At 72.9% G+C, this 57,132-nt stretch carries 47 protein-coding genes (2 of these 47 running past the window's edge); 23 read left to right on the plus strand and 24 right to left on the minus strand.

The genetic code is table 11. From position 1 onward, the window contains the following. The 3 genes from paaE to ABD976_RS15985 form a co-directional block, all read left to right on the plus strand. Positions 1-349, plus strand: the 3' portion of a protein-coding gene (paaE, locus tag ABD976_RS15975) for a 1,2-phenylacetyl-CoA epoxidase subunit PaaE (RefSeq protein WP_345363805.1). It extends 734 nt beyond the left edge of the window; 349 of the gene's 1,083 nt are visible here — the last part of the coding sequence; its start codon lies off the left edge, out of view; it ends in the stop codon at positions 347-349. Positions 350-584: 235 nt separating this feature from the next. Further along, a complete protein-coding gene (locus ABD976_RS15980; protein ID WP_345363807.1) occupies positions 585-4,256 on the plus strand; it encodes a PQQ-dependent sugar dehydrogenase in 3,672 nt (1,223 codons plus the stop codon). 85 nt (positions 4,257-4,341) lie between these two features. Beyond that, entirely contained in the window at positions 4,342-5,004 is a 663-nt protein-coding gene (locus ABD976_RS15985) for a 3-keto-disaccharide hydrolase (RefSeq protein ID WP_345363809.1), read from the plus strand. Between the two features lie 66 nt (positions 5,005-5,070). On the opposite strand, the gene ABD976_RS15990 is transcribed toward ABD976_RS15985, so the two are convergent. Further along, positions 5,071-6,120, minus strand: a complete 1,050-nt coding sequence (locus ABD976_RS15990) for an NAD(P)-dependent alcohol dehydrogenase (protein ID WP_345363811.1) — start codon at positions 6,118-6,120, stop codon at positions 5,071-5,073. A gap of 98 nt (positions 6,121-6,218) precedes the next feature. On the opposite strand from ABD976_RS15990, the gene ABD976_RS15995 reads away from it, so the two are divergent. From ABD976_RS15995 to ABD976_RS16015, 5 genes are all read left to right on the plus strand, one after another. Then, the gene (locus ABD976_RS15995) at positions 6,219-6,827 is read left to right on the plus strand and encodes a TetR/AcrR family transcriptional regulator (RefSeq protein WP_425570096.1); all 609 of its coding nucleotides are present in this window, start codon (positions 6,219-6,221) and stop codon (positions 6,825-6,827) included. Between the two features lie 126 nt (positions 6,828-6,953). Then, on the plus strand, positions 6,954-7,988 hold the full coding sequence (locus tag ABD976_RS16000) for a LacI family DNA-binding transcriptional regulator (RefSeq protein WP_345363813.1): 1,035 nt from the start codon (positions 6,954-6,956) through the stop codon (positions 7,986-7,988). Between the two features lie 221 nt (positions 7,989-8,209). After that, positions 8,210-9,877, plus strand: a complete 1,668-nt coding sequence (locus ABD976_RS16005; RefSeq protein WP_345363815.1) for a sodium:solute symporter family protein — start codon at positions 8,210-8,212, stop codon at positions 9,875-9,877. A gap of 21 nt (positions 9,878-9,898) precedes the next feature. Continuing rightward, positions 9,899-10,177 carry a hypothetical protein gene (locus ABD976_RS16010; protein ID WP_345363817.1) on the plus strand — a complete coding sequence of 93 codons (279 nt, stop codon included), beginning with the start codon at positions 9,899-9,901 and terminating at the stop codon, positions 10,175-10,177. 34 nt (positions 10,178-10,211) lie between these two features. Then, positions 10,212-11,225 (plus strand): zinc-dependent alcohol dehydrogenase, encoded by a 1,014-nt coding sequence (locus ABD976_RS16015; RefSeq protein WP_345363819.1) that lies wholly within the window; start codon positions 10,212-10,214, stop codon positions 11,223-11,225. A gap of 87 nt (positions 11,226-11,312) precedes the next feature. On the opposite strand, the gene ABD976_RS16020 is transcribed toward ABD976_RS16015, so the two are convergent. The 6 genes from ABD976_RS16020 to ABD976_RS16045 form a co-directional block, all read right to left on the minus strand. Then, positions 11,313-12,146, minus strand: coding sequence for a helix-turn-helix domain-containing GNAT family N-acetyltransferase (locus ABD976_RS16020; protein WP_345363821.1), 834 nt, complete (start codon positions 12,144-12,146; stop codon positions 11,313-11,315). A gap of 124 nt (positions 12,147-12,270) precedes the next feature. Continuing rightward, a complete protein-coding gene (locus ABD976_RS16025; RefSeq protein WP_345363824.1) occupies positions 12,271-13,197 on the minus strand; it encodes a sugar kinase in 927 nt (308 codons plus the stop codon). A 2-nt stretch (positions 13,198-13,199) separates the two neighbouring features. Next, entirely contained in the window at positions 13,200-13,850 is a 651-nt protein-coding gene (locus ABD976_RS16030) for an RraA family protein (RefSeq protein ID WP_345363826.1), read from the minus strand. 85 nt (positions 13,851-13,935) lie between these two features. Further along, positions 13,936-15,249: an MFS transporter gene (locus ABD976_RS16035; RefSeq protein ID WP_345363828.1), complete on the minus strand. Its 1,314-nt coding sequence runs from the start codon at positions 15,247-15,249 to the stop codon at positions 13,936-13,938. A 52-nt stretch (positions 15,250-15,301) separates the two neighbouring features. After that, entirely contained in the window at positions 15,302-15,805 is a 504-nt protein-coding gene (locus tag ABD976_RS16040; RefSeq protein WP_345363830.1) for a 2,4'-dihydroxyacetophenone dioxygenase family protein, read from the minus strand. A gap of 50 nt (positions 15,806-15,855) precedes the next feature. Continuing rightward, positions 15,856-17,277 (minus strand): mandelate racemase/muconate lactonizing enzyme family protein, encoded by a 1,422-nt coding sequence (locus ABD976_RS16045; RefSeq protein ID WP_345363832.1) that lies wholly within the window; start codon positions 17,275-17,277, stop codon positions 15,856-15,858. 339 nt (positions 17,278-17,616) lie between these two features. On the opposite strand from ABD976_RS16045, the gene ABD976_RS16050 reads away from it, so the two are divergent. After that, on the plus strand, positions 17,617-18,582 hold the full coding sequence (locus ABD976_RS16050) for a LysR substrate-binding domain-containing protein (protein ID WP_345363835.1): 966 nt from the start codon (positions 17,617-17,619) through the stop codon (positions 18,580-18,582). Positions 18,583-18,732: 150 nt separating this feature from the next. Then, positions 18,733-19,503: an SDR family oxidoreductase gene (locus ABD976_RS16055; RefSeq protein WP_345363837.1), complete on the plus strand. Its 771-nt coding sequence runs from the start codon at positions 18,733-18,735 to the stop codon at positions 19,501-19,503. Positions 19,504-19,610: 107 nt separating this feature from the next. Here ABD976_RS16055 and ABD976_RS16060 read toward each other — a convergent pair whose 3' ends face one another. After that, positions 19,611-20,702: an ArsO family NAD(P)H-dependent flavin-containing monooxygenase gene (locus ABD976_RS16060; protein WP_345363840.1), complete on the minus strand. Its 1,092-nt coding sequence runs from the start codon at positions 20,700-20,702 to the stop codon at positions 19,611-19,613. Positions 20,703-20,767: 65 nt separating this feature from the next. Here ABD976_RS16060 and ABD976_RS16065 point away from each other — a divergent pair, with 65 nt between their 5' ends. The 4 genes from ABD976_RS16065 (at position 20,768) to ABD976_RS16080 (ending at position 23,748) form a co-directional block, all read left to right on the plus strand. After that, positions 20,768-21,100, plus strand: coding sequence for an ArsR/SmtB family transcription factor (locus ABD976_RS16065; protein WP_345363842.1), 333 nt, complete (start codon positions 20,768-20,770; stop codon positions 21,098-21,100). Beyond that, positions 21,097-22,194 carry an ACR3 family arsenite efflux transporter gene (arsB, locus tag ABD976_RS16070; protein WP_345363844.1) on the plus strand — a complete coding sequence of 366 codons (1,098 nt, stop codon included), beginning with the start codon at positions 21,097-21,099 and terminating at the stop codon, positions 22,192-22,194. Before ABD976_RS16065 ends, arsB begins: the two co-directional genes overlap by 4 nt. Continuing rightward, positions 22,191-22,589: an arsenate reductase ArsC gene (locus ABD976_RS16075; RefSeq protein ID WP_345363846.1), complete on the plus strand. Its 399-nt coding sequence runs from the start codon at positions 22,191-22,193 to the stop codon at positions 22,587-22,589. The genes arsB and ABD976_RS16075 overlap by 4 nt, the downstream gene beginning before the upstream one ends. Before the next feature lie 151 nt (positions 22,590-22,740). After that, entirely contained in the window at positions 22,741-23,748 is a 1,008-nt protein-coding gene (locus ABD976_RS16080) for a LacI family DNA-binding transcriptional regulator (protein ID WP_345363848.1), read from the plus strand. Positions 23,749-23,796: 48 nt separating this feature from the next. Here the strand turns inward: ABD976_RS16080 and ABD976_RS16085 are convergent, their stop codons facing one another. Genes ABD976_RS16085 through rhaI form a run of 3 tightly spaced genes read right to left on the minus strand, consistent with a single transcriptional unit; the run spans position 23,797 to position 28,507 of the window. After that, on the minus strand, positions 23,797-25,251 hold the full coding sequence (locus ABD976_RS16085) for a rhamnulokinase (RefSeq protein WP_345363850.1): 1,455 nt from the start codon (positions 25,249-25,251) through the stop codon (positions 23,797-23,799). Continuing rightward, on the minus strand, positions 25,248-27,281 hold the full coding sequence (locus ABD976_RS16090) for a bifunctional aldolase/short-chain dehydrogenase (RefSeq protein ID WP_345363852.1): 2,034 nt from the start codon (positions 27,279-27,281) through the stop codon (positions 25,248-25,250). The genes ABD976_RS16085 and ABD976_RS16090 overlap by 4 nt, the downstream gene beginning before the upstream one ends. 44 nt (positions 27,282-27,325) lie before the next feature. Beyond that, positions 27,326-28,507, minus strand: a complete 1,182-nt coding sequence (gene rhaI, locus ABD976_RS16095) for an L-rhamnose isomerase (protein WP_345363855.1) — start codon at positions 28,505-28,507, stop codon at positions 27,326-27,328. 331 nt (positions 28,508-28,838) lie between these two features. On the opposite strand from rhaI, the gene ABD976_RS16100 reads away from it, so the two are divergent. Genes ABD976_RS16100 through ABD976_RS16110 form a run of 3 tightly spaced genes read left to right on the plus strand, consistent with a single transcriptional unit; the run spans position 28,839 to position 33,649 of the window. Continuing rightward, complete coding sequence (locus ABD976_RS16100; protein ID WP_345363857.1) at positions 28,839-30,116, plus strand: MFS transporter; 1,278 nt, start codon at positions 28,839-28,841, stop codon at positions 30,114-30,116. Between the two features lie 60 nt (positions 30,117-30,176). Further along, on the plus strand, positions 30,177-32,753 hold the full coding sequence (locus ABD976_RS16105) for a family 78 glycoside hydrolase catalytic domain (RefSeq protein WP_345363859.1): 2,577 nt from the start codon (positions 30,177-30,179) through the stop codon (positions 32,751-32,753). Between the two features lie 56 nt (positions 32,754-32,809). Next, complete coding sequence (locus ABD976_RS16110) at positions 32,810-33,649, plus strand: MBL fold metallo-hydrolase (protein WP_345363861.1); 840 nt, start codon at positions 32,810-32,812, stop codon at positions 33,647-33,649. A 10-nt stretch (positions 33,650-33,659) separates the two neighbouring features. On the opposite strand, the gene ABD976_RS16115 is transcribed toward ABD976_RS16110, so the two are convergent. The 3 genes from ABD976_RS16115 to ABD976_RS16125 all read right to left on the minus strand — a co-directional run bounded on the left by ABD976_RS16115 (position 33,660) and on the right by ABD976_RS16125 (position 36,704). Beyond that, a complete protein-coding gene (locus ABD976_RS16115) occupies positions 33,660-34,298 on the minus strand; it encodes a potassium channel family protein (RefSeq protein ID WP_345363863.1) in 639 nt (212 codons plus the stop codon). A gap of 37 nt (positions 34,299-34,335) precedes the next feature. Further along, positions 34,336-35,661 (minus strand): TrkH family potassium uptake protein, encoded by a 1,326-nt coding sequence (locus tag ABD976_RS16120; RefSeq protein ID WP_345363865.1) that lies wholly within the window; start codon positions 35,659-35,661, stop codon positions 34,336-34,338. Between the two features lie 278 nt (positions 35,662-35,939). Beyond that, positions 35,940-36,704 (minus strand): SDR family NAD(P)-dependent oxidoreductase, encoded by a 765-nt coding sequence (locus ABD976_RS16125; RefSeq protein WP_345363867.1) that lies wholly within the window; start codon positions 36,702-36,704, stop codon positions 35,940-35,942. A 139-nt stretch (positions 36,705-36,843) separates the two neighbouring features. Between ABD976_RS16125 and ABD976_RS16130 the strand changes: the two genes are divergently transcribed. Continuing rightward, on the plus strand, positions 36,844-37,431 hold the full coding sequence (locus ABD976_RS16130; RefSeq protein ID WP_345363869.1) for a TetR/AcrR family transcriptional regulator: 588 nt from the start codon (positions 36,844-36,846) through the stop codon (positions 37,429-37,431). Between the two features lie 37 nt (positions 37,432-37,468). Here ABD976_RS16130 and ABD976_RS16135 read toward each other — a convergent pair whose 3' ends face one another. Continuing rightward, positions 37,469-38,092 carry a LysE family translocator gene (locus tag ABD976_RS16135; protein ID WP_345363871.1) on the minus strand — a complete coding sequence of 208 codons (624 nt, stop codon included), beginning with the start codon at positions 38,090-38,092 and terminating at the stop codon, positions 37,469-37,471. 99 nt (positions 38,093-38,191) lie between these two features. On the opposite strand from ABD976_RS16135, the gene ABD976_RS16140 reads away from it, so the two are divergent. After that, positions 38,192-38,677, plus strand: coding sequence for an Lrp/AsnC family transcriptional regulator (locus ABD976_RS16140; RefSeq protein WP_345363873.1), 486 nt, complete (start codon positions 38,192-38,194; stop codon positions 38,675-38,677). A gap of 76 nt (positions 38,678-38,753) precedes the next feature. Here ABD976_RS16140 and ABD976_RS16145 read toward each other — a convergent pair whose 3' ends face one another. Together ABD976_RS16145 and ABD976_RS16150 are read right to left on the minus strand one after the other, a co-directional pair. Continuing rightward, complete coding sequence (locus ABD976_RS16145) at positions 38,754-40,307, minus strand: alpha/beta fold hydrolase (RefSeq protein WP_345363875.1); 1,554 nt, start codon at positions 40,305-40,307, stop codon at positions 38,754-38,756. 81 nt (positions 40,308-40,388) lie between these two features. Then, on the minus strand, positions 40,389-42,305 hold the full coding sequence (locus ABD976_RS16150; RefSeq protein WP_345363877.1) for a primary-amine oxidase: 1,917 nt from the start codon (positions 42,303-42,305) through the stop codon (positions 40,389-40,391). A 153-nt stretch (positions 42,306-42,458) separates the two neighbouring features. Here ABD976_RS16150 and ABD976_RS16155 point away from each other — a divergent pair, with 153 nt between their 5' ends. Then, the gene (locus tag ABD976_RS16155) at positions 42,459-43,052 is read left to right on the plus strand and encodes a TetR/AcrR family transcriptional regulator (protein ID WP_345363879.1); all 594 of its coding nucleotides are present in this window, start codon (positions 42,459-42,461) and stop codon (positions 43,050-43,052) included. A gap of 71 nt (positions 43,053-43,123) precedes the next feature. Beyond that, positions 43,124-43,396 carry an FAD-dependent oxidoreductase gene (locus tag ABD976_RS16160; RefSeq protein ID WP_345363881.1) on the plus strand — a complete coding sequence of 91 codons (273 nt, stop codon included), beginning with the start codon at positions 43,124-43,126 and terminating at the stop codon, positions 43,394-43,396. Between the two features lie 192 nt (positions 43,397-43,588). Here ABD976_RS16160 and ABD976_RS16165 read toward each other — a convergent pair whose 3' ends face one another. Continuing rightward, positions 43,589-44,911, minus strand: a complete 1,323-nt coding sequence (locus ABD976_RS16165; protein ID WP_345363883.1) for an alkyl sulfatase dimerization domain-containing protein — start codon at positions 44,909-44,911, stop codon at positions 43,589-43,591. Positions 44,912-45,008: 97 nt separating this feature from the next. Here ABD976_RS16165 and ABD976_RS16170 point away from each other — a divergent pair, with 97 nt between their 5' ends. Then, positions 45,009-46,199: a PucR family transcriptional regulator gene (locus ABD976_RS16170; RefSeq protein WP_345363885.1), complete on the plus strand. Its 1,191-nt coding sequence runs from the start codon at positions 45,009-45,011 to the stop codon at positions 46,197-46,199. Between the two features lie 96 nt (positions 46,200-46,295). On the opposite strand, the gene ABD976_RS16175 is transcribed toward ABD976_RS16170, so the two are convergent. Next, positions 46,296-46,958 (minus strand): class I SAM-dependent methyltransferase, encoded by a 663-nt coding sequence (locus ABD976_RS16175; RefSeq protein ID WP_345363887.1) that lies wholly within the window; start codon positions 46,956-46,958, stop codon positions 46,296-46,298. A gap of 248 nt (positions 46,959-47,206) precedes the next feature. On the opposite strand from ABD976_RS16175, the gene ABD976_RS16180 reads away from it, so the two are divergent. Then, complete coding sequence (locus ABD976_RS16180; RefSeq protein WP_345363889.1) at positions 47,207-48,448, plus strand: FAD-dependent oxidoreductase; 1,242 nt, start codon at positions 47,207-47,209, stop codon at positions 48,446-48,448. Positions 48,449-48,495: 47 nt separating this feature from the next. Here the strand turns inward: ABD976_RS16180 and ABD976_RS16185 are convergent, their stop codons facing one another. The 5 genes in view from ABD976_RS16185 to ABD976_RS16205 are tightly spaced (at most 19 nt apart) and all read right to left on the minus strand, a layout consistent with a single transcriptional unit that may run on beyond the window. Then, a complete protein-coding gene (locus ABD976_RS16185; RefSeq protein ID WP_345363891.1) occupies positions 48,496-50,049 on the minus strand; it encodes a SagB family peptide dehydrogenase in 1,554 nt (517 codons plus the stop codon). After that, the gene (locus tag ABD976_RS16190) at positions 50,046-51,035 is read right to left on the minus strand and encodes a thiopeptide-type bacteriocin biosynthesis protein (RefSeq protein ID WP_345363893.1); all 990 of its coding nucleotides are present in this window, start codon (positions 51,033-51,035) and stop codon (positions 50,046-50,048) included. The genes ABD976_RS16185 and ABD976_RS16190 overlap by 4 nt, the downstream gene beginning before the upstream one ends. Beyond that, a complete protein-coding gene (locus ABD976_RS16195; RefSeq protein ID WP_345363895.1) occupies positions 51,028-53,661 on the minus strand; it encodes a lantibiotic dehydratase in 2,634 nt (877 codons plus the stop codon). The genes ABD976_RS16190 and ABD976_RS16195 overlap by 8 nt, the downstream gene beginning before the upstream one ends. Positions 53,662-53,676: 15 nt before the next feature. Beyond that, on the minus strand, positions 53,677-55,260 hold the full coding sequence (locus tag ABD976_RS16200) for a SagB family peptide dehydrogenase (protein ID WP_345363897.1): 1,584 nt from the start codon (positions 55,258-55,260) through the stop codon (positions 53,677-53,679). A gap of 19 nt (positions 55,261-55,279) precedes the next feature. Further along, positions 55,280-57,132, minus strand: the 3' portion of a protein-coding gene (locus ABD976_RS16205; protein ID WP_345363899.1) for a TOMM precursor leader peptide-binding protein. The gene runs 145 nt beyond the window's last position; the window shows 1,853 of its 1,998 coding nt (coding positions 146-1,998); its start codon lies off the right edge, out of view — the gene reads right to left on this strand; the stop codon is at positions 55,280-55,282.

Here is a 57,132-nt window from a genome sequence, read left to right on the forward strand (position 1 = left end):
CCAGGAGCTGTTCTTCGTCGAGGCCGCCCCGCCCGAGCCGGTCCGGCACGAGGAGGCCCCGGTCGACGCCTCGGCCAGCCAGGTGACGATCGTGCTGGACGGGCGTTCCACCACCGTGCCGGTGCCGCGGGACGTCGCGGTGCTCGACGGCGCCCAGCGCGCCCGGCCCGACCTCCCGTTCGCCTGCAAGGGCGGGGTGTGCGGCACCTGCCGCGCCAAGATCACCGGGGGCGAGGTGGACATGCGCCGCAACTTCGCCCTGGAGAAGTCCGAAGTGGACGACGGTTTCGTGCTCACCTGCCAGTCGTTGCCGTCCTCGGACGCCGTCGTCGTCGACTACGACGCCTGACCGCCGTAGCCGGGCGCGTCCGCCCGGCGCGGCCGCGGTACTTGATCGATCATCCTGGCGCACCGGGGCGACCGAAAGGGGGCCGGAACCGTCCGTCGGGTGCCGTAAAAATCAATTCGACGCAGATTGTCCGGACCATTCGAATCGTTTTCATCGTACGCTTCCGCCGATCGCCGCCGGTCCACGCGTTCCCGGGCCGTTGTTACTTCTGACGACGCAGCGGAAGGACGTAGCGATGACATCGTTGACGCACCTCGTGCGGCGGCCCCTGGTCGTCCTCGGCCTGGTGGTGGCCGTGGCGGGGGCCTCGGTGGGGGTCGGGACGGCCCGCGAGCCCGATCCGCCGCCACCACCGCCGGCTTCGGCCGAACGGGTGGTGGCCGGCAACGTGACCAACGCCGCGGAGTCCGACTTCGAGAAGAAGAAGCTGACCGACGACGTCGGGGAACCGATGGCGCTGGCGGTGGCCCCGGACGGCCGGGTGCTCATGACCGACCGGCGCGGGATCGTCCGGCTGTTCGACCCGGCCACGCACAACGTCACCGAGGCCGCGCGCATCCCCGTCTACACCGGTGAGGAGGACGGCCTCCAGGGCATCGCGCTTGACCCGGACTTCGCCACCAACCACTGGGTGTACGTGTACTACTCCCCGGCGGGACCGGATCCGCTCAACCGCCTGTCCCGGATGAAGCTCGACGGCGCGGTGCTCGACCTCGCCACCGAGCAGGTGATCCTGGAGGTGCCGACCCAGCGCGACCTGTGCTGCCACGTGGGCGGGGACATCGACTTCGACTCGAAGGGCAACCTGTACCTGTCCACCGGGGACAACACGAACTCCTGGGCCTCCGACGGCTATACGCCGATCGACGAGCGGCCGGGCCGCGAGCCGTTCGACGCGCAGCGGACCTCGGGCAACACCAACGACCTGCGCGGCAAGCTGCTGCGCATCACGGTGCAGCCGGACGGTTCCTACACGATCCCGGAGGGCAACCTGTTCCCGCCCGGGACCGAGGGGACCCGCCCGGAGATCTACTACATGGGGCTGCGCAACCCGTTCCGCTTCAGCGTGGACCCCGCGACCGACTGGGTGTACCTGGGCGTGGTCGGTCCGGACGCCGCCGAGGACGACCCGCAGCGCGGACCGCGCCAGTACGACGAGCTGGAGCTGATCAAGGGTCCGGGCAACGCGGGCTGGCCGTACTGCATCGCCGACAACATCCCGTACCGGGACTACGACTTCGCGACCCAGCAGCCCGGCGAGCTGTTCGACTGCGCCAACCCGGTGAACGACTCGCCGAACAACACCGGGCTGCGCGAACTGCCGCCCGCCCAGCCGCCGCTGGTGTGGTACCCCTACGACTGCTCCGAGGAGTTCCCGCAGATCGACTGCCCGGGCGGCGGCACGGCCATGGGCGGCCCGGTGTACCGCTACGACGAGAACCTCGACTCGCCGACGAAGTTCCCGCCGGAGTACGACGGGGTGGAGTTCTTCTACGAGTACTCGCGCGGCTTCGTCAAGTCCGTCCGGGTCGACGAGCAGGGCGCGTTGCAGTCGATCGACCCGTTCCTGCCCGGCACGGACTTCGACCAGCCGATGGACCTGGAGTTCGGCCCGGAGGGCTCGCTCTACGTCCTGGAGTACGGCGGCGGCTTCTTCACCCCCGGGCCCAACGCGGGCCTCTACCGCATCGACCACACCGGCGGGCAGCGTTCCCCGACCGCCGTCGTCGACGCCACCCCGACGTCCGGGGACGCGCCGCTGGCGGTGTCGTTCGACGCGACGGGCTCCTCGGACGCCGACGGCGACGCGCTCACCTTCGCCTGGGACTTCGACGGTGACGGCACCGACGACGCCGCGGGCCCGACCGCCGAGCACACCTACACCGAGAACGGCGCCTACGACGCCAAGCTGACGATCACCGACGCCACCGGCAAGGTCACGGTGGCGCGGGTGCCGGTGTCGGTGGGCAACCAGGCGCCGGAGGTGACGCTGGAGCTGCCACCGGACGGCTCGACGTTCGAGTTCGGGGACGAGGTCTCCTACCGGGTGCGCGTCAACGACGCCGAGGACGGTTCCATCGGCTCCGGGGTCAACTGCCACGACGTGACCGTGCAGGTGGCGCTGGGCCACGACGAGCACGCGCACCCGCAGACCGAGACCAAGGGGTGCGAGGGCCGCATCCAGATCCAGGAGGAGGCCGGGCACGGGGCGGACGCGAACCTGTTCACCGTGCTGCGCGCGTCCTACACCGACGCCGGCGGGCCGGGCGTCCCGCCCGCCGAGGGCAACCACGAGATCCGGTTGCAGCCCAAGCACAAGCAGGCCGAGCACTTCAGCGGCAACCAGGGCGCGGCGGTCGTCGAGGACGAGGCGGCCGAAGGCGGCACCGCCGTCGGCGAGCTCGCCCCCGGGGACGCGGTCTCGTTCGACCCGCTGAGCCTGCGGTCGGTGGAAACGGTGGGCTTCCGGGTCAGCGCACCCGGCCGCGGCGGGACGATCGAGCTGCGCGCGGGCGCCCCGGACGGCCCGGTGGCGGCCACCGCGGAGGTGCCCGGCGGCACCACCGGCTACGTCGACCTCCCACCGGTGCCGGTCACCGATCCCGGCGGCAGCCACGAGTACTTCGCGGTCGCCCGCGGGGCGGCGGGGGAGCAGGACCTGTTCCGCTTGGACGCGATGCAGTTCAACGGGCTCGGTGCGGCCGGGCCGCTGAACGTCTCGGCGAGCAGCGACCTCACCCGCGGCCCGGCGCCCATGGAGGTCGGTTTCACCGCGCAGGCGCCGCACGCCCCGGCCGGGTCGACCTACCGGTGGGACTTCGGCGACGGCGCCACCGGCGAGGGCGCGCAGGCGTCGCACACCTACACCGAACCCGGCGAGCACACCGCTCGGGTCACCGTCACCGACCCCGACGGGGTGGTGCGCGGCTCGGCCACGACGGCCGTCGAGGTGGTGGACGAGGTCGAGGGCACGATGCGGCTCGTCCCGCCCACCGCCAACCTCGACGCCGGGCAGCAGCACCGGGTGACCGCGACCTTCCGGCCCGAAGACGGTGCGGCGGCGCAGCCGGTGACCTTCGAGGTGTACCGGCGGGCTCCGGCGGCCGGTCTGCCCCCGGGCCACACCGAGGGCGTGCCGCACATGCGGGCCGAACGGCAGGTGGTCCAGGCCGACGAGAAGGGCCGGGCGGTGTTCGAGTACAGCTCCGCGGTGGCCGGCTCGGAAGTCGTGCTGGCCTGCGTGGCCGCCGGGGACTCCTGCAGCCGGGGTGACGGCCGGTTGGCGGTCGTCGACGACGAGCCGGTGAACGCGCGCACCGACGTCCCGGTCGCGGTGGCGGACGCCACGTGGCGCCCCGCTCCGGACGAGCAAGGCTTCCACACCCTGTTCGACGGCCGCAGCCTGGCCGGGTGGAGCCACGTCGGGGAGGGCGGGTTCACCGTCGTCGACGGCGTGCTGCGCCCGTCCGCCGAGGGCCGGGGCGTGCTCTGGTACTCCGGGCAGGAGTTCGGCGACTTCGTCCTGGAAGCCGAGTACGAGACCGACGACGTCAGCGCCGACTCGGGGCTGATGCTGCGGTTCCCGGACCCGCAGGGCGATCCGGAGGTGCCGGGGACGCAGGGCTACGAGGTGGCGATCCTGGACCGGGTGGAGGCCGTCGACCAGCGCACCGGATCGCTGCGCGGGGTCAAGGCCGCCGAGTTCCTGGCCGCCAAGCCGCCGCAGGGCGGGTGGAACAAGTTCTCCATCGAGGTCCGCGGCGACAGCTACGTCGTCCGGCTCAACGACCAGGTCGTCACCGAGTACACCGGCGGGGCCGACCGGGGCCAGGGGCCGTTCATCGGTCTGGAGAACGCCGGCGACCAGCTCCGGTTCCGCAACGTCCGGGTCCGGCCGCTGGACTGAGCACGGGGGTGCGGCAGGCCGCGGTTCGGCCTGCCGCACCCCCGCGATCGAGCAGCACCGTTCGTCCGAGGAGGAGGCAGGAGCTATGCGTGCGAAGTCGACGGTGACCGCCCTGGTGGCGCTGGTGATGGCGCTGTCGGGCGGGGCCGCCGCCGCGGCGCCGGTGGACGGCGCGACGGCGGTGACGACGCGGGACCGGGACTGCGCCAAGCCGATCCGGCTGTTCGACGGCCACTCGCTGCGCGGGTGGTCGCAGGCGGGTCCCGGCGGGTTCGACGTCGAGGGCGGCAAGCTCGTCAGCCGCGGCGGCATGGGGCTGCTGTGGTACTCCGAGCGCACCTTCGCCGACTACGAGCTGCGGTTGAAGTGGCGGGTCACGGCCGAGACCGACAACTCGGGGGTGTTCCTGCGGTTCCCCGACCCCGGCCAGGACCCGTGGGTCGCGGTGGACCGCGGCTACGAGATCCAGATCAACGACAACCCGGGGGGTGACCCGCAGAAGACCGGCACCGTCTACAACTTCCAGGACCCGTTCCGGACCGCGTCCAAGCCGGTCGGGAAGTGGAACGAGTACCGGCTGGTCGTCGTCGGCCAGCGCTACCGGATCTACCTCAACGACGTGCTGGTCAACGACTTCACCAGCACCGACCCGGCGCGCGGCACCGAGGGCCACGTCGGGTTGCAGAACCACGACCCGGACAGCCGCACCGAGTTCCGCGACATCTGGATCAGGCCGCTGCACCGGTAGCGGCCTCGACGGCCCCGCCCCCTCGGAACGGAGGCGGGGCCGTCGGCCCGGTGGGCGCCACCGCCCTCAGCGCGTGCCGAGGGTGGCGGTGTCGATGACGAACCGGTAGCGGACGTCGCTGTTCTGCACGCGCTCGTAGGCGGTGTCGACCTGGTCGGCCGGGATCGTCTCGATCTCGGCGCCGATGCCGTGCTCGGCGCAGAAGTCCAGCATCTCCTGCGTCTCCGGGAGACCGCCGATCATCGACCCGGTCAGCACCTTGTTGCCCGCGATCAGGGAGAACGCGTTGTAGGACAGCGGGGTGCTCGGGGCGCCCACGTTGACCATCGCACCGCCCGTGCGCAGCAGACCCAGGTAGGCGTCGACCGGGATCTCCGAGGACACGGTGTTGAGGATCAGGTCGAAGTTCGACCGCAGCGCCTCGAAGGTGGACTCGTCGCTGGTGGCGTAGTAGTGCTCCGCCCCCAGGCGCAGCCCGTCCTCCTGCTTCTTCAGGCTCTGGCTGAGCACGGTGACCTCGGCGCCCATCGCCACCGCGATCTTGACGGCCAGGTGGCCGAGACCGCCGAGCCCGACCACGGCGACCTTCTTGCCCGGCCCCGCGTTCCAGCGGTTCAGCGGCGAGTAGGTGGTGATCCCGGCGCACAGCAGCGGGGCCGCGACGTCGAGCCCGATGCCGTCCGGGATGGAGCAGACGAAGTGGTCCTTGACCACGACCTGCTGGCTGTAGCCGCCGTAGGTGGGCTCGCCGTCGAAGCCGACGCCGTTGTAGGTCTGGACGTTGCCGCGCACGCAGAACTGCTCGGTGCCCGCCCGGCAGTGCTCGCACTCACCGCAGGAGTCGACCATGCAACCCACGCCGACCCGGTCGCCGACCCGGTGGGCGGTCACCTCGGAACCGACCGCCGAGACGACGCCGGCGATCTCGTGGCCGGGCACCATCGGGAAGATCGCGCTGCCCCACTCCTCCTTGGCCTGGTGGATGTCGCTGTGGCAGATCCCGGCGTAGGCGATGTCGATCTGCACGTCGTCCGGGCGCAGCTCCCGCCGGTCGATCGTGGTCGGCTCGAAGGGCGCCCCCGGGGCGGGAACGCTGATCGCGCGCGTCTGTGCCATGAGATCCTCCAGAGAAGGCCCGCACCGCGGACCGCAACATTGCTATCTGTGAATGCACCACCAATGTAAGACCCTACTTACATCGGTGTGAAGCGGAGGTGATCCTCGACATGGTGCGCCGGTACCACCACGGCGAGCTGCGTGCCGCGATGATCCGGGGGTCGCTGGAGCTCATCGCCGAGCAGGGGATGCAGCGGTTCTCGGTCGCCGAGGTGGCCCGCCGGGTCGGGGTCAGCACGGCCGCGCCGTACCGGCACTTCGCCGACCGGGAAGGCCTGCTCGCGGCGGTCGCGCGCACGGTCGCCGAGGAGCTGGCGGACCAGGTCCGCGCCGCCGCCGAGGGGCACGCCGACCCGGCGGACCGCCTCGCGGCGGCGGCCGGCGGTTACACGCGTCACACCATCGAGAGCCGGGCCGGGCTGCCGGTGGTGTTCGCCGCCGAGCTGCACCACTCCCAGCGCGAGGACCTGCACGAGAGCAAGCGCACCCTGATGGACGGCTTCCTCGAACTGGCGCTGGCCGCCGCCCCCGACCCGCCCACGGCCCTGGAGCTCATGGAGCAGTTGCTCGCCCAGGCGCACGGCTACGCCACGCTGCACCTGGACGGCGTTTTCGGCCAGCACGGGTACGACGTCGACCTCGTGGTGCGCAAATCCGTCGACGCCGCGCGGATCGTGATCGCCGGGCGCTGCGGCGCCGCCGCGTAGGGGCCGCGCCGCCCGGACTCCGGTTGGCGTCCTGGGCCCATGGGTGCGCCCATCGGAGTATTGACCGCGGGTGTGTTACCGCTAACACTCGATACGCAACGCCCGGGCGCGGAAGGGAGCAGGTCGGTGGTCAAGCGGTCCGAGGGCACGCCCGAACCGACGGGACGGCCGCCCTCGCTCGCCGACGTCGCGGCGCAGGCCGGGGTGTCGCACATGACCGTCTCCCGCGTGGTCAACGGCGCGGGGCCGGTGCGCGCGGAGACGCGGCGCCGGGTGCTCGACGCCATCGACCGGCTCGGGTACCGGCCGAACTCCCTCGCCCGCGGGCTGGCCACCGGGCGCTCGCGCGCGCTGGGCGTGGTCGCGCTCGACTCGGTGCTCTACGGACCGGCGAGCACCCTGTTCGGCATCGAGAACGCCGCGCGCGAGGCCGGTTACAGCGTCTCGGTCGCCAGCGTCAGCGCTCCCGAGCGGACCTCGATCGTCGACGCGGTGGAGAACCTGCGCAGGCAGGGCGTCGAAGGGATAGTCGTGATCGCGCCGCACGTCGCGGCCGGGCGCGCGCTGGAGATCGCGCCCCGGGAGGTGCCGCTGGTGGCGGTGGCCGACACCGAGGAGGCGCCGGTGCCGGTGGTGGCGGTGGACCAGCGCGACGGGGCCCGGCGCGCGACGGAGCACCTGCTGGCGCTCGGGCACCGGACCGCCTGGCACATCGCCGGGCCGCACGGCTGGCTGGAGACCCGGGCCCGCGAGCAGGGGTGGCGCGCGGTGCTCGCCGAGCGCGGTGCGCCGCCGCCTCCGGTGCTGCGCGGCGACTGGAGCCCGCGATCCGGTTACGAGATCGGGAAGGAGCTGCTCGACCGCGAGGGCGTGGAGGCGGTGTTCGTGGCCAACGACCAGATGGCGCTCGGCCTGCTGCGCGCGCTGTCCGAAGCCGGGCGCCGGGTGCCCGACGACGTGCGCGTCGTGGGGTTCGACGACGTCCCCGAAGCCGCCTACTACTCGCCGCCGCTGACCACGGTGCGGCAGGACTTCCTCGCTTTGGGGCGCCTGACCTTCGGGCGGTTGCTGCGGTGCATCGAAGGTGACGACCCGCCGGGGCGTTCCATCGTGCCGCCGGAGCTGATCGTGCGGGAGAGCACCGGAATGCGCGGTCGCTGACCCGCCCGCCGTCGCACCGCCGCGCCCGCGCCGGCGCGGCGGTGCCCCACGGATGCCGGAACGTTCTTTCACCCCAATGCTTTTCGTTATTACCCGTGCCGGTGAGCGTGTTGACCGGACCCGCGGGCTCGCGTACGTTCCCGAACATCGTCCGGCCCATCGGACATCTCTTCCCGCTCGAACCGACCGGACCCGCCGCCGAAGACGAGGAAGCGTCGACAATGGACATACCCGCGGACGGCTTACGGCTGTCGATGAACTGGCTGGACAACCTGATCCTGGTCATCTACTTCGCCGTGGTGCTCGGGATCGCTTTCGCCGCCAAGCGCAGCGTCAACACCACGCTGGACTTCTTCCTGTCCGGGCGGTCGCTGCCCGCCTGGGTCACCGGCCTGGCGTTCGTCTCGGCGAACCTCGGCGCGACCGAGATCCTGGGCATGGCCGCCAACGGCGCGCAGTACGGCGCCTACACCGTGCACTGGTACCTCATCGGCGCGATCCCGGCGATGGTGTTCCTGGGCCTGGTGATGATGCCCTTCTACTACAACTCGAAGGTCCGCAGCGTCCCGGAGTTCCTGCTGCTGCGCTTCAGCCCGTCCTCGCACCTGCTCAGCGCGGTGATCTTCGCGGTCGCCTCGGTGCTCATCGCCGGGGTGAACCTCTACGCGCTGGCGATCGTGCTGCAAGCGCTGCTCGGCTGGCCGCTGCCGGTCTCCATCGTCGTGTCGGGCGTGTTCGTGCTCGCCTACATCGTGATCGGCGGGTTGTCCTCGGCGATCTACAACGAGGTCCTGCAGTTCTTCGTGATCGTCGCCGCGCTGGTGCCGCTGACGGTGCTGGGGCTGGCGCGGGTCGGCGGCATCGACGGGTTCATCGACCGGGTCTTCGCCGGACCGGGACCGGAATTCCTCACCGCGTGGGGCGGAACCGGATTCGGGCAGGAGAACCCGCTCGGCGCGAACTGGCTGACCATCACGCTCGGGCTCGGGTTCGCGATCTCCTTCGGCTACTGGACGACGAACTTCGCCGAGGTGCAGCGGTCGCTGTCGGCCAAGAACCTCTCCGCCGCGCGGCGCACCCCGCTGATCGCGGCGTTCCCCAAGATGTTCATCCCGCTGATCGTCGTGCTGCCCGGCATCCTCGCGCTGCTGGTCGAACCGACCATCGGTCAGCCGGGCAGCGGCTACACCTACAACGACGCGATCCCGCTGCTGATGCGCGACCTGCTGCCCAACGGCGTCCTCGGGCTCGCGGTGACCGGCCTGATGGCCTCCTTCATGGCCGGGATGGCGGCGAACGTGTCCAGCTTCAACACGGTGTTCACCACCGACATCTGGCAGGCCTACATCAAGCCCCGGATGCCCGACGCGCACTACCTGCGGGTGGGCCGGGTGATCACCGCCGTCGGCGTGGTGGTCGGCATGGGCACGGCGTTCATCGCCGCGTCCTTCAGCAACATCATGAACTACATGCAGACCCTGTTCTCCTTCTTCAACGTCCCGCTGTTCGCGACGTTCATCCTCGCGCTGTTCTGGAAGCGGATGACGGCCAAGGCGGGGTTCTGGGGACTGCTGCTGGGCACCCTGGCACCGATCTGCTTCTACCTCGCCTACCAGGCCGGGTACGTGCCGATCAGCACCGACCAGGGCGCGAACATGACCGCGGCGATCATCGCCTTCGCCGTGGACATCGCGGTCAGCGTGCCGATCGCGCTGGCCACCACCCCGAAGACGGACGCGGAACTGGCCGGGCTGGTCTACAGTCGCGCCGCCGCGCGCGACGGCGGGACCCCCGCCCCGGGCGACGACGCCTGGTACCGCAGGCCGGCGCTGCTGGGCTGGGGTGCGATGGTGCTGGCCGCGCTGTGCTACGTCCCGTTCACGCTGTAGGGCGACCCGGAGGAGGAACGGATGCAGGAGAACCCGAAGGAGCACGCCGAGAACATCTCGCGGCTGGAGGAGCGGTCGGGCACCGCGGCCAGGTTGTTCGACGTGCGTGCCGTGATCAGCGGCCTGTTCCTGGTGTACGGGGTGCTCATCGGCGGCGCCGGGCTGTTCCCGACCGAAGCCGGGATGGCCAAGTCCCAGGGGATCAACATCAACCTCTGGACCGGGCTGGCCATGCTCGTCGTGGGCGCGGCGTTCGCGCTGTGGCTCAAGCTGCGCCCGCTCGGCCACGGCGACCGGTGACCGGGCTCGGCCGGGCCCTGATCGGAGGCAAGGCATGACATCGCGCGCCGTCATCATCGACCGGCCCGGCCAGCTGCGGGTCGCCCCCGCCGAACCGCGACGACCGGGGCCCGAGGAGGCGCTGGTGCGGGTGGCGTGGAGCGGCATCTGCGGTTCCGATCGCGAGGTGTTCACCGGCCACCGCCCGGCCGAGCTCGTCCGCTACCCGGTGGTGCCCGGCCACGAGTGGTCCGGCACCGTCGTCGAGGTCGGCACCGACGTGACCGCCGATCTGGTCGGCCGCCCCGTCGTCGGCGAGGGGTTCCGCAACTGCCAGGTCTGCGAGGCCTGCCGCCGGGGCGAGAACAACCTGTGCGGCGGCGGGTACGACGAGACCGGGTTCACCCGGCCCGGGGCGTGGTCCGATCACCTCACGCTCCCGGCGCGACTGCTGCACGTGCTGCCCGAGCACGCCGACCTGCGCGCCGCCGCGGTGCTGGAACCGGCCGCGTGCGTCGCCGAGGCGTGCCTGAAGCTGGGCGCCGCGGCGGGGGAGCGGATCGCGGTGGTGGGCGGCGGCAGCTTGGGCCTGCTGGCCGCCCAACTGCTCGCCGCCGCCTCGCCCGCGGAACTGGTCGTGGTCGATCCCGAACCCGGACGCGCGGAGCTGGCCGCGGCGTGCGGCGCCACCGAGCTGGTCGGTCCGGAGCAGGCCGGGCGGCGCGCCGGCCGGTTCGACGCGGTGCTGGAGGCGGCGGGGGCCCGGGGCACCTCGGACCTCGCCACCCGGCTCGCGCGCCGCGGCGGGCGGGTCGTGCTGACCGGGGTGCCCCCCGCCGACGACCGGACGCTGTCGGCCAGCCACCTGGTGCTGTCCCAGCTCACCCTGCACACGGTGTTCGGCGCCTCGTCCCGGGCGTGGGTCCACGCGGTGCGGGCCTTCGTCGCCGGGGTGCTCGACCCGTCCCGGATCGTCGGCCGCGAGTTCGGGCTGGAGGACGCCGCGACGGCCCTGCGGCTCCTCGGCGAGCGGCGGGACCGGGTGGTGAAGGTGCTGCTGCGGCCCTGATCGGTTCCGGGGGATTGGGCGGCGCCGCCCGCGGTTACCCCGGGGTCGCCCCCGTGCGGGCGGTGGGGCGCCCGCACGGGGCCGCGGTCAGTCCTCGGCGCGGCGGCGTTCGAGCACGACGGTGTCCCGCCACCGGCCGTGGTGGCGGGCGACGCGCTCGCGCAGGCCGACCGTGTGGAATCCCGCCGAGCGGTGCAGGGCGAGGCTCGCGCGGTTCTCCGGGAAGATCGAGTTCTGCAGCGTCCACAGCCCGCCCTCGTCGGCGGCGGTGACCTGGCGGTGCAGCAGGGCCTTGCCGACCCCCCGCCCGCGCACGCCGTCCCCGACGTAGACCGAGGTCTCCGCGACGCCGGCGTAGCATTCCCGCGCCGAGACCGGCGCCGCCGCGGCCCACCCGGCGACCGCACCGGCGACCTCGGCCACCCAGCGGTGGCCGGAGAGCCACTGGGCGCGGAGGGCGTCCTCGTCGGGCACCTCGGTCTCGAAGGTGGCGTCGCCGGTGGCGATGCCCTCGGCGTAGATGCGCCGCACCGCCGGGAGGTCGTCATCGGTCATCGCCCGCACCGGGACGTCGGCGGGCACGTCCCGCGGGCAGCAGGAAAGCGGCAGCAGCCCCAGCACCGCATCGGCGGCGTGCGGCAGTCCGGTGCGGCACGCCTGGTTGACCGACACGCGGGTGGCGGTGCCTTCCTCGTGCAGCAGCACGAACCCGACTTCGGCGAGCTTGCGGACGTGGTGCGAGCAGGTCGACTCGCTGATCTCGAGCCGTTCGGCGAGCGCTCCGACGGAGGTGCTGCCCGCGGCGGCCACCGCGTGCAGCAGGCGCACCCGCATCGGCTCACCGAGCCGGGCGAACCACTCGGCGTAGGTGGTCGCGTCGTCCGCGGAGAGCTGCCCGTCGCGGGGTGCGCTGATCGTCATGCCCCAGTATCGGCACCGCTCGTCCGTTGCGGCAATCGACGAACATCCATGCTGCCCGGCGCGGGACCGCCGAGGCTCCCGGCCCGGTGCGGTGGACGGGCCGGGCGCCTCGGCGGACGGTTCGTCAGAGGAGTTCGAGCACGTCCTCGTGGTGCGGGATGGGACGCACGGCACCGTGCCCGGTGGTGCTGAGCGCCGCCGCCGCCGCGGCGTAGCGGGCCGCTTCGGCCGGTCCACCTCCCCCCAGCAGTCGCGCCGCGAAGGCCCCGTCGAAGGCGTCCCCGGCCCCGGAGGCGTCGACCGAAGCGACCGGCGGTGCGGGGATCTCCGCGATCGTCGCCCCGTCGGCCAGCAGCGCCCCCTGCGCGCCGTTCTTCAGCACGACCGTGCCGGGGCAGAGTTCGCGCAGCGCCGCGAGGACGTCGCGCGGCTGGTCGGCACCGGTGAGCATGCGCCCCTCGTCGAGGTTGGGCAGTGCGATGTCGCAGAGCGCGAGGCTGCGGAGGATGACCGCCCGCGCCCGTTCGGTCGCCCACAGCCCCGGCCGGTGGTTCGGGTCGTAGCTGACGAGGACGCCGCGCTCCCGGGCCAGCGCCATGGCGTGGAAGGCCGCATCGCAGGCCGAGTGGCTGATCGCCTGGGTGATGCCGGTGAGGTGCACGAGCCTGGCCCGGGCGATCACCTCGCCGGTCACGTCGGCCGGGGACAACCGGGTGGCGGGCGAGTCGTGGCGGTAGTAGGTGAAGGCGTGCTCCCCGCCGTTCCGGGCGATGAAGTAGATGCCGGTCCGCCCGCCCGCTTCCCGCACGACGTGCGGTGTCCCGACGCCTTCCCGCCGCCACAGGTCGCCGAGGGCGGTCCCGAAGGCGTCGTCGCCGATCCTGGTCAGGTACTCGGTGCGGGCTCCCGAGCGGGCGGCGGCGATGATGAAGTTGGACGTGTCGCCGCCGTAGCCCCGGGAGAAGGTTTCGCTGCCGGCCAGGTCGCCGTCGGTGCCCGCGTTGAACTCCACGAGCGGTTCGCCCATCGCGAGGACGTCGATACCGCTCATGATCAGATCCGGCCGTACTTCGCGAGGCCGTCCTGCAACGACCCGCTGTCCAGGATCAACCTCGTCTGCTCCTGCTCGCGGGTCTCGATCTCGGTGGCGGCGGCCAGGACTGACTCGACGTGCCGGGCCGGAACGCGGACCACGCCGTCCGAGTCGGCCACGATGAGATCGCCGGGGTGCACGGTGACCTCGCCCAGCACGACCGGTTCGTTCAGCGACACGGTACGGAACCGGCCGACCGTGGTGGCCGGGACGCTGCCCCGCGCGTAGACGGGGAAGCCGTAGTCCCTGCGGATCTCCTCGACGTCGCGCACGGCGGCGTCGAGGACCGCTCCGGCCAGCCCCTTGGCCACCGCGCCCGCGGTCATCAGGCCGCCCCAGACCGCGACGTCGGCGCTCCCGGCGTCGATGCAGATCACGCTCCCCGGCTCGGACCGGTCGATGGCCCGCAGCGCGTGCTCGGGCGGCAGCGCCTCCTCGTCGGGGACTTCGCGGACGGTGACCGCGGGGCCGACGACCTTGCCCGCGACGATCTGGTGGATCCGCCCGGAGAGGTAGCCCCGCCCGCCGTGCTGCTCGACCGCGTCGGCCACCGACGCGGTGGGCAGTTCCGCGAACGCGGCGATGGTCTCGGGGGAGTACGACTGGTTCATCCTCTGCTCCGTTCGAAGTGGGGTACATCAGGAACCGGGGCCGCTGCGGTTCGCACCAGGTCCTCGCCGGGGCCCGCGGCGCCGGTCACGACGTGGGCAGCGGCGCGATCCGGCCGATGCCGAAGGCGTAGACGAGGGCGCCCAGCAGGGCCATCGCCCCCGCGACGGCGAGGGGGACGACGTAGGAGCCCCCGGTGACGTCGAGCAGCACGCCGATGACGATGGGGCTCGCCGCGCCGGCGGCGTTGGAGGCGAACCCCTGGATGCCCGCCAGGGATCCGACGTTGCCCCGGGACGGCGCGACGTCGCTGGGCAGCGCCCACAGGCTCGACGCCGCGAAGGTCAGCGCGCCGTAGGAGATCGTGAGCAGGGTCAGCGCGATCGCGGCGTTGGGGGCCTGGGCGGCGAAGACGATCACCGACGAGACGATCAAGCCGCTGACGAGCGGGAGCTTCCTCGCGAACGAGACCGAACGTCCCCGCTTGATCAGCCCGTCCTGCAGCAGGCCCCCGAGCCACTGCGACGGAATGGCCAGCAGTGCGGGCAGCATGCCGAAGATCCCGAGGTTGAGCAGGTCGAAGCCGCGCGCGTCGACCAGGTAGGACGGGAACCAGGTGATGAAGAAGTACAGGACGAAGGACAAGCAGAAGAAGCCCGCGATCATCCCCCAGGTCGTCCGGTAGGTGAGCAGGCTCAGCCACGGTAGCGGGGGCTGGTCGTCCCGGGCGTCGCCGGTTCCGCCCCGGATGTGCGCCAGTTCCTGCGCGGTGACCTTCGGGTGCTGGTCGGGATCGTGGTAGACGCGCAGCCAGATCGCCACGAACACCAGGCCGAGCAGCCCGCACACCAGGAACGAGCCGCGCCACCCGATGACGCCGATGAGCACGGCGATCAGCGGCAGCGCCAAGGCCGTGCCCGCACGTCCTCCGCTGTCGAAGATGGAGGCGGCGATGCCGCGTTCCCGCACGGGGAACCAGCGCGCGACGACCGCCGAGCTCGACGGGAACGCCGGGGACTCGCCCACGCCGAGCAGCAGGCGCAACAGCAGCAGCACCAGGAATCCGGTCGCGGCGCCGATCAGCATGGTGATCACCGACCAGGTGATCAGCGCGAACGCCAGCATCCGGCGGGGGCCGAAGCGGTCGACCAGGTAGCCGGACGGCATCTGCATGAAGGAATACGTCCAGAAGAACGCTCCGAGCAGGATGCCGTACGCGGTGCTCGACAGCCGCAGCTCCTCGGTCATGTACGGCAGGGCCACGCCCAGGTTGGCGCGGTCGACGTAGTTGATGGTGGTGGCGCCGAAGGCCATCGCGATCATGGTCCAGCGCACCCGGCCCGTCCGGCCGGTGCCTGCGGGCGGTGCCACGTCCGCGTTGTGCTGCCCTGGTGTGCTCATCGAAGCTCCTGCTGAACCGTGCGTGCGGCGTTGTCCGGCGTCGGTTCCCCGCTCACCGGATGAACTGCTCGACGTAGTCCGCGCCGAGCCCGGTGTCGCGGTAGTGCGCGCGGCACATCTCGATCTTGGTGAAGACGTCCTCGTAGCCGGTCTGCCGTCCCCGGTCGTCCAGGTAGATCATGGCTCCCGCGACGTTGAAGAACGTGATCATCTCGGTGCAGTCGTCCGGAACCTCGAGGGTGTGCACCTCTCCCGGCGGTTCGTAGACGAAGTGCCCTTCCTCCGCGGTCCACGGGTGCTCCAGGTAGTGCCACTTGCCGCGGAGGACGTACCCGACCACCAGGCCGGGATGGCGGTGTCGCGAGACGATCCCCGATGCGGTGACCCGCAGCAGGTTGCACCACTGCCCGGTCACGGTGTTGAGGAACAGCGGGCGGAACCAGACGTCGGGGGCCTGGGGGACCCATCCGCGGTCGTCCTCGGGGAGGGCCGGGATCGCGATCTCGTCGGGCAGGCCGGCGGGTCCGCGGCCGGGGGAGGTGCCGTTGTCGGCCATCGTGGTCCTTTCCATCGTGGGTGCCCGCTGCCGCGGGGGTGCGCGGTGGGTCAGCTCCAGGTGCGGTCCCAGGAGCCGGATTCGTTCCACTGGTCGCTCGGGGGGAAGAGCTCGGTCCCCTTCTTCAGGTGTTGCCGGGCGGCTTCCTCGTTGAGCTCGACGCCCAGCCCGGGGCCATCCGGGATCCGGTAGAAACCCTTGCGCACCAGGGGCTTCTCCACGCCGGTCACCAGGTCGTCCCAGAATTCGACCTCGGCGGAGTGGTTCTCCAACGCCACGAAGTTGTGGCTGGCGACCGCCACGTGGGCGCTCGCCATCGCTCCGATCGGCGATCCCGCGTAGTGCAGGAACATGGCGATGCCGTTTTCGGCCGCGTAGTCGCCGATCTCCTTCGTCGGCATGATGCCGCCCGCGCTGGCGATGTCGGGGTGCACGAGGTCCACGGCGCGCTCGTCGATCAGCGGCTTGAAGTCCTCCAGGCCGTAGATGTCCTCCCCGGTCATGGTGGGCACCGTCGTGGCGCGGGAGATCTCCTTCCACATGTCGGTGTGGAACCAGGGGACCAGGTCCTCCATGTAGGCGAGGTTGTACGGGGCCATCCGCTCGGAGAGCTTGATCGCCTCGTTGACCCCGAAGTGCCCGAAGTGGTCGGACCCGAGCGGGATCTCGTAGCCCACGGCGTTGCGGACCGCCTCGTAGTACTTGGCGATCTCGTCGAGCCCCTTGTCGGTGATCTGGATCCGGGTGAAGGGGTGCTCGGTCATCCCGTAGCTACCGGGTTTCCCGCTGTACTGCTCGAGGTCCCCCCACGCGCCCGCGCCGGTGAGCGCGCCGGGGATGTCCTTGACCAGCTCGATCCCGACGTCCATCTTCAGGAAGGTGAACCCTTCCCGGTCGACCTTCTCCTTCATGCGCCTGGCGTAGACGGCCGGGTCCTGCGACGCCGCGGTGTCGGTGTAGAGCCGGACGTCGTCCCGGTACTTGCCGCCGATCATCTGGTAGACGGGGACCCCGAACGCCTTGCCCGCCAAGTCCCACAGGGCCATCTCGACGCCGGAGACACCGCCGCCCTGCCGCCCGTGCCCGCCGAACTGCTGGATCCCGGCGAACAGCTTCTCGACGCTCGTCGGGTTCTGCCCCAGGAGCCTGCTCTTGAGCATCAGGGCGTAGCGGGGGTCGGCATCGTCGCGGACCTCGCCGTACCCCGAGATGCCCTGGTTGGTGTCGATGCGCACGATCGGGCTGGTGAACGGCACCTCGTCGAGCACGGCGACCCGCAGGTCGGTGATCTTCAGGGAGCTGGGCGCGGAATTCCGGTTGACGTTGCGCGTCGCGTACGCGACGCGTTCCTCGTAGGGGGCGAGCGCGGTCCCGAGCCCGAGCCCGCCCGCTCCCGCCGCCACCGCGGTCAGGAAGCCCCGACGGCCGAACTTCCTCGTGGACCCGCTGCTTTCACTCGTCTTGTCGTGCACCTATGCCTCCAGAGCGGTCGGCTCACCGCGGAAACGGGACGTTCCACCGAAGAATGGGAAATCGAGTGGGTGGGAAATCGTCCGTGAGCACCCGAATGCGTGGTTGCAACAGTAATCATCCGGCTCCGCACCTGGTCAAGCGCGAGGTTTGAATGGCGGCATTCGACTCCGCAATATCCCGCGGTGCCGCCTTCCCGGGCGGTCGTGTCACCGGGTTCGGCCATTGCCACGCGCTGCCGGGGCGCGCAGACTGATTCGTCGGCTGTGACCGGGGAAACTCGGCTGGACCAACGGTCGTCCGGACGCGGTTCCGGGCGGCGAACAGGGAGGACGATGATGTTGAGCGCCGATGTCAGGCTGGAATGGTTCGTCTCCTTCCTCGCCGTCATCGACACGGGCAGTTTCGTCGCCGCCGCCGAGTCGACGCGGCGTTCGCAGCCCCGGGTCAGCACGCACGTCGCCTCGCTGGAGCGGGAGATCGGCTTGCCGCTGTTCGATCGCAGGAAGCGCCCCGTCGAGCTGACCGGGGCCGGTGCGGCGCTGGCCGTCCACGCGCGCGAGATCCTGCACGCGCTGGAATCCGCCGAAGCCTCGATGGCCCCGTGGCGAGGGGGGACGCGCGGAGTCGTCACGCTGGGGTCGTACCCGAGCGCGAGCGCGGCCTTCGTGCCACGCCTGCTGGCGTCGCTGCGCCGCTCCAGCCCGGACGTGCAGGTGGTGCTCCTCGAACGGTCCACACTGGAGCTCGACGACGCGCTCACCTCGGGCGCCGTGGACGCCTACCTCCGACCGATGTCGCCGCCGCCGGCTTCGGCCTCGGCGCGTTCGCTGCCGCTGTGGAACGAACCGCTCGTCGTCGTCCACGCCCCCGAGCACCCGCTGGCGCGGTTGCCGGAGCCGATACCGCTCGGAGCCGTGGTGGAGCATCCCATCGTCTCGATCGGTCGGCTCGACGCACCGGAGACGGGGGAGTTCGAGTCCTACCAGCTGTTCCGCGAGCACGGGTACGAAGTGGAACCGGTCCAGGCGACCAACCAGCCCCAAACGCTCGTTTCCCTCGTGCGGCAGGGAATCGGCGTCGGTGTCACCAACTGGCTCGCCGCGCAGGTCGCCGACACCACCGGTGTCGAGGTGCGCCGCCTGGAAGGGCCTGCGGGCAGGCGGGTGGCCGTGTGCTGGGACTCCGTCCGGCCGCTCACCCCGGCCGCCCGGACGCTGCTGCACGGCATCATCGACACCGAGCCGCCCGCGGGCACCGATCCCACCCCGGAACGCGCGCGGGCCCGCCGCGCCGGACCGCGATAGGCGGCCCGCGGACCGGGGGGGCGAACGTGGATTCGGCAGCTGGATACCCGCATTCGGAACGTGCGCTTCACGATCGTGCGGGCGGGTTCGTATCGTTCCCAGGCGAACGAACCGCAAGTCGCATCAGCCGCACGGGAGAACGGAGCGGGTGTGTCGGGTCAAGCGAGTCCGAAATCGGGGGACTTCCAGGGACGCCGCGTCCTGGTCACCGGAGCCGGTAGCGGGATCGGGCGGGCGATCGCACTCGGCTTCGCCGCGGCCGGTGCGGATCTCCTGCTCCTGTCGGAGAAGGACGACCTGGGACCGGTGGTCGCCGAGGCCGAAAGTCTGGGAGTCTCCGCCGATCAGTTCCGCCTCGACCTCGCGGATGCGCGGCAGCGCCGGGAGGCCATCCCCGAACTGCTCGGGCGGGGCGAGGTCGACGTCCTGGTCAACAACGCCGGGCAGATCAGGAGGGCGGCCGCGGAGACCTTCCCGGACGCGGACTGGGACCAGGTGATCGAGCTGAACCTCAACGCCGCGTTCGAACTCGCGCGCGCGGCGGGCCGCGGCATGCTCGAACGCGGGCGCGGGAAGATTATCAACATCGCCTCGGTCCTGAGCTTCCAGGGCGGGGTGTTCGCGCCCTCCTACGCCGCGAGCAAGCACGCCCTGAGCGGGCTGACCCGGGCCTTGGCCAACGAGTGGGCCGGGAGAGGCGTCAACGTCAACGCCCTCGCCCCCGGCTACCTGGCCACGGCCGTCACCAGCGGGCTCCGGCAGGACCGGGAGCGCAGCCGCGAGATCCTCGCGCGCATCCCCGCGGGGCGCTGGGGCGACCCGGCCGACGTCGTGGGTCCTGCCCTGTTCCTCGCCTCGTCGGCCGCCGACTACGTCCACGGGCACGTGCTGGCCGTCGACGGCGGATGGCTCGCGCGCTGACCCGCCCCGAGGGCCGTCCGGAAGCTGCGCGACCGGCGCCGGGGTGGCGCTGAACCGGGACGGCGGGCAGGCGTCCCACGCCGCTGCCGGCTGCCGGAACTCCACCGTCACCGGGTCTGGGCCCGATCCTCGCGCAGCAGGGCGGTGACCTCGGCGACGGCGGTCTTGGCGGTGCGGGCGGCGCCGACCACCGTCGCCGAGGCCCAGCCGGTCCAGTCGCCGTAGCCGAGCAGGTGCACCCGCGGGTCCTGGAGCGAGCGGGTGCCCTCGGTGGTGATCCGGCCGTCGGCGCCGGGACGCAGCAGCGGTGCGAGGTGGGGCAGGTCGGGCCGGAACCCGGTGGCCTGGAGCACGGCGTCGAAGGGCCGCTCGGACCCGTCGGACCACACCGCGCCGCGCTCGGTGAAGCGCTCCGGCATCGGTTCGGCGCGCAGCGCGCCCCGCTCGCGGGCGGCCCGCACCGGCGGCACCACCACGATGTCGCCCAGCGCGGCCGGACCGCCGGTGTCGGGCAGCCCGGCCCGGCGGGCCGCGTGCCGGGCGGTGGCCAGGTCGAACAGGACCCGCCCGTCGACGTCGTCGGGCATGAACCGGGGCGGTCGCCGGGTGGCCCACGTCGTGTCCGCGACGGCGGAGAGCTCGGCGAGGATCTGCGCCGCGGAGTTGCCGCCGCCGATCACCAGCACCCGTTGACCGCGGAACTCCGCGGGCGACCGGTAGTCGGCGGAGTGCAGCACGCGGCCGGTGAACCGCTCCAGCCCGGGGTGGTGCGGTCGGTGCGGGGCGCCTCGGGTCCCGGTGGCGCTGATCACCGCACGCGGGCGCCAGGTCCCCCGGTCGGTGTCCACGGCCAGCCGCTCGGCCCCGCCGCGCAGCTGCCGGACCCGCACCGGGCGCAGCACCGGCAGCGCGTAGCGCCGCTCGTACGCGGCGAGGTAGTCGGCGACGTGGCCGGCGGTGGGGAACTCCTCGCCGGGCTGCTCGGGCATCCACCAGCCGGGCAGCGGGCTGTAGCGGGCCGGGGAGAACAGCCGCAGCGAGTCCCACCCGTGCCGCCAGGCCCCGCCCGGTGCCGACGCGGCGTCGAGCACCGCGAAGTCCACCCCGGCGCGGCGCAGGAAGTAGCTCGCGGCCAGGCCCGCCTGACCGCCGCCGATCACCACGACCTCGCGGTCGTCGGCCCGTGCTGCCAACTCCACGCCTCCTCGGGGCCGGTGCCGGACCCGAGGCTGTCCCACGCATCGACGTGTGTCAAATTAGATGCATGTCGAATGAGGGCTGCACGACGCGGCTGCTGTGCGAGCCGCTGAGCGCCGCGCGGGCCGAGGAGCTGGCGCCGGTGTTCAAGGCGATCGGCGATCCGGTCCGGTTGCGGTTGCTGTCGCTGATCGCCTGCCACGCCGGGGGCGAGGCCTGCGTGTGCGACCTGACCGGGGCCTTCGAGCTGTCCGGCCCGACGATCTCGCACCACCTCAAGGTGCTGCGCGAAGCCGGGCTGATCGAGGGCAGCCGCCGGGGCACCTGGATCTACTACCGCGTCCGCCCCGAGGCGCTGCGGCTGCTGGCCGACTCGCTCGCCCCGGCGGTGCCGGCATGACCCGGACCGCCGACGAGGCCGTCGTCGGGAAGCTCTCCGCGCTGGACCGCTTCCTGCCGCTGTGGATCGCGCTGGCGATGGTCGCCGGACTGCTGGCCGGGCGCTGGGTCCCCGGACTCGGTCCGGCGTTGGACGCCGTCGCGATCGACGGCATCTCGCTGCCGATCGCGCTCGGCCTGCTGGTGATGATGTACCCGGTGCTGGCCAAGGTCCGCTACGACCGGCTCGACGCGGTCACCGGCGACGCGCGGCTGCTGGTCTCCTCGCTGGTGCTGAACTGGATCGTCGGCCCGGCGCTGATGTTCGCGCTGGCGTGGGTGTTCCTGCCCGACCTGCCCGAGTACCGGACCGGCCTGATCATCGTCGGGCTGGCCCGCTGCATCGCCATGGTCGTCATCTGGAACGACCTGGCCTGCGGCGACCGGGAAGCGGCCGCCGTGCTGGTGGCGCTGAACTCGGTGTTCCAGGTGATCGCCTTCGCCGGGCTGGGCTGGTTCTACCTGTCGGTGCTGCCCGGGTGGCTCGGGCTGCCGCAGGTGGGCCTGGCGGTCTCGGCCTGGGGGATCGCCCAGAACGTGCTGATCTTCCTCGGGATCCCGCTGGTGGCCGGGTTCCTCACCCGCCGGCTCGGCGAGCGCACCAAGGGGCGGCGGTGGTACGAGGAGCGGTTCCTGCCGCGGATCGGCCCGCTGGCCCTGTACGGCCTGCTGTTCACCATCGTGGTGCTGTTCGCGCTGCAAGGCGGGGCGATCACCTCGCAGCCGCTGGACGTGGTCCGGATCGCGCTGCCGCTGCTGGTGTACTTCGTCGTGATGTGGGCAGGTTCCTTCGCCCTGGGCGCGGGGATCGGCCTCGGCTACGAGCGCAGCGCCACGCTGGCGTTCACCGCGGCGGGCAACAACTTCGAGCTCGCCATCGCGGTGGCCATCGCGACCTTCGGCGTCACCAGCGGGCAGGCGCTCGCCGGAGTCGTCGGCCCCCTGATCGAAGTCCCGGTGCTGGTGGGCCTGGTCTCCGTCTCCCTGGCCGCCCGCCGCCGCTTCCGCCCCTCCCGGCGCGCACCCCGCCCGGCGACCACCAGCGAGGAACCATGAGCCCCGTCCCCGAGGTCCTGTTCGTCTGCGTGCACAACGCGGGACGTTCCCAGATGGCCGCCGCCCTGCTCGCCCACCACGCCGGGGACCGGGTCGTCGTCCGCTCCGCCGGATCGGCGCCCGCCGGGTCCGTCAACCCGGCCGTCGTCGAGGTGATGGCCGAGCTCGGCCTCGACCTCTCCCGCGAGGTCCCCGCCGGGCTCAGCTCCGAGGCGGTCGACGCGGCCGACGTGGTGATCACCATGGGCTGCGGCGACGCCTGCCCGGTCTACCCCGGCAAGCGCTACCTGGACTGGCAGCTCGACGACCCGGCGGGCCGGACCGCCGCCGAGGTCCGCCCGATCCGCGACGAGATCGACCGGCGCGTCCGGGCCCTGCTCGCCGACCTCGGGTGACCACCCGGGGGTCCGCCGGGTGAGGCCGGACCGCGCTCGGCGCGCCGTCGGGAGGCCGGCCGGACGGTGCCGCCCGTCGTTCCGTGCGCTGGGACGACGGGCTCGTGCCGGTAGAGTGGCGACGGCAGCGTCGGCGCGGGAGGTTCGGAGCGTGGTCAGCGTCAGGGAGGTGGCCCGGGCCGCCGGCGTGTCGCTCGGGACCGTCTCCAACGTGCTCAACCGGCCCCACGTGGTCAGCGAGAGCACCCGGCTGCGGGTGCAGCACGCGATGACCGAACTCGGCTTCGTGCGCAACGAATCCGCCCGGCAACTGCGCGCGGGGCGCAGCAACACCATCGCCTACGTGGTGCTGGACGCGGCCAACCCGTTCTTCACCGACGTGGCGCGGGGCGCCGAGGGCGCCGCCGAGGCGGCGGACCTGTCGCTGTACCTGTGCAACAGCGACAACCGGCCGGACCGGGAGCTGTCCTACCTCACCCGCCTCGAGCAGCAGCGGGTCGCCGGCGTGCTGATCACGCCCGTCGACGCCGACCACCCTTCGCTGGACGAGATCCCGAGGCGCGGCACGCCGGTGGTCGTCGTGGACCGCACCCGCGCCGACCGCGCGCACTGCACGGTCGCGGTGGACGACGTGCTGGGCGGGGAGCTGGCCGCCGCGCACCTGCTCGACCTCGGCCACGAGCGGATCGCGTTCGTCGGCGGCCCGCACGTCCTGGGCCAGGTCCGCGACCGCTGCGCCGGTGCCGTCCGGGAGGTGGTGCGGGCCGGGCACCCGGCGGAGTCGGTGGTGCGGATCGACACCGCCTCGAACACCGTCGGCGGCGGGCGGCAGGCCGGTGCCCGGATCGCGGGGATGCGTTCGAGCCACCGGCCCACGGCGGCTTTCTGCGCCAACGACCTCGTCGCGCTCGGGCTGCTCCAGCAGTGCGTCGCGCTGGGCCTCGACGTGCCTGGTGACCTCGCCATCGTCGGCTACGACGACATCGAGTTCGCCGACGCGGCGGCCGTGCCGCTCACCTCGGTCCGCCAACCGCGGCACGAGCTGGGCCGCACCGCGGCCGCGCTGCTCATCGAGGAGGCGACCGATCCGGACCACGAGCACCAGCAGGTCCTGTTCACCCCCGAACTGGTGGCGCGGGCCTCGACCCGCCGCCGCTGAACCGGACCCGCCTCGCGTGGGACCGGCGGACCGGAGCGGGCCCGGTTTTCAGCCGACCAGCCGGGTTTCGGCTTCCTGCCAGGCGGTGTCGTCGGCGGCCGGTTCGTAGCGGGCGAGCCGGTGGGTGCGGCGGACCAGGTCGCGCAGCGCGAACCGGTCGCCGTCGAGCGCGCCCAGCGCCCGCGCCTGCACGAGCGCGTTGCCCACCGCCGCCGCCTCGACCGGGCCCGCCACGACCGGCAGGCCGCACGCGTCGGCGGTGAGCCGGCAGAGCAGTTCGTTGCGGGCGCCACCGCCGACCAGGTGCACGGTGCCGACCGCGCGGCCGGACAGCGCCACGGCCTCGCGGACGGTGCGGCGGTGGGCCAGCGCGAGGCTGTCCAGCACGCACCGCACGATCGCGGCCCGGGACCGGGGCGCGGGCTGGCCGAGCCGGACGCAGGCGGCGGCGATCCGCTCCGGCATGTCGCCGGGCGGGATGAAGGCCGGGTCGGCGGCGTCGACCACGGCGGCCAGCGGTGGTTCCCGGCGTGCTGCCACCAGCAGCTCCGCCAGGTCCGGGTTCCCCCAGTGCCGCAGGCATTCCTGCAACGGCCACAGCCCCATCACGTTGCGCAGGTAGCGGACCGTGCCGTCGATGCCCAGCTCGTTGGAGAAGTTCGCCGCCCGGCTCGCCTCGCCGCGCACCGGGGTGTCGAGCTCGACGCCCACCAGCGACCAGGTCCCGGTGGCGACGTAGGCGAACGCCGGGTCCGCGGCGGGCACCCCGGCGACCGCCGAGGCGGTGTCGTGCGAGCCCACCGCGACGAGCTCGACCGGTCCGCCCAGCCCGGTCTCGGCCAGCACGTGCGGGCTCAGGGGGCCGACCCGGGTGCCCGCCTCGACCAGCGGCGCGAACAACCCCGGGTCGATCCCGGCGCGCGCCATCAGGTCCCGGTCCCAGCACCGCCGCGCGGTGTCGAGCAGCCCGGTGGTGGAGGCGTTGCTGATCTCGGCGCGGCGGTGCCCGGTCAGCCAGTAGGCGAACAGGTCGGGCAGCAGCAGGAGGTGCCGCGCCGCCGCCAGCGCGGGTGTCCCGGTCGCCGCCGCGAGCTGGTAGATCGTGTTGAACGGGAGTACCTGCAACCCGGTCGCGGCGTAGAGCTCGGCGGCCGGGATCCGCTCGTGCAGCGCCTCGGCGACCCCGTCGGTGCGGGCGTCGCGGTAGTGCACCGGGTTGCCCAGCAGCGCCCCGGTGGTGTCGAGCAGCCCGTAGTCCACCGCCCACGTGTCGATGCCCGCGGCGTCCAGGTGCCCGGCCGCCCGCCCGGCGGCGCGCAGCCCTTCGAGGATCCCGCGGTAGAGCCCGAGCACGTCCCAGTGCAGCACGTCGCGCAGCCGCACCGGCCCGTTGGGGAACCGGTGCACCTCCTCGAGCTCCAACCGGTCCGGTGAGACCCGGCCGAGCACCACGCGCCCGCTGGCCGCCCCGAGGTCGACGGCCGCGACGTGGGCGGCGCTCATCGGAGGAACGCCGCTGCGACGCCGGAGTCGACCGGGACGTGCAGGCCCGTGGTCCGGGACAGCTCGCCCGCGGTGAGCGCGAACACCGCGTCGGCGACGTGCTCGGGCAGCACCTCGCGCTTGAGCAGCGTGCGCCGCGCGTAGAACGCGCCGAGCTCCTCCTCCGGCACCCCGTAGTGCGCCGCCCGGCTGGCGCCCCAGCCGCCCGCGAAGATGCCGGAGCCGCGCACGACGCCGTCCGGGTTGACGCCGTTGACCCGGATGCCGTGCTCGCCGAGCTCGGCCGCCAGCAACCGGACCTGGTGCGCCTGGTCGGCCTTGGTCGCGCCGTAGGCGAGGTTGTCGCTGCCGGCGAACACCGCGTTCTTGCTGCAGACGTAGACGACGTCGCCGCCCATCCGCTGCGCCAGCATCGTCCGGGCGGTCTCCCGCGCCACCAGGAACGACCCCTTCGCCATGACGTCGTGCTGCACCTCCCAGTCCCGGGCGGTGGTCTCCAGCAGCGGTTTGGCGATGGACAGGCCCGCGTTGTTGACCACCAGGTCGATCCCGCCGAAGGCGAGCACGGCCGCCGCCACCGCCCGGGAGACGGCGGACTCGTCGGCGACGTCGACGGCCACGCCGATCGCGGTGTCGCTCCCGCCGATCCCGGCGGCGACCTCGGCGGCCCGGTCCCGGTCGAGGTCGGCGACCACCACGCACGCGCCTTCCGCGGCCAACCGCTCCGCCACCGCGCGGCCGATGCCCGAGCCCGCGCCGGTGACGAAGGCGACCCGGGTGGCCAGCGGCTTCGGCGCGGGCCTGCGGCGGAGCTTGGCCTCCTCCAGCTCCCAGTACTCGATGCGGAACTTCTCGGACTCCTCGATCGGGGCGTAGCGGGAGACCGATTCCGCGCCGCGCATCACGTTGATGGCGTTGACGTAGAACTCCCCGGCGACCCGGGCGGTCTGCTTGTCCCGGCCGAAGCTGAACATGCCGACCCCGGGCACCAGCACGATCGCCGGATCCGCCCCGCGCATCGGCGGACTGGCCGGACCGGCGTGCCGCTCGTAGTAGGCGCGGTACTCCGCGCGGTAGGCGGTGTGCAGCTCGCCCAGCCGCTCCGCGACCTCCTCGGGCGAGGCCGTCGCGGGCAGGTCGACGACCAGCGGCCGCACCTTGGTGCGCAGGAAGTGGTCCGGGCAGGAGGTGCCCAGCGCGGCCAGCGGCGCCAGCTTCTCCCGGCTGAGGAAGTCGAGCACGTCGTCGGCGTCGACGTAGTGCCCCACCTGCGGCGCGTCGGTCGAGGCCAGGCCGCGCAGCAGCGGGAACAGCTCCGCCGCGCGCGCGTGGCGCTCCTCCCGCGGCAGCGGCTCGAACCCCGGGCGCACCGGCCCGAACGGCTCCGGATCACCGTGCTCGTCGAGGTGGCGCTGCGCCGTCCGGATGATCTCCAGCGAGTTCTGCTCGCACTCCTGCGAGGTCGCGCCCCACGCGGTGATCCCGTGCCCGCCGAGGACGACCCCGATGGCCTCGGGGTGGTCCGCCGCCACCGCCGCGATGTCCAGCCCGAGCTGGAAACCCGGGCGGCGCCACGGGATCCACGCCACCCGGCCGCCGAAGATCCGCTCGGTCAGCGCCGGCCCGTCGGCGGCGGTGGCGAGGGCGATCCCGGCGTCGGGGTGCAGGTGGTCGACGTGCGCGGCCTCGACCAGGCCGTGCATCGCGGTGTCGATCGACGGTGCCGCGCCGCCCTTGCCGTGCAGGCAGAAGTCGAACGCCGACACCATCTCGTCCTCGCGCGCCGGTCCGGGGTAGACCTCGACCAGCGCGCGCAACCGGTCCAACCGCAGCACCGCCAGCCCTTCCTCGGTGAGCGTGCCGAGGTCACCGCCGGAACCCTTGACCCACAGCAGCTCCACCGGTTCCCGGGTGACGGGGTCGGTCGCCGTCGCCTTCGCCGAGGTGTTGCCGCCCGCGTAGTTCGTGTTGCGGGGGTCGGAGCCGAGCCGGTGGGAGCGGGCGAGCAGGGAGTCGACAGCGCAGCGCATTCCTTCTCCGTTCTGGTGGCGTCGTGGTCCTCGCCGCGGGCCCGCTACGCGCCCCAGCCCGCTTGCCTGCCTCCCGCGCGTTCGGCGCTGAGGCGGTCGGCGTGACCGGAGCGGTGGTAGGCGGCGATGGGGTCGGGGGCGAGGCCGGCGTCCTCGCGGAGCGCGGCCAGGAGGGGGCGGACGTCGGTGTCGTAGGCGTCCATCAGGACGGCGTGGGCGCCCAGCACGTCACCGGACCGCTGCGCCTCGGCCAGCGCCGCGGTGTCGACCAGCAGCGCCTTCGCGGTGGCCTCCTGCACGTTCATCACCGAGCGGATCACCGCCGGGATCTTGGGCTCGACGTTGTGGCACTGGTCGAGCATGAACGCGATCCCGGAGTCCGGGCGCAGCGCGTCCGCCTGCACGATCTCGCAGAGGACGCGGAACAGCTGGAACGGGTCGGCGGCCCCGGCCATCAGGTCGTCGTCGGCGTAGAACCGGCTGTTGAAGTCGAACCCGCCGAGCTTGCCCAGGCGCAGCAGCACGGCGACGATGAACTCGATGTTGGTGTGCGGCGCGTGGTGCCCGGTGTCGATGACCACCCGCGCGCGGTCGCCGAGTTCGAGGCAGTGCGCGAACGCCGTCCCCCAGTCGGGCACATCGGTGGTGTAGAAGGCCGGCTCGAACAGCTTGTACTCCAGCAGCAGCCGCTGGTTCCCGCCGAGCCGGTCGCGGACTTCGCGCAGGGCTTCGGCGAGCCGGTCCTGGCGCCGCCGGATGCTGTCCTGGCCGGGGTAGTTCGTGCCGTCGGCGAACCAGAGCTTCAAGTCCCGCGACCCGGTGCCGTCCATGATGTCGACGCAGTCCAGCAGGTGCCGGACGGCCTTGCGCCGCACCGCCGGATCGGGGTGGCAGACGCTGCCCAACCGGTAGGCGTCGTCCTGGAACACGTTGGCGTTGACGGTGCCGATCCGGACGCCGCGCTCGGTGGCGTGGTCGGCCAGCGCCCCGTAGTCCTCGACGGCGTCCCAGGGGATGTGCAGCGCCACCGACGGCGCCGCGCCGGTGAAGCGGTGCACCGTCGCCGCGTCGTCGATCTTCTCGTGCACCGTGCGCGGCACGCCCGGTTGCGCGAAGACCTTGAACCTCGTGCCCGAGTTGGCGTAGCCCCAGGACGGCGTCTCGATGCGCAGACCGCTGAGCCCTTCGACGACGCGGGTGCGGGCGGCGGCGGGGACGTCGGTCATGTCTGGACTCCGTTTCCCGGCGCCGCGGCGCGGCCCGGACATCGTCGGCGGACCGCGGCCCGCCGCTGGAGGATTTGAAAGGTTTCATCGAGCGTAGGAACGGCACTGATCCCCGGTCAATGAGCCGTTCGGGGCGCGACCGTTCGGACTACAGCGCCTCTCGCATCCGAGATCGACGAGACGGGAGGCGAGGAGCGGATCGGTCTTGACTTGTGGTCGGGGTCACCCTACGGTCCGTTAAAACGGTTCAACTCGTGCAGTGCGACAGGCGCCGGAACCGGTGCTCGCGAGCCGCTCAGCTTCTCCTCCCTCGACGACGAAGGCGAGAAGGATGTCCGCCACCCCGCCGCCCGCCGCGGTGACCGCCAAGGACTGGTTCCGGTCCGGTGTCGCCGGAATGGCCTCGTACCTCGACGCCGCCGCGATCGTGTCCACCGGCATCGCCCTGGTGCTCTACCAGGAACCGCTGGGGCTCAGCGCCGGCCAGATCGGCGCGCTGTCGTCGATGCTGACGTTCGCGATCGCGGTGGGCGCCCTGGTCGGCGGTCGGCTCGGCGACCGGTACGGGCGCAGGCGGGTGTTCACGGTGACGATGGTCCTGCTCGTCACCGGTTCGGCGCTGCTCGCCGCGGCGCCGAACGCGACGTTCCTCTACGCGGGCATCCTGCTGGTCGGCTTCGCTTCGGGAGCCGACCTCCCGGTGTCCATCGCGCTCATCTCCGAGGAGGCGCCGGAGGGCGCCAAGGGCAAGCTGGTCGGCCTGTCCCAGGTGCTGTGGTACGGCGGCATCCTGGGCAGCCAGCTCATCGGCGTGCTCATCGGCGGGATGGGCGAACTCGGGGCGCGGATCATCTACGGGCACCTCGCGGTGGTCGCGCTGGTCGTGCTGGTGCTGCGGCTGCGGGTGCCCGAGTCCCGGCAGTGGATCGCCGAGCGCAGCGCCGCCGAGGAGGTGCCGAGCGCCGCGGGCAACGCCTCGGCCGTGCGGCGCCTGCTCGGCGACCGGCGCTACCTCCTGCCGTTCCTGGCGCTGGCGGGCTTCTACTGCCTGTCCAACGTGGCCGCCAACACCAAGGGCCAGTTCGGCACCTACATGTACGTCAACGCCGCGGGCAGCACGGTGCAGATCGCCTCGGCCCTCGGGCTGGCCGCCCAGATCGTCAGCGTGGGCTTGGCGATCGTGTTCATGCGGGTGGTCGACGGGCCGCGGCGGATGCGCTGGTACACCATCGGCGCCATCGGCTTCGTCGGGGAGTTCGCCCTGCCCGCGGTGTTCGGGGTGAGCATCTGGAGCCTCGCGCTGGGCAACCTCGTCGGCACGCTGGGCCTGGCCTTCGCGTTCGAGGCGATCTACAAGGTGTGGACGCAGGAGAAGTTCCCGACCCTGTTGCGGTCCACCGCGCAGGGCACGACGATCGCACTGGCCCGGGTGCTGGCCGCGGTGGTGGCGCTGTGGACGCCGCTGCTGGTGGAGATCGGCCCCGAGTTCCTGTTCGCCAGCCTGGCCGTGCTGGTCGCGATCTCGATGGGATTCGGCTACGCGATCGACCGGATGCGCGGCAGGCGCGCGGAAGGGACACCGTCGGCCGGGGCGGTCGAAACGCGCTGATGCCGTCAGCGCCCGTTCGCCGACCCGTCGCACAACAGGACCGCAGAATCGGAGGGTTCCGTGCCACCTGGCGAATCCGTCACCGTCACCGCTCCCACCGCGGAGCACCACCGGGAGGCCTTCGGGATCGGGACGGGCCGCCCGCGCCTGTCGTGGACGGTGGACGCCGAGCAGCCGGACTGGCGGCAGCGCGCCTACGAGATCGAGGTGCGAGCCGCGGACGGCGAGCCGGCGACCGGCGGGCGCGTCGACAGCGACGAGTCGGTGCTGGTGCCGTGGCCGGTGGCGCCGTTGGACTCCCGCGAGAGGCGCGAGGTCCGGGTCCGGGTGTGGGGCCGCGACGGTTCGGCGTCCGGCTGGAGCCCGCCGTTGGTGGTCGAAGCGGGGCTGCTGCGCGCGGCGGACTGGACGGCCCGGATGGTGGGGCCGCAGCCGGAGGCCGGGGACCCCGAGCGGCCGGTGCTGGTGCGGGGCGCGCTGCACCTGCCCGCGGCACCGCGCCGGGCCCGGCTGCACGCCACCGCGCACGGCCTGTACGAGGCGTGGATCAACGGCGCCGCGGTGGGCGACCAGGTGCTCGCCCCGGGGTGGACGAGCTACCACCGCCGCCTGCGCTACCAGACCTACGACGTCACCGGGCTGCTGCGCGAGGGCGAGAACGCGATCGGCGCCTGGCTCGCCGAGGGCTGGTACCGGGGTCGGCTCGGTTTCCACGGAGGTACGAGGGAGATCTACGGGCCGGACATCGGATTCCTCGGCCAGCTGGAGGTGGAGTGCGCCGACGGCAGCGCGGTCCGCTCCGGAACGGACGGTTCCTGGTGCTGGTACCCGAGTCCCGCGCTGTCGGCGAGCCTCTACGACGGTGAGTCCTACGACGCGCGGCAGGAGGTGCCGGGCTGGTCGGAGCCGGGCCTGGACACCGCCGGGTGGCGCCCGGTCCGGGTCCTCCAGCGCGACCCGGCCACGCTGGTGGCACCGCTGGGACCGCCGGTGCGGCGGGTCGAGGAGGTCCGGCCGGCGGCGATCAGCACCACCGAGGACGGCCGCGCGCTGCTGGACTTCGGGCAGAACCTGGTGGGACGGCTGCGGGTCCACGCCCCGCATCGCGCCGACCTGGTGCTGCGGCACGCGGAGGTCCTCCAGGACGGCGAGCTGTGCACCCGGCCGCTGCGCCGCGCCGAGGCCACCGATCGCTGCCTCCCGGACGGCGAGTGGGAGCCGCGCTTCACCTTCCACGGCTTCCGCTACGCCGAGATCACCGGCTGGCCGGGCACGCCGTCGCGCGATGAGGTGGCCGCGCAGGTGCTGCACACCGACATGCGCCGCACCGGCTGGTTCGAGACCTCGGACCCGTTGCTGAACCGGTTGCACGACAACGTCGTCTGGAGCATGCGCGGCAACTTCCTCGACCTGCCCACGGATTGCCCGCAGCGCGACGAGCGGCTCGGCTGGACCGGCGACATCCAGGTGTTCGCACCCACGGCGAGCTTCCTGTTCGACTGCGCCGGGCTGCTCACCTCGTGGCTGGCCGACCTGGCCGCCGAGCAGCACGCCGACGGCACCGTTCCGTTCATCGTCCCGACGATCCCGGCACCGGGGTGGACCCCGCCGTGGGCGGCGGCGGTGTGGGGCGACGTCGCGGTGCTGACCCCGTGGACGCTGCACGAGCGGTTCGGCGACCGGGGTGTGCTCGCCGCGCAGTACCCCTCGGCCCGGGCGTGGGTGGAACTCGTGCACTCCCAGCTCGACGAGGACGGCCTGTGGCGGCGGGGCAAGCAGCTCGGCGACTGGCTCGATCCGGCCGCGCCGCCGGAGGACCCGTTCCAGGCGCGCACCGATCCGCACCTGGTGGCTTCGGCCTACTTCGCCCGTTCAGCCGGCGTGCTCGCGCGGACGGCGGCGGAGCTCGGCGAGGACGCCGACCGCGACCGCTACGCGGCGATGGCGCGGCGGGCCCGCGCGGCGTTCGCCGCGGTGCACGTGGGCGAGGACGGCGCGCTGAGCTCCGACACGCAGGCGGCCTACGCGCTGGCGCTGCACTTCGGCCTGCTCCCGACCGCCGAGCTGCGGGCTGCCGCGGCCCGTCGCCTGCGGGATCTGGTGGTCGCCGCCGACCACACCATCGCCACCGGGTTCGCGGGCACCCCGGTGATCTGCGACGCCCTCGCCGACAACGGCTACCCGGAGACCGCCTACCGGCTGCTGCTGGGGCAGCGGTGCCCGTCCTGGCTGTACCCGGTCGTCCAGGGCGCCACCACGATCTGGGAGCGGTGGGACAGCCTGCTGCCCGACGGCAGCGTCAACCCGGGTGAGATGACCTCGTTCAACCACTACGCGCTCGGCGCGGTCGCCGACTGGCTGCACCGGCGGGTCGCGGGCCTGGCCCCGGCCGCACCGGGCTACCGGCGGCTGCGGGTCGCGCCGCTGCCCGGCGGTGGCCTCACCAGCGCCCGCGCCCGGCACCTGACGCCCTACGGCCCCGCCGAGGTCGCCTGGCGGCGCGCGGGCGAGGAGCTGCACGTGGACGTGGTCGTCCCGCCGGGTACGACCGCCGAGGTGGCGCTGCCCGGGACGGCCCCGGCCGAGCTCGGCAGCGGCTCCCACCGCGTCACCGCCCCGTGGCGGGTGGTCGGCTGAGGCGGCATGGGCGGCCGGGCAGTGGGGTACCTGCCCGGGGGAGGGAGGGAGCCGCCATGGCCATCGAGCTGCCGAGCGCCGCGGACGTCGACTTCGACGAGGGCGAGCTGTACTTCGTGGGCAACGCCACGACGGTGATCCGCTACGGGGGGTTCTCCGTGCTGACCGATCCGGCGTTCCTCCACGCCGGGGAGCACGTGCACCTGGGGCACGGCGCGTACGCGCGGCGGGAGGTCGAACCGGCGTGCCAGGTCGCCGACCTGCCGCCGGTGGACCTGGTGGTCCTGTCGCACCACCACGGCGACCACTTCGACGACGTGGCGGCCCGGGAGCTCGACCACGAACTGCCGATCATCACCAACGACCACGCCGTGCGGTTGTTGCGCGAGCAGGGGTTCCACCGCGGTCACGCGCTGGACACCTGGGAGGCGCAGGACGTGGTCCGCGGGGACGCGCGCCTGCGGGTGACGTCGATGCCCGGCAAGCACGCGCCCGACCACGTGGCGGGGCTGCTCCCACCGGTGATGGGCAGCATGCTGGACTTCTACCAGGGCGAAGCGCACCGGTTCCGCCTCTACATCACCGGCGACACGCTGCTGCACGAGCGCCTGCACGACATCCCGCGCTGGTACCCCGACGTCGACTTGGCCTTGGTGCACGCCGGCGGCACGACGCTGCTCGGCACGGTGGTGACCATGACGGGGGAGCAGGCCGTGCGCTGCGTGGAGATCATCGGGCCCCGGACCGCGGTCCCGATCCACTACAACGACTTCTCGGTCTTCCGGTCCGGGTTGGACGAGCTCAAGGCCGCCGCGGCGGAGTCGTCGGCGACCACCGAGTTCCACTACGTCGCCCACGGCGACCGGTACCGGTTCCGGCCCGAGCCGCTCAGGTGAGGTCGGCCGATCAGGTGAGGTCGGCGAAGAGCTCGACGTCGCGGGCGCGGCCCGCGGCGATGAGGATGTCGCCCGGTTCGAGCACGGTGTCCTGGGTGGCGGTGGTGAACCCCGCGCCGGGGCGCTTGATGGCCACCACGGTGACGCCGTAGCGGCTGCGGATCCGGGTCTCGCCGAGTGGCCGGTTCACCGCCATCGCCGGGGTCCGGGTCTTGACCAGCGCGTAGTCGTCCTCGAACTCGATGTAGTCCAGCATCCGCCCGGTGACCAGGTGCGCGACCCGCTCGCCCATGTCGTGCTCGGGCAGCACCACCCGGGTGGCGCCCACGCGTTCGAGGATGCGCCCGTGCTGGCGGCTGACGGCCTTGGCCCAGATGTGCGGGATGGCGAACTCGGCCAGCAGCGAGGTCGTGAGGATGCTGGCCTCCAGGTCGTCGCCGATGGCCACCACGGCGCGGTCGAAGTCGGGCACGTCGAGCTGGCGCAGCGCTTCGACGTCGGTGGTGTCGGCCACGGCGGCGTGCGTCACCGAATCGGCGAACCGCTGCACCAGGTGCGGCCGGGCGTCCAGGGCCAGCACCTCGGTGCCGCGTTCGACGAGTTCCAGCGCGAGCGAACCGCCGAACCGGCCGAGGCCGATCACGACCACCCGGGCGGGGCCTTCGCGGTGACGGGAGGGAGTGCGGTCAGCCGACAATGGGGCGCTCCTCGGGCAGGTCGTAGCGACGGCCGCGTTCGCGGAGGGCGAGCGCGGAGGCGAAGGTGATCGGTCCGATCCGGCCGACGAACATCAGCACGACGAGCAGGATCTGGGCCGCGGCGGGCAGTTCCGGGGTGATGCCGGTGGACAGCCCCACGGTGGCGAAGGCCGAGACCGCCTCGAACAGCACGTCGTCGAGCTTGAACGGGGTCATGACCAGCAGCGCCAGGGTGGCGGCCAGCACCAGGCCGACCCCGGCCAGCACCACGGTGAGCGCCTGGCGGTGGACCTCGGGCGGCAGCTTGCGGCCGAGCACGTGCACGTGCGGTTCACCGCGGATCTCGGCGAGCATCACGAAGGCCAGCAGCGCGAACGTGGTGACCTTGATGCCGCCCGCGGTTCCGGCGCTGCCGCCGCCGATGAACATCAGCACGTCGCTCATCAGCAGGCTGGCGGGCTGCATCGCACCCACGTCCAGCACGTTGAACCCGGAGGTGCGCGGGCTCATGCCCTGGACGAACCCGGCCAGCAGCTTGCCGCCCACGCCGTGTGGGCCGAGGGTGGCGGGGTTGTCCCACTCGAAACCGATGATCGCGACCGGCCCGACGACCGACAGCGCGGCGTAGGCGCCCAGGGTGATGCGGATGTGCAGCGACCAGCGCCGCTGCTGGCGCCGCAGGTGCCGGACGAGTTCGAACAGCACCGGGAAGCCCAGCCCGCCGAGCACGAAGGCGGCCACGATCGGCAGGCAGATCCAGGGGTCGGTGGCGAAGCCCATCAGGCTGTCCGAGTACAGCACGAAACCGGCGTTGTTGAACGCCGACACCGCGTGGAAGATCCCGAGGTAGACGGCCGATCCGAAGGGCTCGTCGTACCCGGTGGCGAACCGCGCGGTCAGCAGCACGGCCGTGACCGCTTCCACCAGCAGGCTCAGCGCGATGACGCCGAGCACGACGCGGCGGACGTCCCCGAGGCCGAGGGTCTTGGTCTCGGCCTGGGCGCTGCGCTGCATCCGCAGCCCCAGCCGCCGGGTGACCAGCAGTCCCAGCAGGGAGGCGAAGGTCATGATGCCGAACCCGCCCACCTGGAACAGCCCGAGCAGCACCAGCTCCCCGAAGGTCGACCAGTGCGTCGGCGTGTCGACGACGAACAGGCCGGTGACGGTCACGGCCGAGGTCGAGGTGAACAGCGCGGACACCCAGGAGGTCGCCTCGCCCGACTCGCTGGAGACCGGCAGCATCAGCAGCACCGTGCCGATCGCGATGGCCAGCCCGAAGCCGGCGGCGACCACGCGCGCCGGCTGCCGCAGCACCGAGGGCTGCTTCCGCACCGCTCGACCCGTGCGCGCCGCGTCGGTGCGCACCCCCCGTTCCCGCACTCCGGCCCCTTCGATCCCCCGAGACGTCCGCCAAAGACACCGAGCCGGGAAACTACTCCCCGGGGCGGACCGTCGCCGCGAAGGGTGGCCAGAACCTCCCCTGTCGTGGTGAGCCCGACCAGCGTGCTCACCGCCAGTGCGCGGCTGATCCCCGACGGTCAGGCGTCAGTGTGCCGGACCGCCGGGGATTCGGCAGGGCTCGTGCCGGGAGATCAGACCGCGGACCAGCCGTTGTCCACCGGCAGGATGACGCCGTTGATGTTGCTGGCGGCGTCGGAGGCGAGGAAGACGATCGCGGCGGCCTGCTCCTCGGCTTCGGACACGCGGCCGATGTTGCCGCCGTAGCCCATGACCACGCCCGGCCCGTGGGCCTCGGCGTCGATGTCGACGGAGATGCCGGTGGCGGTGCCGCCCGGGGCGATCGCGTTGGACCGGACGCCCTTGTCCCGGTACATCACCGCGAGCGACTTGGTGAGCCCCGCGACGCCGTGCTTGGTGGCGGTGTAGGCGGCCCCGGCCGCGCTGCCCCGCAGCGCCGCTTCGGAGGCGGTGTTGACGATCGCACCGCGCCCCGCGGCCAGCATGTGCGGCAGCACGGCGCGGGCCAGCAGGAACGGCGCGGTCAGGTTGACCCGCACCAGCCGCTCCCACTCGGCATCGGTGACGTCGGCCGCCGCGGCGAAGCTGTCCATGATGCCGGCGTTGTTGACCAGCACGTCCACCGTCCCGAAGCGCTCGACCGCGGTCGCGACGACCTCGTCCACCACGGGCTGCTCGCTCAGGTCGCCGACCACGGTGGTGGCGGTGCCGCCCGCCGCGCGGATCTCCTGCTCGACGGCCGCGGCGCCCTCGCCGTTGAGGTCGGCGATCAGCACCCGCGCCCCTTCCGCGGCGAACCGCAGGGCGGCGGCGCGGCCGATGCCCGATCCGGCGCCGGTGACGATCGCGGTGCGGCCTTCCAGACCGGTGGGGCTCATCGGATGCTCCTTCGCATCGGGCCCGGCGCGGGCCGGGCGTCCTCGACGTTTCAGGCACAGTGTGCCAGATACTTCCGGGGGGATGCGGATCACGGGGTCCTAGGATGGGGCGGTCCCAGTGCCGGAGGAGGGAGTTGCGGTGTCGGCGAAGCGTCCCGGACGTCCACCGCTGACCGAAGGGCGCAAGGCCGAGATCCGCCGCGACATCGCCCGCGCGGCCGTGCGGCTGTTCACCACCCGAGGGGTCGCCGCGACCTCCGCCGAGGAGATCGCGTCCGAGGCCGGGGTGTCCCTGCGCACGCTGTGGCGGTACTTCCCCGGCGCGGGCAAGGAGAACTGCGTGCGCCCGCTGCTGAGCACCGGCATCGAGGAGGTCGCCCGGGCGCTGGCCGGGTGGAGCCCCGACGAGGACCTGCCCGAGGCGCTGGAGCGCCTGCCGCGCCCGGAACTGGCCGACGTGGACACCATGCTGGACCTGGTGCGGCTGACCCGCACCGAGCCCGGCGTGCGCGCGGTGTGGCTGCGGGCGCACCAGGACGCCGAGCCGGTGTTCGCCGCCGGGATCGCCGAGCGGTCCGGCCGCGACCCCGGCGACCTCGACGTCAAGGTGGAGGCCGCCGTGGTCAACGCCGCGATGCGGGTGGCCGTCGAGCACAGCGCCGACCAGGTATCCCCGGACCTGTGGGGCGCGCTGCGCACCGCGCTGCGCGCCACCACCCGGCGCTGAGCGCTCGCGCGGCGCTCCTTGGTTCGAGGAGCGCCGGTCACAGCCCTCCGAAGAGGGTCACGGCGCCCAGGCCGCCGAGGGCGATCCCGGCTCCCGCGTCGATGGCCGAGCGCACCGACGTCCGTGCCAGTGCCGTGCTCAAGAAGCCGAGCGCCGTGACGTACAGGGTCCACCAGGCCGCCGCGCACAGCACGACCACCGCGCCCATCAGGAGCGTCTGGGCGAACACCGGCGTGCCCGCGGTCAGGAACTGCGGCATGAAGGTGAGGTAGAAGACCAGGGCCTTGGGGTTGAGCACGTTGTTGAGGAAGCCCTGGATCATCGGCGATCGCGTGCCGCGCGGCGACTGGACGTCGGTGTCGGGCCCCTGTCGTCGTCGCCACGCCGAGACCATCATCATGCCGCCGAGCACCACCAGGTAGGTGCCGCCCAGGACGCGCAGGACCACGAGCATGGTGGCGTTGGCGGCCACGACCGCCGCGAGTCCGCCCGCCGTCACCAGCGTCAGGAACGCCAGCCCACCGCAGATGCCCACCGCAGTGCGGTACGCCTGGCGTCGATCGCCGGTCGCGGCGTTGCGGGTGACCACGACGAAGTCGGGGCCGGGCACCACCAGCATCAGCAGGGTGGTCGCGATGAAGACGGGCAGGTGCGCGATCATGGACGTCCCCAGTCGGTGAATTGAGCAGCACCGGAAATCTGAGCACAGTTTCGTCGTGTGAGCGCTTTTTTGGCTACCTTCCCGGGTAGAATTCGGCCGATGTCCTCCTCGGCCAAATTGGATCCGGTCGACCTGCGGATCCTCGCGGCATTGCAGAAGAACGCCCGACTGCCCAACAAGGAACTGGCCGCCGCGGTCGGCATCGCCGCGTCCACCTGCCTGGACCGGGTCAACAGGCTCCGCGAGGCGGGGGTCATCCTCGGCTACGGCATCAGGGTCGCCCCGGACAAGCTCGGCCGGCCGCTCCAGGCCCTGCTCCACATCCGGGTGCAGCCCCACCGGCGACCACTGGTCGAGCCCTTCGTCGAGCACGTCCTGTCCCAACCGGAGACCCGCGAGCTCTACCACCTCACCGGACCGGACGACTTCCTCGTGCACGTCGCCGCGGAGAACGCCGAGGCCCTGCAACGTCTCGTCCTCGACGAACTCACCGCCCGCGACGAGGTCGCCCTCGTGCACACCAACCTCATCTTCCAGCGCTGGGACGGCGGCCCGCTGCTACCGCCTCCCGAGTCCGGGCAGTGACCCGCCGGGACCGCAGCGAGCGGGGATCCGAGGTTCGGAGAACGCGAGGGCGCCGGGCGGCCCGCCGGGTGGGCCGTCAGCCCAGGGGCACCGACAGGTGGGACGGGTCGTCCGCCGGGGAGGTGAACGTCAGGTCGGCGCCGTGCGGGTTGTGCTCGGCGTAGAGCGGGTCGACGGTGTCGACGGCCAGCACGAGGCGGTGCCCGGCGGGCACGTCGTAGGCGGTCGAGAACAGCTCCAGGTCCACGGTGAACGGTTCGCCCGGGGTCCGGTGGTGGAACGTGTGCGGGGCGTGGGTGATCAGCCGGCCGGTGCCGAGCGGTCCGACGTCGTACAGGTAGGCGACGAAGGTCCCGCTGGGGGCGTCGCTGGTGACCGTGGTGCGCAGCACCGGCGTGCCCCGGACCGGCCGCGGTTCGGCGGCGGGTGCGGATTCCCAGACGGCGGTGTGCGCGGGCGGCAGCAGCGGCACCGGTACGACCGGGGGAAGCCGCACGAACTGGTCCAGCGCCCCGGTGAGCAGCACGACCCCGCCGTTGGCGCCCGAGTCGACGTTGGCGGCGATCCCTTCGGTGCCGCCGAGGGGCATCTCGTGGCGCCGCGCGCCGACCGCGTCCCAGTCCGGGTAGGACTCGTAGTCCCCGGTGGAGCGGGACTTGATCCGCACCGGCTGCTCCTCGCCGACGCCGTTGTCCGCGCCCTTGAGGTGGTGGTCGAGCCAGCGGTGCGCGCTGGTCCAGGTGTCGTTGGGCAATCCGAGCAGCCCGGTCAGCTCACCGGTGGCGTGGTCGCCGGGCCGGAATTCGAGGCGCTTGGGCACGGTGAGCCGCTCGAAGAACTCCGCGTACTGGTTGGGCGGGAAGAAGCTGTCGCCCCAGGCGTTGCCGAGCATGATCGCCGCGCCGCCGCGGTTGATCGCGTCCACGAAGGTCGCGGGCGAGCGGCTGCGGCCCCACTCGACCAGCTCCTGCTCCCGGGAGAGGTCCGAGCTGAGGAAGCCCTCCAGGATGTCGCGCAGCTCGTCGCTGGGCCGCCCGGTGAGCTCGCCCGAGCCGGCCAGCAGCCCGGCGACCTGCAGGTGCTGGGTGCGTCCGCTGTAGATCGAGTCCACCAGGTCGGCCCAACCGCTGAGCGCGACCACGGCGTCGACGCGCTCGTCGAAGGCGGCGGCCAGCAGCCCGATGCCCGCGCCGTAGGACACCCCGGCGACGCCCACCCGCTCGCCGTCGGCGCGGGTGTGGGCCAGCGCCCAGTCGATGACCCGCGAGGTGTCGGCGATGTCCGGTGGCCCCGCCACCTCGATCCGCCCGCCGGACTGCCAGAAGCCGCGGACGTTGTAGCTGACCACGACGTATCCGCTGTCGGCGAGCCGCTGCGCCTGCGCCAGGTACTCCACCTGCGGGACCGCCCAGCTCGTCGGCAGCACCAGCAGCGGGTGGCTGCCGCCCCCGGCCGGGGACACGACGTTGGCCTTGAGCACGACGCCGTCGTGGCCCTCGATGTCGACGAACCGGACGGTGGAGCGGTGCGCCCCGACGTCCTCGGCGGCTGCGGTGGGCGCCGGGCCGACCCCGGCGCCCACCAGCAGAGCGGCGGCGAGCGCTCCGACGATGGCGCGCGACTGTCCCATGACGACTCCTCGCTCCGGCTTCGTTGCACGAGCGGAGCGACGGTAGCGGAACCTACTCAGCGGTAGATACCGCCGAGTAGGTCATTGCGCCCCGCAGTGCCGCGGGGGTGGCACGTCGAGGGCCGGGTTGCGGTCGAAGAAGCCGACCGGGCGCAGGCGGAACCCGGTGCGGTCCACCGGCATGATCGGCCAGTCCTCCGGGCGCGGGACGTGGGTGAGCCCGAAGGTGTGCCACAGCACCACGTCCTCGCCGTCGAGGTCGCGGTCGGCCGCGGTGTAGGCGGGCAGGCCCGCCCCGCCGGGGTGCTGGTTGACGAAGTCCCCCGCGGGGTAGCGCTGCGCCGGGTCGTAGCGGGTGACCCACAGGTGCCGGGTGGCGAAGGTGGCGCGGCGGGCGATGGACGAGCCCGGATCGGCCAGCAGCGTCGGCAGCCCCTCCGGCACCAGCGCGTAGCCCACCGGCCGTCCGACCTGGTTGCGCCGCTCCGGGTTCACCACGTGCCACGTGCGGCCGCGCTCCGGCGCCGCGTCGCGCTGGGCGGCGGATTCGGAGGCCAGCACGGTGCGCGTGGTGGTGAAGGCGTTGCCGCGCGGGTTCTCCGGCCCCATCGCCACCCGCTCGACGTCGACCTCCTCGACCCGGTTGCGCACCCCGTCGACGGCCATGTCCAGCCGGGCGCTGAACAGGTGCTGGTGCAGCGGCCCGCCGAGCCCGGGCGCCAGCGGCGCGGCGTAGGGGTACTCGCCACCGTCGTGCGCCGAGGTGAACACGATCCCGGTGGCCTTGACCTCGCAGTCGAGGGTGCCGTCGAGGTGCAGGTACCAGTAGAAGCCGTAGTCGTAGTTGCCGATGGTGGTGAAGAACGAGATGACCAGGCGCCGCTGGCGGCGCGTCTGCGCCGCCCCCGACCACAGGTCGGTGTGCTTCCACAGGACGCCCGCGTCCTCCTCGTGGATGCAGACCGCGTTGCGCAGCACCTTCGGTTCGCCGCGCGCGTCGGAGATCACCGCGTCCAGGTAGGTGATCTCGCCGAGGCAGTCGCAGCCCAGCTCCAGCGCGTTGGCGCAGCGCCCGACCAGGTACTCGCCGGTGTCGAAGTAGTTCTGCCAGGACCGCACCGGGGACGGGTCGGCGTAGGGCACGACCATCTCGGCGATCGACGCGCGGTGCACGATCGGCCGGGTGCCGCCGCCCTCGTCGAAGCCGACCTGGTGCAGCACCAGCCCTTCGCGCGCGTCGAAACCGACCCGCAGCGACCACTTCTCCCAGCTCAGCAGGTTCCCGTCGAGGGTGAAGCTCGGACCTTCGGGCTGGCTGATCGCGATCTCCCGCTGGGTGGTGCGCGGCGGTCCGGTCACCGCCGGGTCGTCGAAGTCGCCCGAGCCGCGCGGCACCGGGACCGGGCCGCGGTCGATGACCCGGTCGACGACGCGGTTGAGGGTGTCGACGTAGGCCACCAGCCCGTCGATCGGATGGGCCCAAGCCGAGCCGGTGGGGTGCTCCTGCAGGAACGCCAGGCCGCGCAGGATCCGCCGCCCCGCCTCGTCCGGGTACTCGTCGGCGTAGACGCCCGCCGACAGCGGGGCCACCCGCACCTGCCGGACGTCGAGCCCGCGCTCGTCCAGCGCGGCCAGCCACCGCTCGTCGGTGGACAGCAGTTCCTCGACCAGGCTGAACTCCTCGTCGAGGACGGGGAGTTGCCCGCCGGTGGCGGGGTCGAGCTCGGTGACCGACAGGACGGTTCCGGCGGTGCCGTCCACGAGCACGTCGCGGGAGGTCTGCGCCGCCAGGTCCAGCAGCAGGGCGCGGAACCGCCGCACCACCGGTGCCCCCGGGGCGTGCGCGAGCAGCTCGTGCTTGGGCGGTTCGTCGAGGCCGACGTGCGCGAAGCGGGTGTCGGCGGTGACCAGGCCCGCCTCGGCCAGCGCGCGGTGCACGGCCCGGATCTCCTCGGGCTCGATCGGATCCAGCGGGTGCGGTGCGGAGGTTCGCGGCATGGGGCACTTCCTCACTGCGGGGCTCGGGGCGGAGAACAGCGCTGCGGGATCGGGAACGTGCCGGACTCGGGCCGAGGTTACTGAGCGCTCGTACGAAAAAGAAGGTCCGATCGGGTTCTAGGCTGAGGCCCCACCGACCCGATGGGAGGACGCGTGCCCAAGATCGTCGACCACGAGGCGCGCCGCCGCGCGATCGTCGACGTGGTCTGGCGGTTGATCGCCGCCGAAGGCCTCGACGCGGTGACCACCCGGCGGATCGCCGAGGAGGCCGGGTTCGCGAACGGGACGCTGCTCTACTACTTCCCGACCAAGGACGCGGTGCTCGACGCCGCGTTCCGGCACGTCGTCGAGGCCACCGACGCCCGGGCCGACGCCGCCGACCCGGACCGGCGGGGGCTCGACGGGCTCCGCACGCTGTGCCTGGAGATCATGCCGCTGGACGCCGAGCGCCTCGCCGAGGCGCGGCTGGCCGTCACGTTCTGGCAGCAGGCCCTGCACTCCGCATCGCGGGCCGCCCTGCACACCCGGTCCACCGACCGCTGGCGGGCGGAGCTGGCCGCGCGGCTGGCCGAGGCCCGCCAGGACGGGACGCTGCGCGCCGACGTCGACCCCGGCACCACCGCCGACGAGCTGCTGTCCGCGCTGGTGGGCTTGCAGGTCCTCGCCGTGCTGTCCCCGGCGCAGACCACCCCGGACCGCCAGCTCGCCCAGCTCGACGCACTCCTCACCCGCCTCCGCGCGCCGTAGGCCTCGCTGAGCGGGGCGACCGCGCGACCGGGATGGTGGTACCGGCGGACACCGGGGCGGGGAGGGAAGCGATGGCGGCGAGCGCGGAGGTCGTCGTGGTGGGGGCGGGGCTGGCCGGGCTCGCCGCGGCCCGGCACCTGCACCGGGCCGGGGTGGCGGTCCGGGTGTGCGAGGCGGCGGAGCGGGTCGGCGGGCGGGTGGCCACCGACGAGGTCGACCTCCCGGTGCGCCTGGGCTCCGGGCGCTACGTCTGCGGTGATCACCGGGACACCCCGTCGATCCGGGGTGCGTTGGTCTCCGGACGGCGGGCGGCCCGCGCGGTGCTGGCGGACCTGGGGCGCTGACCGGTCAGGTGTCGCGCCGGGGAGCGCGGCCGAGCAGGTGCCGCAGCACTGGTTCGAGGTCGGGATGCCGGCACCGCGGTGGGAACGGGGAAAGCCGCCATGCCTGGAGGACAGGCCCGAGGTGGGGCGCGGCGGGCGGGTTCCCGGAACGGGGCCCGCTCCGGCCGAACGGTGCACTTCGGACGGTGCTGGTCACAGCGCCGCCCACGAGGTGCGTTCCGGGCCGTCGGCGCGCAGCGCCTCGTCGCGGTCGCCGCCGTCGAGCGCCGCCCGCGATTCGGCCACCGCCCAGCCGTAGACCCCCTTGGCCATCGTCGAGGTGGCCGCCGCGCGCAGCGCCACGAACACCTCCACCCGGGCGGCGTGCGCGAGGTGGTCGGCCGGGTCCGCGTCCACGGCGAACTGCGCGAGGTGACCGGCCAGCCGCAGCTCGCCCGCGGCCAGCAGCTCCCGCGCCCGCTCGGCGAGCGCGGCGCCGCCGCCCGCGAGCCGGGCGATCTCGCCGGCCAGGTCACCGGTCGGCGCGGGCTTGAGGTGCGCCGGGTCGCCGTCGTACCAGCCGCCGTAGTGCCGCCAGACGTTGCGGACGATGAACTCCGGTTCGTCGTAGGACGGTCTCAGGTACGGCTTGCGCAGCAGTTCGTCCGGAGCGGTGACCTCGCGCAGCACCTCGTCCAGGGTGGCGCCCGCGTTCATCGCCGCGAGGGTCTGGTCGTGCAGGGTCTGCAGCAGCTCGGCGGTGTCGAGCAGCGCGGTGCGCACGCGTTGCGCGCCGACGATGGGGACGCCGTGGCCCGGCAGCAGCAGTTCGGCGTCCAGGGCGGCCATCCGGCGCAGCGCCTGGGCCCATTCCAGGGCGTAGCGCTGGGTCTTCTGCGGGTTGCCGGGATTCGGGCAGGACCAGATGAACAAGTCACCGGTGCACAGGATCCCCCGGTCCGGCAGCCACGCGGTCAGGTGGTCGTCGGTCTCGCCGCGCGCGTGGCGCAGCCGGACCGACAGCTCGCCCAGCCGCACGGTGGTCGCCTCGGCCACGGTGAGGTCCGGGAAGCGGAACTCCGCGGGCCACTCGATGCCGGGGTTCTGGAACTGCCGCTGGTTGATCGTGCTGTTGTAGCCCTGGCTGGCCTGGTAGCGGCGGAACCGGTGGGGCACGTTCTCGTGCGCCAGCACGGTCGGTCGCGGCAGACCGCGCCGCGCGGCGTCCGCGTCGAACGGTGCGGTGCCGAAGACGTGGTCGATGTGGCCGTGGGAGTAGACCGCGGTGTGCAGGGCGGCGTCGGTGCGGGCCCGGGTGGCGGCGAACAGGTCGGGCGCGGTGGCCGCGCTGCCGGTGTCGAAGCAGAACAGCCCTTCCGCGGTGGGGAAGACGTGGACGTTGCCGAACGCGGGCCACGTCCACACGTCGGGCGCGACCTCGTGCAGCCCCTCGGCCCGCAGGGCGCCGGAGTGGTAGGCCTTCATGGTCTCCTCGCCGCGCCACACGCGGTCGGCGTAGTCGAGCAGATCGGTCACGGTGCCTCCTCGGACGACGGCGTGGTCCCACCCTGGCCCGCGCACCCGCGACCGAGGTATCGCCCGATGTCCACTCTCCGCCCTAGACTGCTGTGACATGTCACAACCGCTGCTGGACGCGGTGGAGCGCCGGTTGCCCGCCGCGGCCGATCGCGCGGTGCGCGAGTACGTCCGGCGGTCGGCGCGCTACCGGGGGCGGTGGCCCGAGCACGTGCGCGAGCACATGGCCCACTCCTGCCGGGAGAGCGCCCGGTTGGCGCTGCGCGCGGTGCGGGAGCAGCGCTCGCCCACCGGGGCGGAGCTGGAATTGCTGCGCGAGCGCGCCCGGCAGCGGGCCGACGAGGGGCTGCCGGTGGCGGACTTCGTCACCGCCTACCTGGTCAACATCCAGATGACGTGGGAGGAGCTGGCGCGCGCCGCGGGCGGAGCGGTGCCGGGGGAGCTGGGTGCGGCGCTGCTGCACCGGATGCACGAGATCGTCGACGCCGCGGTCCAGGCGCACCAGCAGGAGCACCAGCTCGTGCACGGCGAGGAGCGCTTCGCGGTGCACGAGATCGTGCAGGCCCTCGTCGCGGGCGGGTCCGCCGCCGAGCTCGCGCACCGCTTCGACGTCCGGCTCGCCGACGCCTACGGGGTGCTCGCCGTGCGGCTCGGCGAGCACCCCGCCACCGGCTCGGCCGCCGACGGGATCGGTCGCCGGATCGCCGAACGGCGCGCGTTGCACCGGCTGGTGGCGGGAGTGCACCGGCGGCTCGGCACCCAGGCGCTCACCGCCCTCGACCCGGACGGCGGACTGGTGCTGCTGCCGTCCGCGCCGGAGGGCTCCGCGCACGACCTGCGCGCGGTCCGGGAGGCGCTGCCCCGGCTGCGGGCGGCGACGGGCGCACCGATCGCCGCCGCCTTCGCGCACGCCCCGACGCGCTCGGCGCTGCCGGGCGCCGCGCAGCAGGCGCGGGACCTGCTGCGGCTGCCCGGACGCCGGGACGACGACGTCGCCGTCCTGCCCGACCTGCTGCTGGAGTACCAGCTCAGCCGGGACAGCGCGGCGCGCAGCGGGCTCACCGCGCTGGCCCGGGAACTGCGCCGGAGGCCGGAGCTCGCCGCGACGCTCGACGCCTACCTCGCGCACGACTTCAACCGCCACCGCACCGCGCGTGCGCTGCACGTGCACCCGAACACCGTGGACAACCGGCTCTCCCGGATCGCCGCGCGCACCGGCGCCGACCCGCGCACCGCCCGCGGCCTGCTGCTGCTCGCCGCCGCCCGCACCGCGGAGCTCGCCGAGTAGCCGCCGTCAGCACGGGCAAGGCGTGGACCATCGACGTGCGTCCGGTCCGGACGAGGGGGCGTCGGCGGAGCGCCTCGACGGCGAGGAACTCCGCCTTCAGCCGGGTTTGGTCGCGGTGAGCACCAGCAGGATCCGCCGACCCACCAGCCAGGACGCCCACGGCACCTCGGAGACCAGATCCGGGCCGCCGGTGAACTCGTGCCGCTGCGGTCGTCCGAACCCCGCCGCCGTCACCCAGGACGCGTAGTCGTCCACCGAGTACGGGTGGGCGACCAGCCGGTACGCGGCGCCGTCGTTCTCGAACTGGGCCGACATCCCCGTCGCGGCCAGTTCCGGGTGGAACACCGAGAACACCAGCCTGCCGCCCGGGCGCAGCACCCGGTGGAACTCGGCGACGACCCGATCCGGGTGCTCCAAGTGCTCGCCGAGCAGCGCGCAGCACACCGCGTCGAACTCGCCGTCGGAGAACGGCAGGGTCTCCTGCAGGTCCGCTTCGGTCAGCGGTACGTCGGGAAAGGCGCGACGCGCCACCGCGAGCATTCCGGAGGAGAAGTCCACGCCGTGCGGCCGCGCCCCGGCCGCGAGCATTCCCGCGAAGTTGCGCCCCGTCCCGCACCCGGCGTCCAGGACGTGCTCGCCCGGCGCCGGGTCGAGCAGCCCGATCACCTGCTGGGCGTCCACGGCGACGACGGGGTTCGGCGTCCGTTCGTAGGACTCCGCCCAGAGGTCGTACCCCGCCTTCGTCGTGATGTCGTGCATCTGCATCCTGGACCGCCCGAGGGGTAGTGTGAAACAGTCTGCGGTGGCTGTGGTCCGAACTGGGGAGGATTCCGCCGAACCGCGAACTCGCGTCGCGTGAACCGTTGTCCTGGAACGCGATTCAAGGCCGATCGTCGCGGGCCGCAGTATAGCGTCCGCGTCATCCGGCCGGCAAGGAAAGCGGAGCGCGCGGGCCCAGGCACGGCACACCGCCCTACTCGTCCGGAAGCACAGGAGGCCACGGGAGCATGTCCGGAGCATCGTTGAAGGTCCTCGTCGTCGGCGGTGGTATCGGCGGCCTGTGCCTGGCGCAGGGGCTCAAGCGCGCCGGGATCGACGTCGCCGTGTACGAACGCGACCGCACCAGGGACGACCGGCTCGAGGGCTACCGGATCCACATCGATCCGGACGGGGCGAAGGCGCTGCACTCCTGCCTGCCGGAGAAGGTCTGGGCGGAGTTCACGGCCGGCACGGTGGATCTCGGCAGCTTCCGCTTCCTCACCGAAGGGCTGCGGGAACTCATGGAACTGGAGCCGGACGCGCACCGCGTGCCCGACGGTGGGCCGACCTCGCGCTCCCACGCCATCGACCGCGTGACGTTGCGCGACATCCTGCTGACCGGACTCGACGACGTGCTGCACTTCGGCAAGAAGTTCGAGCGCTACGAACGCACTCCGGACGGGGTGGTCGCCCACTTCGCCGACGGCAGCACCGCGACCGGTGACGTCCTCATCGGCGCCGACGGCGTCGGTTCGCCGGTGCGGGGCCAGTACCTCCCGCAGGCCGAACGGGTCGACACCGATGCCTTCGGCATCGGCCTCAAGCTGCCGCTGACCGATGAGGTGCGCGCCTGGCTGCGCCCGCCGCTGTCCACGGGGCGCTGCATGATCATGGCCCCGGCGCCGTACTTCCTGTCGGTGTCGGTCTTCGACCGGTCCGCCGAGCGACCCGGTTCGTCCGGGGACGACGCCTACGTCGGCACGGCGTTCGTCGTGCGGCGCGGCGCCTGCCCGGCCAACATCCACGCGCTCGACGGAGCCGAGCTGATCCGGCTCGTCGGACGCATGATCTCCGGCTGGCACCCGGATCTGCGCAGGCTGGTCGCCGAATCGGACCCCGGTAGTGCGCTGCTGGTGCCGTACAAGACCTCCGTGCCGCTGAAGCCGTGGCAGAGCACCAACATCACGCTGCTGGGCGACGCCGTGCACAGCATGTCGCCGGTCGGTGGCATGGGCGGCAACACGGCGTTGCGCGACGCCGACGAGCTCCGCGGTCAGCTCGTCCGGCTCGACGGTGGCGCGGTGTCGACCGAGCAGGCGATCGGGGCCTACGAGACCGCGATGCTCGACTACGGCTTCGCCGCCGTCCGCAAGGCGCTGCGCTACCAGGACCAAGGGCTGCGGAGCGGCACGATCGCGACGTCGCTGTCCAGGGCTTCGTTCCGCGCCATGAACGGCATGATGCGGCGGCGCGCTCGCGCCCGGTCCTGATCCCCGCGCGGTGGTCGTCCCGGCCGGACGTCGGGGCGGCCACCAGGTCAGCGCCAGGAAGCTTCGTAGAAATCACCGGGCGCCCGGCCGGAGCCGATCATCACCTGGATCAGGCTGCTCAACCCGGTGCCGTCGAGGCCGAGCAGCCGGTGCGTGCGCTGGACGTCGTAGCCGAGGCTGGCGTGGCAGCGCAGCCCCAACGACGCGGCGGCGAGGTAGAGCCGCTGCACCGCGATGCCCGCTTCCATGTTCTGCATCCGGAACCACCGGTCGCCGTGGACGTCGAATCCGGCTCCGTAATGGCCGACCGGGTAGACGCACAGTCCGGTGTGGTCCATGTTGAACAGCTTGATCAGCAGCGAGTCCTGGAGCTCCGCACCGATGTCGCCGGTGCGCACCCGCTCGAGCCCAGGGCCGCCGGACCACCCGGGCCGGTAGCGGTAGACCCCGGGCGCCACCCCGGAGACCCGGTTCACCGCGCAGTACAGGGCGGTGTGCCGCAGCGATGCGCCGGACTCGTCGGCGAGGTCGTTGCGGTAGCCCTCGGCCGCGGCGGCCAGCAACGCGGACACCGGCTCCGCGGGCAGCTCGGCCGGGGCGAAGTAGCCCATCGAGGACCGGCGCTCGTGCAGGCCCGCGAGCAGGTCCACCGCGCGCTCGGGCAGCGCCACCGTCGGACCGGGTGCGGTGACGTGATCGGGTACCGCCGGTGCCGACCGCACTTCGGTGGCATCCGGGAGCCGTGCGGCGCGGTGCACCCGGGCCTGCAACGGCTGGGCGTCGAGCGTCCACTCCCGCTCCGACTTGGAGGCCGTCCCGGTGCGCGAGGCCTCCGCGGTCCCGTCGCGCAGCGGGCGGAGCGGGCCGGGTCCCCGCCCCGGGGCCTCGTCGATCGTGATCGCCGCGTAGACGCTCTCCCGCATCGGGTCGAGGCGCAGCAGACCGTCGAGGTCGTCGTCGACGAAGCGGTAGCGCACCCGGGCCGGGCCGAGCCGGGGGGCGACCGCGAGCACCTGGCCGACCAGCACGCCCAGGTCCAGCGCGCACAGCCGGTAGGTCAGCTCGCCGTACTTGAACGCGTTCTTCCAGAAGAAGGCGGTGACCAGCAGGGTCAGCGGGAGCCGCGCGGCCGGTGCGCCCAGGCCCGCCGCCAGCTCGCCGGTCCAGTCGCCCTCGCGCAGCGCCACCAAGGCGTGGTGCGCGGCGTCGTAGTGGTGCACCCCGGTGGGCAGCGCACCGCCGGGGCCGGAGACCACGTAGACCTCACCGGGGAATCGGGAACCGCCCGAGGGCACCGGGCGCAGCGAGTTCCTGGCCAGCTCGGCCCCGCCGCCGGGCTCGGCGCCACGGGTGCCGATCAGGCGGCGCAGCGCGTCCGCGGCGGTCCACCGGTAGCGCGTCACGCCGTAGGAGTCCAGCAACAGCTCGCCCACCTGGCCGGGGGTCTCGTCCAGCGGAATCCGCGGGCGTCCCCGGTACAGCTTGAACTGGCCGGGGGCGTCGTCCCACTCGACATCGCCGGGAAGCGGGGAGCTCTCGACGAGCTCGACGTACTCGCGGGCGGCGGTGCCCGCGCCGGTCCGCCCACGTCCGGGGTTCACCGCGCGGCTCCGGTGATCTCGGAGACGGCCCGCCGCAGCAGGTACATCAGGTAGGACTCCTCCGGCAACGAGACCCCCAAGCGGTTGTTGTGCATGTGCGAGCAGAACAGCAGCACGCTGGCCAGCGCGGTGTCGTAGCGCTCGTCGGCCGCGGCGGTCACCAGCACGTCCTCGGGTCGGAACGCGCCGCGCTCGCGCAGCCGCACGAGCTCGTCGCGGAGCTCCGAGGTGGTGGCGACCCACCGGCCCACCGCGGTCCCGGTCCGATCGGCCACCCCGCCGTCCAGCAGCCGCGCGACCAGCCCGGTCAGGTGCTCCCGTTGCCGCTGGTACTTCGCCTCGAAGACGTCTTCGCCCGTGGTGACGTCGCCGAACACGAGCCGCCGCCCCCAGTCGCGCTGCCCGGTGGTGAGGTAGGCGGCCACGCCGTCCACGCCGTCGGCGGCCACCACCGCGCCGGCGAGCATCATCGCCAGTGCCTGACCGGTGCGTTGGGCCTCGCTCATCCCGGCGGTCAGGAGCTCGGCCACCAGCTCGCTGGAGGCGGTGAAATGCCGTTCCACGGCACGCATGGCCCCGGGCGTCCCACCGTAGCGGGCGAGCTCCGGTTCGTACGGCACGTCGCGTACGGAGTTGTTCGGCCGCAGCGGTTCGGCGGCGTCCTGGCCGCGCTCGACGCCGACGAGCGGTTCGGCGATCCGGAGGTAGTCCGCCTCCTCGACGACCGCGCGCGAGGGGTGCCGGGCGAGGAACGCGCCGACGTGGCGATCGAGCCGCGCCCGGACTTCCCGAGCGCGGTCCTGCGAGACCGGTGCGATGCGCAGCCGCAAGTGCGGGCCGCCCTGCCAGTGCCGGACGAAGAAGTGGCCGCCGGTGAGGCCGTCGGCCGCCAGCTCGGCCAGCAACGGCCGGACCGCGCCGGTGATGAGCCCGTCGAGCGGGTCGTGGTAGTGGACGTGCATGCTGATCCAGCCGGTCTCATCCATGGCGGCCCACCTCGACGACGAATTCGCTGGCGCGCGGGCGGCCGTGCTCGTCGCGCAGGAGCAGTTCCGCCGGTCCCGGCAGCGCCTCCTCGAAGACGAGCAGTTGGTCGGTGCTCCCGGCGACTTCCTCGAAGACGTTCAGGAACAGCTCGCTGGAGAAGTCCACGTACACGGGCTTGCGGGTCTTGTCGAACAGGCCCGCCACGCGGGAGCGACGTGCCGCCTCGCCCCGCGCGGCGATGGCCCGCACGAAGCACCGGTGCGGGAGACCGTGCCGCCGCCGCCAGCGGTTCACCGCGAGGAGGTGGTCCACGCTGCCGCGGTTCTCCCGCCGGGGCAGGTCGGCGGCACGCACCGACCAGGCGGCCCGGTTGAGCACGAGGCCGCCCAGAGCCAGCCGCGGATGGCGGCGGACGCCGTCGCGCTCGCCGCTGGGCGCCGCGGTGGCGAGCTGCTTGACGAACTCGAACCGGGGCACCGCTTGGCCGAACATCTGCAGCAGGAACCGATGCGCCGCGGGCAGCAGGAACTCCACCATCACGCCGAGGTGCACCGGTAGGACCTCGAAGCCGCGGCTGCGGGAGAGCAGGCGCAACTCGCCGACCGCGGGATCGTGGGCGACCACCAGGTCACCCAGCGGAATCCGCTGCTCCGGTGGTCGGTCGCTGGTGCTCGCCGGGTAGCTGATCTCGTAGTGGGTGGCCGGATGCGTGAGGTTGAGGTTGGAGCCGACGGTGCCGGTCACCTCGGCCGGAACCCGCTCGCCCGGCAACGGCCGCCGCGCCGGTGCGGGCGGACCGGCCACCCCCGCCGTCCGGCCGAGCCGCAGCAAGCGGGCCCGGCTCCGGCCGAATCCGGTCATCAGTTCGTTGAGCACGGCCCGCTCCCGGATCGCGCCGTCCGCGACGGGTTGCAGGTAGCAGGCCAAGGACTCGATCGGCCGCACGAACTCCGGCAGCCCGTCCAGCAGCGCGCGCACCGCGTCCGGCTCCCACCGCCGCACGCCGGTGCCGTCGACGGACGCGCCCGCCACCGCCGCGACCACCTTCTCCTGCCAGTCGGCGAGTTCGTCGAGCCGGGGAAGACCGGTGCGGGGAACCGGAAAAGCCCGCTCGTAGCAGGCCAGCAGGTCCGCACCGCTGACCCGGGCGTCGGGCCGCGCGGAGGCGCTCAGCGCGGCGCTGAAAGCGCCGTAGAAGTCGAGCAGCGGCACCCGCGCACCGACGCCGAAGTGATCGGCGAAGAAGGCCTCGGCGGCGATGCGGCCGGGGAGGAAGCGATCGTAGAGCCCGGCCAGCCGTCGCACCAGGTCCAGTTCGCCGAAGGTCTCCCGCCACGTCCGCGGCGGCACCACGGGGGTGTCCTCGGTGATCAGAACGTCCTCGTAGAACGCGTTCTTCGGGAACTCCTCGCCCGAGGCGGTCCAGCCCAGCAGGTCGTAGACCTCGCGCAGGCGGTCGTCGATCGACGCGGCGCGGGTGCGGCGGTCGTCGGGTCCATCGATCCCGCCGTAGCCGTCCAGTTCCGCGCGCAGCCCCGCGAGCGATCGGCGGGCTTCCACGACGCGCTGCTGCGGGAACCGGGCGAGGGCGTCGACGAGCCGTCCGAGCGGGTCGTCCGCGTCGTCGGGGATGCCGAAACCGATCTCGACGAGCCCCATGTCGATGAGCCGGTCGAGGAAGGCGCCGACCGCCGCGTCCCGGCCACCTCCGTCCACTGCGGACAGCGCGCGCACGACGCCGCCCCAGGTGCGGTCGTCGCCGTGCCCGATCTCCGCGAGGAACCGCCGCAGCGTCGCCGAGGCGGGCAGTTCGAGCAGCGCCTCACCGCCGTCGCGGCCGAGGAAGCGGACCGCCCGGTCGTCCTCGACGGCGCTGCTGTTGACGGCCACCGGCAGCGTCGGTCGGACCTCCGGCCAGCTCGCCAACGTCCGCGGGATCTGCTGCTGGGTGAAGGCGTTGAGCTCCACGACGCTGCGCCACCGCGTCCCGGTCGTCCACCGCGGCGATTCGTCCGCGCCGGCCCACCGGCCCAGCGCCGCACCGGTGAACGTGCTGTAGGGGCTGGTTTTGGACGCCATCCGGGCGAGGTACTTGGCCAGCTTGCGCTCCAGCTTGCGGTCCGCCCGGTGCGGTCCGGCCTTGGACAGGCTTCGCCGCAGGTCCTCGCTGGCCAGCACCAACCCGCGCCGGAAGTCGGGGGCCGTGGCGATGTCGTGCAGGGCGTGGCGCTGTTCGTCGGCCTCGGCGTCGAACCCGGCCGCGGCCCGCTCGACCAGCGCGTCGCGCTCGGTCACCCGCCGGTGCCAGGTCCCGGCAGCCGCGGCGACCGAGCCGGGGAGCGCGCCGAGCAGGTCGGCGTCGACCAGGCCGGAACGGGGTGCCCGGTTGCGGTGGACGTCGCGGCGCAGGGTCAGCAGCCTGCGCCGCAGCGCGGTGTCGGTGGTGGCGCCGACGACCTCGTGCAGCGCGTCGGACAACTCCTCCTGGTGCTCGTCGAGCCACTGCTCGGCGTCCAGGGCCGCCTCGACCAGCGCGGCCGTCCGGGGAGTGCGCAGCCGGTCCAGCACCTCCAGCGGCAGTCCCGCGACGCGCACCACGAAGGTGGGTTCGACGTGGACGTCCATCGGCGGCGGCCCCTTTCAGAACAGGACCGGGAGGCCGTGCTGGACCCCCGGCCGGTTGTGGGCGACGGCGATCTGGAAGAACGGGGTGAGCTTGGCGTCGTCGAAACCCAGGACCGCCCCGACTCCGGCGGCGTCGTACCCGTTGTGCACCCGAGCGGCGAGGCCGTGCGCGGCGCTGAGCGCGCAGAGCCGCTGCGCCACCAGACCCGCTTCGAGGTTGATCAAGCGATAGGCGCGGTTGCCGAAGGTGTTCGAGGCCGCGGCGTGGTCCGCGGCCAGGTACACCACCGCGTTGGTCGCGCACAGGTTGATGTTGGGCACCGGCAGCGCGCCCTGCAAGCGCATCGCGAGAGCGCCCTCGACCACCAGGTGCAGGCCGCCGTGCTCCCGGCAGAAGCGGTAGGCGCCGGGGGTCATCCCGTCGACGTCGAACACCACCACGTGCAGCGCCACGCCCGGCTCCGCCGGTCCGTCCCGCAGGTCGCACCGGTAGGGGCTGGTGGCGTGGCGCAGGATCTCCCAGAAGTCGTCCCGCGCCAACGGGCGGGCGACCGGGTTGAACAGCACGTTGCCGGAGGTGCGGGCGCGCAGCGCCGCGCCGAGCTCGATCGGGTCGCGGCGGGCGGGCGGCATCGGCACCACCGCGGCTGCGTCGTGCGGGCACCTCGGCCGCGCGTCCGGCAGTTCGCGGGGGCGCTCCTCGCCGTCCGCCAGCAGCGAGTTCTCCGCGATCGACGTGAACAGCGCGTCGTGCGGGTGGACCGGGCCTTCCGGGCGGACGTAGTCGTGCGCCACCGGGGCGGGTACCGGCGGGGGCGGAGGTGGTGGGACCGGTCCGGGCTCATCGGCGGAGGCCGACCGCAGCGGCAATGCGGCGAAGAGCTGTTCCTCGCCTTCCCGGAGGCCGAGGAGGGCCCCGGCCCGCCGGTCCGGGAACTGGTAGTGCACCGCGCCGCGCAGGCCCAGCGCGCCGGCGACCAGCAGCGCGTTGCCCGCGACCATGCCCGCTTCCTGCGCGCACAGCCGGTAGGAGTAGCCGCGGTACTTGAAGGCGTTCTTCCAGAACAGCGACGACAGCAGCAGCACGCACCGGACGTCGTCGAGCCCGGTGCCGAGCAGGTGCCCGAGTTCGCCGCGCAGGTCACCACCGCGGAGCAGGGCGAGCGAGTGGTGCAGCGGGTCGTAGTGGTAGAGGCCCGCGGGAATGCCCCCGGTGCGAGGGATCCACAACGAGAGCTCGGTGGGGAAGTAGCACCGGGCCGAGGGGACCACCCGGTGGTACGGCCACACCGCTCCCGGACCTTCGTCCCAGCGGGAGAAGCCGTACGCGTAGTACAGCAGCGCGGCGAGCACCCCGTCGGGCTCCCCGCCGGGCATGTCCCCGCTCGTCGGGACGTCCGCGAAGCAGCGGCGGGCGTCGCCGATCTCCAGCGGGAGCCCTTCCGGTAGCCGGTACCGCGGCACGCCCCGGTAGACCTTGAACGGCAGCGGATCAGCGCCGATCGGGTCCTCCGCCAGTACTTCGGCGAACAGCTCCTCCGCCTCGTGCACGGTCCGCCGCAGGTAGTGCTCCCCGATGTCGAGGTCCCAGTTGCCCATCACCCCTCCTGTCCTGGCGTCACGGGAAGGGGTGCGGGTGCGGGTTGATGTCGGCGTCGGTGAGCGGGCGGTCGTAGTAGCCCAGCTCGTGCGGGATCCGGTGCAGCCGCTCGAACCCGCGGTCCCGGCGGCGCTGGTGCCCGAAGGTCATCGGCAGCGCTCCCGGGATGATCACCTTGACGCAGCGGAAGTCCCCGGCGCGGTGCTCGGGCGTGGTCTGGTCGACGACCACGACGTCGAGTCCGGTGCGCTGGTACTGCTCGAGCACTTCGGCCAGGTCCGCGCTCAGGTCGGCGTTCCTCGGCTTCTGGTAGTGGTCCTTGAACGCGTCGGTGAAGGTCTGGCTGCCCGGCGTGTCCAGCAGGAAGCCGAAGCGGTCGAAGACCTCCGGCGCGCCGTTGAGCGCGGCGTGGTCCTCCATGGACACCACCGCGTACGGGTCGGCCAGCATCCGTTCCACCCGCGCCCGGTTCCGCCGGTGGAACTCCGGTGGCCTGCTCACCAGCGGACCCAGCTCCATCAGCGCGTTGATCACGGCCTTCTCGGGGTCGAGGTTGGACCCGGAGGAGCACAGCACCTTGGGCATGTCCGGCATCCCGGTGCGGTCCACGGCCATCACCCAGAAGCACGGCACGCCCTGCTCCAGGGTGATGTTGAAGACTTCGATCGAATAGCCGGAGAAGGCCTCGATGCTCTCGATCACGAGCGGGACCGACGGTCCCGGCGCCGAGCGCGGGTCGATCCGGGGCGCGGGCAGCCGCGCGTACCAGGTCATCAGGAAGGCGTCCCGCTCGGCGACTTCGAGGATGCCGTGCAGGACGGCCTCCTCCAGGCACCCGCCGAGCGCGCAGCCGTTGGAGATCTCGTAGACGAACGGGTGGTCGCGCGTGTTGCGGTACACGGTGCCGTAGTAGGCGTAGTTCTCCGGCACCAGGACGGGCCTGCCCCGGGCGAAGGAGTACCCCCACACCCAGTTGAAGGCCAGGTCGTGGTGGTAACGCGGGTACGGGAACCCGGGACGCGCGTGCAGGTCCTCGGCGTGCAGCCCGAGCGTCGTCGGATCCAGCGCGTCCTCGCCGAGCTCGCGATAGCTGGCGCGCACGGCGGTGCGCTTGCCGCCCGGTTCGATGCCCCCGTAGCGCTCGATGCCCTCGGCGACGGCGGTCAGCCTGCTCGCGGCGAAGTCCAACCGGTGGCCGTAGCCGACTTCGGTGCGGGTCGTCGCCCGCAACCCCATCGGTGCGCTGGAGCTGGGGAAGACGCTGCGCCCCTCCTTGTAGACCGCGCGCAGCAACCCGGCCTCCGGATCGACGTAGATCCGGTGCAGCCGGTCCTCCTCCCCGGCCAGGGAACGCACCCGGTAGCCCTCCGGGGAGACCTTCGGCCGCGGCTGGAGCTCGATCACGGCGGCTTCCCGGGAATCCTCGGGCAGCGTGCCGCACCGTTCGCACAGCGGATCGGGCAGCCACCGGTGCACGCTGGTCCGCAGGTCGTCCAAACCGAGCCGGAGCAGAGCGCCGCGGGTGGTCATCGCGGAGCGGTCGGCGGTGAACCGGGAGACTTCCCGTTCGACCAGCGTGCTGACCAGGTCCGCCGCGAAGGAGGTCAGCCACAGCGCCCCGATCGTCGACATCCCGTCGGGGTGGGACGCCAGCGCCTGCTCGTAGTCACCGTGGTCGTCGCGGGCGCGCAGGCGGCGTCGTTCCACGCACACCTGGCAACCGCCGTCCGCCGGAGACGTGCACGGCCCGACGATCGCCGCCCCCGGCGTGACGTAGACGGGCAGCAGCGGCACTCCCGTCATCAGCGACCAGTCGTTCCACCGGTGCTGCCGATCCCGGTCCCAGCCGTCCTCGACCAGGAGCAGCAGGT

The organism is Saccharopolyspora cebuensis, from assembly GCF_039542665.1.
In the GTDB taxonomy this organism is placed as follows: Bacteria; Actinomycetota; Actinomycetes; order Mycobacteriales; family Pseudonocardiaceae; genus Saccharopolyspora; species Saccharopolyspora cebuensis.

Excerpts from the sequence above, each read along its gene's own strand:
- ABD976_RS16030 (WP_345363826.1), bottom strand. The coding sequence starts at position 13,850 with ATGAACCAGTCGTACTCCCCCGAGACCATCGCCGCGTTCGCGGAACTG.
- ABD976_RS16110 (WP_345363861.1), top strand. The coding sequence starts at position 32,810 with ATGGCCATCGAGCTGCCGAGCGCCGCGGACGTCGACTTCGACGAGGGC.
- ABD976_RS15980 (WP_345363807.1), top strand. The coding sequence starts at position 585 with ATGACATCGTTGACGCACCTCGTGCGGCGGCCCCTGGTCGTCCTCGGC.
- ABD976_RS16085 (WP_345363850.1), bottom strand. The coding sequence starts at position 25,251 with ATGAGCGCCGCCCACGTCGCGGCCGTCGACCTCGGGGCGGCCAGCGGG.
- ABD976_RS16140 (WP_345363873.1), top strand. The coding sequence starts at position 38,192 with ATGTCCTCCTCGGCCAAATTGGATCCGGTCGACCTGCGGATCCTCGCG.
- ABD976_RS16035 (WP_345363828.1), bottom strand. The coding sequence starts at position 15,249 with ATGAGCACACCAGGGCAGCACAACGCGGACGTGGCACCGCCCGCAGGC.
- arsB (WP_345363844.1), top strand. The coding sequence starts at position 21,097 with ATGACCCGGACCGCCGACGAGGCCGTCGTCGGGAAGCTCTCCGCGCTG.
- ABD976_RS16020 (WP_345363821.1), bottom strand. The coding sequence starts at position 12,146 with ATGACGATCAGCGCACCCCGCGACGGGCAGCTCTCCGCGGACGACGCG.
- ABD976_RS16200 (WP_345363897.1), bottom strand. The coding sequence starts at position 55,260 with ATGGGCAACTGGGACCTCGACATCGGGGAGCACTACCTGCGGCGGACC.
- ABD976_RS16015 (WP_345363819.1), top strand. The coding sequence starts at position 10,212 with ATGACATCGCGCGCCGTCATCATCGACCGGCCCGGCCAGCTGCGGGTC.
- ABD976_RS16175 (WP_345363887.1), bottom strand. The coding sequence starts at position 46,958 with ATGCACGACATCACGACGAAGGCGGGGTACGACCTCTGGGCGGAGTCC.
- ABD976_RS16090 (WP_345363852.1), bottom strand. The coding sequence starts at position 27,281 with ATGCGCTGCGCTGTCGACTCCCTGCTCGCCCGCTCCCACCGGCTCGGC.
- ABD976_RS16065 (WP_345363842.1), top strand. The coding sequence starts at position 20,768 with ATGTCGAATGAGGGCTGCACGACGCGGCTGCTGTGCGAGCCGCTGAGC.
- ABD976_RS16025 (WP_345363824.1), bottom strand. The coding sequence starts at position 13,197 with ATGAGCGGTATCGACGTCCTCGCGATGGGCGAACCGCTCGTGGAGTTC.
- ABD976_RS16010 (WP_345363817.1), top strand. The coding sequence starts at position 9,899 with ATGCAGGAGAACCCGAAGGAGCACGCCGAGAACATCTCGCGGCTGGAG.
- ABD976_RS16195 (WP_345363895.1), bottom strand. The coding sequence starts at position 53,661 with ATGGACGTCCACGTCGAACCCACCTTCGTGGTGCGCGTCGCGGGACTG.
- ABD976_RS16170 (WP_345363885.1), top strand. The coding sequence starts at position 45,009 with ATGTCACAACCGCTGCTGGACGCGGTGGAGCGCCGGTTGCCCGCCGCG.
- ABD976_RS16145 (WP_345363875.1), bottom strand. The coding sequence starts at position 40,307 with ATGGGACAGTCGCGCGCCATCGTCGGAGCGCTCGCCGCCGCTCTGCTG.
- ABD976_RS16160 (WP_345363881.1), top strand. The coding sequence starts at position 43,124 with ATGGCGGCGAGCGCGGAGGTCGTCGTGGTGGGGGCGGGGCTGGCCGGG.
- ABD976_RS16040 (WP_345363830.1), bottom strand. The coding sequence starts at position 15,805 with ATGGCCGACAACGGCACCTCCCCCGGCCGCGGACCCGCCGGCCTGCCC.
- ABD976_RS16125 (WP_345363867.1), bottom strand. The coding sequence starts at position 36,704 with ATGAGCCCCACCGGTCTGGAAGGCCGCACCGCGATCGTCACCGGCGCC.
- ABD976_RS16180 (WP_345363889.1), top strand. The coding sequence starts at position 47,207 with ATGTCCGGAGCATCGTTGAAGGTCCTCGTCGTCGGCGGTGGTATCGGC.
- ABD976_RS15990 (WP_345363811.1), bottom strand. The coding sequence starts at position 6,120 with ATGGCACAGACGCGCGCGATCAGCGTTCCCGCCCCGGGGGCGCCCTTC.
- ABD976_RS16150 (WP_345363877.1), bottom strand. The coding sequence starts at position 42,305 with ATGCCGCGAACCTCCGCACCGCACCCGCTGGATCCGATCGAGCCCGAG.
- ABD976_RS16190 (WP_345363893.1), bottom strand. The coding sequence starts at position 51,035 with ATGGATGAGACCGGCTGGATCAGCATGCACGTCCACTACCACGACCCG.
- ABD976_RS15985 (WP_345363809.1), top strand. The coding sequence starts at position 4,342 with ATGCGTGCGAAGTCGACGGTGACCGCCCTGGTGGCGCTGGTGATGGCG.
- ABD976_RS16005 (WP_345363815.1), top strand. The coding sequence starts at position 8,210 with ATGGACATACCCGCGGACGGCTTACGGCTGTCGATGAACTGGCTGGAC.
- ABD976_RS16135 (WP_345363871.1), bottom strand. The coding sequence starts at position 38,092 with ATGATCGCGCACCTGCCCGTCTTCATCGCGACCACCCTGCTGATGCTG.
- rhaI (WP_345363855.1), bottom strand. The coding sequence starts at position 28,507 with ATGACCGACGTCCCCGCCGCCGCCCGCACCCGCGTCGTCGAAGGGCTC.
- ABD976_RS16100 (WP_345363857.1), top strand. The coding sequence starts at position 28,839 with ATGTCCGCCACCCCGCCGCCCGCCGCGGTGACCGCCAAGGACTGGTTC.
- ABD976_RS16075 (WP_345363846.1), top strand. The coding sequence starts at position 22,191 with ATGAGCCCCGTCCCCGAGGTCCTGTTCGTCTGCGTGCACAACGCGGGA.